Raw genomic sequence first — 55,822 nt, forward strand, 5'->3', positions numbered from 1 at the left:
TGCCAGGAAAGCCACTTTCCTGTCCTGTGGTGCCAGGAAAGTGGCTTTCCTGGCAACGGGTGTGTTGCGCACGCATCAGGCTGGCGGGTTGATCGTGCCCCCGGGTCCGCGACATGGAACCTTGTGGCGGTCGTGCAACGTTGCAGGCCAGCCACAGGGTTCCATGTGGCGGCGGGTGAGCGGCCTCGTTAAGCCCACCCGACCCTGGGCCGACCGCGACAGTTGCGTCGATTCACCTGACAGCCACTTTCATGCAACGTGAGGGCCGGAAAGTGGCTTTCCTGCCCTCGCGTGCGCAACGCACACACCCAGCCGGCCACCACCGCCCCGTGCCCGCCGCGCCGTTCGTTCACCGACCCCACCGCGACCGTCCACCCGAGCGCCGCACCCATCACGGATTCACATCCTCGTGGCAGCCCTCGGAGGGCCATGGCGCACTTTCCTGACCTCGCCCGCGGCGTGCCCCCGCGCGGGTTCGGGCTCGTCAGCGCGTGAGGCGGCCGGTCTCCGTCCCGTCCGCGGCGAGCAGGACGAGGGTCTCGCCGTCGAGCCCGGCCCGGCGCGCGCCCGTGAGCCACGTGCCCACCGGGAGGTTGTCGCACCCGATGAGCGTCTGCTCCAGGAGGTCGGTCGCGAGCAGCGTGCCGTCCAGCGCGACGATCCACCGCCCGGCTGTTCGGTTGCAGCCGTCGGAGCCGGTCCAGGTGCCGTCGGTGGCGAAGTCGAGGAACGGTTGCGAGTCGGTCTTGCGCTCCGGTGTCCAGCGGCCCGCCAGCGCGGCCGGCGACACCGGTCGCAGGTGCTGTGGCAGCGGCGCGGGTCGGCCCCACTCCGCTCGCACCTCGTCGGTGACGGTCGACGCCGGGGTCGGCTCGTACTCGGGCGGCGGTGCGTCCGACGCGACAAGTCGGGCGGCGACGGTGCCGTCCGCGCCGGTCAGCATGCGTTCGGTGCCGTTGATGCTCACCTTGGTCGCCTTGGTGACCCATTCCGGCACGGCCTTGCGGCACCCGCTCGTCATGGTGACGCCGGCGATCAGGTCGCCCGTCCACCCGGCCCGCCACGGCCCGCCGAACTGCAGGCAGTCGTCGATCACGGTGAACCGGCCGGCCCACACGTGCACCACCGCCCCGTCGCCGTAGCCGGCGTCGTGCACGGTCCACGTCCCGACCAGCTGTAGCGGGTCGGGGTTCGCGGAGATGCCGGGTGCAGCGGCGGCTGGGGGCGGTTGGCCGCAGGCCCCCGTGAGCAGGGCCAGCGCGGCGAGCAGGGCGAGGCGGAGCTTCATGCGGGGAGGACGAACACAGCCACCCGACGGGTTGCACGGGATTCCGATTCCGCCGTCGCAGGCGTAGCATCCGGTTGTCAAAGCTTTGACTACTTGGAGGCGGGATGTCAGCGAAGCCGTTCGCGTCCTCGGGCGACCTGGCCGAGAAGGAGCAGACGCTGGAGGTGCTCGCCGACGGCGTCTACGCGCTGACGGCCGAGGGTGACCCGAACGTCGGGGCGATCGAGGGGGAGGACTTCCTCGTCTGCTTCGAGGCGATGGCGACGCCGGTCGCGGCCGGCAAGTGGCTGGCCAGGTTGCGCGAGCACACGGACAAGCCCGTCCGTTACCTCGTGCTGAGCCACTACCACGCGGTTCGGGTCCTCGGCGCCTCCGCGTTCGGCGCCGAGGTGATCGTCGCGCACGAGAACACCCGCGCGCTCGTCGCCGAAAGAGGCAAGCAGGACTGGGCGTCGGAGTTCGCGCGCATGCCGCGGCTCGCCGAGCAGGCCGACTCGGTGCCCGGCCTGACGTGGCCCACCCTCACGTTCTCCGACCGGCTGACGATCGACCTCGGCGGCGACCGCGGCGATCTCGTCCTGCAGTACTGCGGGCGCGGCCACACCGAGGGCGACATCGTCGGCTGGCTGCCCCGCCACAAGATCCTCTTCGCCGGCGACCTCGTCGAGGCGGAGGCCGCGCTCTACACCGGCGACGCGTTCCACCGCGACTGGACGGGCGGCACGCTCGACCGGGTGCAGGCGTTCGGGGCGGAGGCGCTCATCGGCGGTCGGGGCGCAGTCAGCCGTGGCCGTGCTGCGGTCGACTCGGCGATCGCGCAGACCCGGAACTTCCTCGACGTCATGATCAGGGAGGTCGGCGCGGCCCAGGCGCGCGGCGGCACCCTGAGGGACGCCTTCGAGGCCTGCCACGCCGCGCTCGACGAGCAGTACGGGCGCTGGCCGATCTTCGAGCACTGCCTCCCGTTCGACGTCTCCCGGCTGTGGGACGAGCTCGCCGGCGTCGAGCGGCCCGTCATCTGGACCGCGGAACGCGACCAGGAAGTCTGGGCGCAGCTGCAGGGCGGGTGACGTGGACCCCGTCATAATAGTGGGGAACGGACCCGTCGGGCAGACCGCGGCGTTGCTGCTCGCGCGCTGGGGCGTGCCGTGCGTGGTGCTGGACCGCCGTCCCGAGCGGGACGTGATCGGGTCGAAGGCCATCTGCCAGCACCGCGATGTGATCGACATCTGGGCGGCGGTCGGCGTGGGGGAGCAGGTGGCGCGGGAGGGCGTCACGTGGTCGACCGCGCGCACGTTCCACCAGGGCGCCGAGCTGTTCAGCTACACCCTGACCGACCCGGGCCGTTCGCCGTTCCCGCCGTTCGTCAACCTGTCGCAGAGCCGGACGGAGGAGCTGCTCGATGCGGCCGTCGGCGCTGAACCGTTGATCGACGTCCGGTGGGGCTGCGAGGTAACAGGCATCACGCAGGACAGCGCCGGCGTGACCGTCGAGTGCGGTTCCGTGGGCGTGCGCGGCCCGTACGCGATCCTGTGCGCCGGCGCGAGCTGCGGCGAGCTGCGCAGGCAGCTGGGGGTGACGTTCGAGGGTGAGTCGTTCGACGACCGCTTCCTGATCTGCGACATCAAGGCCGACCTCGCAGGGTGGGCGACCGAGCGGCGGTTCCACTTCGATCCGAGCTGGAACCCGGGCCGGCAGGTGCTGATCCACCCGACGCCCGGCTCGACGTTCCGCATCGACTGGCAGGTCGCCGCGGGGTACGACCTCGAGGCCGAAGCCGCGTCAGGAGCGCTCGACGCCCGGATCAGGGCCGTGATCGGGGAGACGGCGTACGAGATCGTCTGGATGTCGGTGTACCGGTTCCACTCGCGGTGCGTCGACCGGATGCGGGTGGGGCGGGTGCTGCTCGCGGGCGACGCCGCGCACCTGATGTCCCCGTTCGGGGCGCGCGGGCTGAACTCCGGGGTGGCGGACGCGGAGAACGCGGCCTGGAAGCTCGCCTACCTGCTGCGCGGCTGGGCGGGGCCGGAGCTGCTGGAGAGCTACCACGCCGAGCGGCACGCGGCCGCTGCGGAGAACATCGCCGTCACCACCGCGACCATGGACTTCCTGGTGCCGCCGGACGCGCCGCGCAAGGCGCACCGGACGGACGTGCTCACCCGCGCCGCCGCCGACCCCGCCGTCCGCGCGCAGGTCGACTCCGGCCGGCTCTACGAGCCGTTCTGGTACGTCGACTCGCCGCTGACCACACCCGACCCGGGCCGCCCCTTCGCCGGCCGGCCGCCGCGCGGGCAGTCCCCGCCGCCGGGGCCGGGCACGCTCGTGCCGGACACGCCGCTGACCGACGGAACCAACAAGACCGACGGCACCGACGGCGCGCCCGGGAAGGGCAGGAAAGCCACTTTCCTGCCCCCAGAGGGCCGGAAAGTGGCTTTCCTGCCCTCGCCGCGCAGCGGCAGCCGCCTCCGGGAGGTGGCGCGCGACGGGTTCCTGCTCCTCGCCGCCCCGGACGTCGACCCGGCGGAGCTCGCGGCCGCCGCGGAGGCCGCCACCGGGCCGGTCCGGGTGCTCGCGCTCGATGCGGTCGACCCCACCGGTGAGCTGCTCGGCGCCGGCAGCGGCGAGGTGTTCGTCGTCCGGCCCGATGCGCACATCGCCGCCGTCGTCCCGACCGCCGCCGTCGCGGAGGCGCTCGGTCGCGCCCTGGGCGGCCCGCACCATCCCGTTCCTGCAGATCGCGAGGAGGTCAACGATGGCGTACTACCGCAGCACCGGTGAGATCCCACCGAAGCGGCACACGCAGCACCGCGCACCCGACGGCGGGCTCTACCGCGAGGAGCTGATGGGGGAGGAGGGCTTCTCCTCCGACTCGTCGCTGCTCTACCACACCGGTGTGCCCTCGGCGATCGTCGACGCCACGCCGTGGGAGCTGCCCGACCAGCGCACCACGGAGAACCGGCCGTTGCTCCCGCGCCACCTCAAGCTGCACGACCTGTTCCCCGGCGAGGAGTGGAAGCGCGCCGACGTCGTCACCGGGCGCAGGCTCGTCCTCGGCAACGCCGACGTGCGGATCTCCTACGTCGTGGCGGGGGAGTCGTCGCCGCTGTACCGCAACGCGGTCGGCGACGAGTGCGTCTACGTGGAGGCCGGGGAGGCGGTCGTCGAGACGGTGTTCGGCACGCTCACGGCGCGCCAGGGCGATTACGTGATCCTGCCGAGGGCGACCACCCACCGCTGGGTCCCGACCGGCGGCGAGCCGCTGCGTTGCTACGCGATCGAGGCGAACTCGCACATCGCGCCGCCCAAGCGCTACCTCTCGCGGTTCGGGCAGCTGCTGGAGCACGCCCCCTACTGCGAGCGCGACCTGCACGGGCCCGCCGAGCCGTTGGTGGTCGAAGGCGAGGACGTCGAGGTGCTGGTCAAGCACCGGGGTTCCCGGGGCATCACCGGCACGCGGTACGTCTACCCGACGCACCCGTTCGACGTCGTCGGCTGGGACGGCTGCCTCTACCCGTACACGTTCAACGTCTCCGACTTCGAGCCGATCACCGGGCGGGTGCACCAGCCGCCGCCGGCGCACCAGGTGTTCGAGGCGCAGAACTTCGTGATCTGCAACTTCGTGCCGCGCAAGGTCGACTACCACCCGCTGGCCGTTCCGGTGCCGTACTACCACTCCAACGTCGACTCCGACGAGGTCATGTTCTACTGCGGCGGCAACTACGAGGCGCGCAAGGGTTCCGGGATCACACAGGGCTCGATCAGCCTGCATCCCGGCGGGCACTCGCACGGCCCGCAGCCCTCGGCGATCGAGCGGTCGCTCGGCGCGGAGTTCTTCGACGAGCTGGCCGTGATGGTCGACACCTTCCGCCCGCTGGAGCTGGGTGAGGGCGGCACCGCGAGCGAGGACCCGGCGTACGCGTGGACGTGGGCAGGACGGGGACCGAACGCATGACCACCGGAACGACAGCCGGCTTCGGGCTGGAGAACCTTCCCTACGGCGTCTTCAGCCACGGCGACGACCGGCGCCGGATCGGGGTCGCGTACGGCGACGCCGTGCTCGACGTCGGCGCGGCCGCGGCCGGTGGCCCGTTCGAGGCGCTGCTCGCCGCCCCGGTGCTGAACCCGCTGCTCGCGGCAGGCCGCGCCACCTGGACGGCGGTGCGGGCCGCGATCACGGAGTGGCTACGTGATCCCGTGACGAGCGCTCACCTCGTCCCACGCTCCGAGGTGACGCTGCACCTGCCGTTCGAGGTCGGCGACTACGTCGACTTCTACTCCAGCGAGCAGCACGCGACGAACGTCGGGAAGATCTTCCGCCCGGATTCCGCCGCGCTCACGCCCAACTGGAAGCACCTGCCGATCGGCTACCACGGCCGGTCCGGGTCGATCGTCGTCTCCGGGACGCCCGTCGTGCGCCCGAAGGGGCAGCGCAAGGGTCCGCAGGATCCGGCGCCGGTGTTCGGCCCGTCGGTGCGGCTGGACATCGAGACGGAGGTCGGGTTCGTCGTCGGCGCAGGTTCCCCGCTCGGCTCGACGGTGCCGGTGGAGGACTTCGCCGAGCACGTGTTCGGGGTGTTCCTGCTGAACGACTGGTCCGCGCGGGATCTGCAGGCCTGGGAGTACGTGCCGCTCGGGCCGTTCCTCGGCAAGTCGTTCGCCACGTCGATCTCGCCGTGGGTCGTCCCGCTCGACGCGCTGCAGGCCGCGCGGGTCGCGCCGCCCGCCCGCGACCCGGAGCCGCTGCCGTACCTGCGCGACAACGGCGACTGGGGGCTCGACCTCGCCATCGAGGTGCGGCTCAACGGGCACCTCGTCTCCTCGCCGCCGTTCGCCGGGATGTACTGGACGCCCGCGCAGCAGCTCGCGCACATGACGATCAACGGGGCGCCGACCCGCCCTGGCGACGTCTACGCGTCCGGGACGGTCAGCGGCGCCAGCAAGCAGGAATACGGCTCGTTGCTGGAGATGAGCTGGGGCGGCGCGGAGCCCCTGACCCTGCCCGACGGGACCACCCGCACGTTCCTGGAGGACGGCGACGAGATCGTCATCTCCGCGACGGCACCCGGCCCCGACGGCTCCCGCATCGCCTTCGGCGAGGTGGCCGGCCGCATCGAGCCGGCCACCTGACCCGCGCGGGGCACGGGAAGGGAGTGCCGGGAAAGCCACCTTCCCGGCGTGTGGGGCCGGGAACGTGGCTTTCCCGGCAACGTGTGCGTCCCGCACCCATCTCGCCGGCGTCTCGGGGTGCGTGTGAGGGCAGGAAAGCCACTTTCCTGCCCTCACAGGGCCTGAACGTGGCTTTCCTGCCCTCCCGTCGGGTGTGGGTGGAATGCCGGGTGCGGTGCGTCGGGTTGAGGCGGATGGATCATCCGCAACCTCTCGGGAGCATTGATGGCAAGCACGTCCCTCACCGACGCCGATCTCCGGTTCCTCGCCGGACCACGGCTGGGGTTCCTCACTGTCGCCCCGCGCAGCGAGACGGCATGGCCCGCGCCGCGGCCGGTGTGGTTCGAGGCCGCCGACGACGGCACGATCCAGCTCTTCTCCAGCGCCGAGTCGCCGAAGGTCCGGGCTGTCGAGGCCGAGCCGCGGGCGTCGCTCGTCGCGGCGAACGCCGTCGGTGAGCCAGAGAACTGGGTTGCCGTCGTGGGCACGGCCACCGTGCACACCGACGGCGCGAGCGAGCTGGCCGCGCGGCTCGGCGCCCGCTACTGGGACCTCGACGACCCGGCGCAGGCCGCGAACCTGAAGGGCATGGTCGAGTCGGACCTCGTCCGGATCGTGATCGAGCCGGAGCGGGTCACCCGATACGGGTGATCGTCAAAGTTTGGTGCAGCAGCCCGCGTTCACGATTTCGCAGTTGCTGTAGAGCCGCTTCCGGGTGTATGGGTAGACAGGCCCATTGATGTGAATTCTGCATAGCCCATGCGTGCAATAATCGCGGTATTCGCATGCTCCTGCGCTGGCGTCTGCCTTGGGTACGAGGAGTGTGAGTAGTCTGTCGCTCATGCTCGCCAGGGCAAGTCTCATGCCTGCTGCCTCTCTGTTCGTCCTCGGGTGCTCTCGTTCGAAAGCGTAGGTGCGGAGGTCATGGGCGCAAAGGGTGAACGGTAGGGCATTTGTCGGACATTCAGGGGACATCTGTGCCTAGATGTCGTGGGAATGTCTACCGCCGGAAACTGCGTCCTTGAATCGGCACTTTTCGGATTCGCGCGTCGAGCGGTTCACCCGTTACGGCTGATCCCGTCCAGCAGCAGCGCGAGCCCGGCGTCGAAGCGGTCGAGCGCGCGCTGCAGCGTGTACGGCCTGCCGGTCGCGGCGACGGCGAACCCGCCCGCCGCCTCGACGGCCGCGAGCCGCGGGAAGCGTTCGGCGGTCATGAGCTCGTCGAGCATGGGGAGGTGCGCGGCCCACCACTCGTCGTCGCTGCGCCCGGTGCGCTCGGGCGCCTGCTCGGCCTCGACGACCTCGGCGGCGGCGCCTCGGACGTAGGCGTCGAGCGCGGCGATCGCCTGGACGGCCTGCGCCGCCGGTAGGTCGGGCAGGCCGAGCGTTGCGTCGTAGCGGGCCACGACGCCGGGCCCGAACACCGAGCGCGCGCTCGCGACCTGCAGCAGCCACGGGTGCTCGCGGTATCCGGCCAGCTCGGCGCGCGCGTACGCGTCGAGCGCCGCGCGCGGGTCGTCCCCGCGCACGGGCAGTGGCCGTGCGCCGACCACGGCATCGACCATCAGCTCCAGCAGCTCGGCCTTCCCCGGGACGTACGTGTAGAGCGATGCCGCGCCGACTCCGAGGTGCTGCGCGACCGCGCGCATCGACAGCGTCATGAGTCCCACGCGCGCGGCCAGTGTGAGCGCCGCGGCGACGATCTCGTCGAGCGTGCGGCCCTGCTTCGGTCCGCGCCGCGGTCCGGGGGCGGTGCGCCAGAGCAACGCCATCGTCCGTGCCGGGTCGCCGCGGCCCGCGTACTCCATCGCTGTCCTTCCGTCAAAACTCCGAACACTGTACGGTCTTTACGTGCCTGAGCGAACGATCCCGATCCTTCCCTGCCGCGCCCTCGACGACGTCGTGCCCTTCTACCAGGCTCTCGGCTTCGTGCAGACCTACCGCCAGGACCGTCCGTACCCCTGCCTCTCGATGGAGCGCAACGACATCGCACTGTTCTTCGGCGGAATCGAGGGGTTCGACCCCGAGCAGTCGTACGCGAGCGTGATCATCGTGTCGGACGACACCGCCGCGCTCTTCGACGCTTTTGCCGCCGGGCTGCGCGGGGCGTACGGCAAACTGCCGCAGTCGGGGATCCCGCGCATCACGCGGCCGCGGCGCAAGCAGGGCATGGCGGGCGGGTTCACCGTCGTGGACCCGGGCGGCAACTGGCTGCGGGTCAGTGCCAAGCAGAGCGCGGACGACGAGTCGCCGCACGGACGACTCGAGCGTGCAGTGCGCACGGCCGCCCGGCAGGCCGACTCGCGCGGCTACGAGGGCACCGCCATCTCCGTGCTGGAGAAGGCGCTGGCCCGGCATACCGACGCACCTGCCGTCGAGCGGGTCGGCGCGCTGGTCTTCCTGGCCGAACTGCGGATGCGGGTCGGCGAGGCCGCCGGCGCGGCGCAGGCGCTGGCCGAGCTGCGGGCACTCGACCTCGACGAGTCGCAGCGCGCCGCCGTCGCCGGCGAGTTCGCGACGGCCGCCGAGATCGAGGAGGCCCTCCGTGCGAGGGTGGAGCCATGAACGGCATCGATCTTCTCGTCGACGGTCTCGGGCGGGCCAAGGAGGTCGTCCACGACGCAGTGGACGGGCTGAGCACAGCCGAGCTGGCCGAGCGGCTCGACCCCGAGGCCAACTCGATCGCGTGGCTCGTCTGGCACCTGACCCGCGTGCAGGACGACCACATCGCCGAGGTCGCCGAGCAGGAGCAGGTGTGGACGTCGCAGGGCTGGGCGGAGCGGTTCAAGCTGCCGTTCCGGCCGTCGGCGACCGGGTACGGCCAGAGCAGCGCCGACGTCGGGCAGGTGCAGTCGAGCGCAGAGCTGCTGCTCGGCTACCACGACGCCGTGCACGCGCAGTCCGTCGCCTACCTCGAGACGATCCGCGAGGACGATCTGGAGCGGATCGTCGACGAGCGCTGGGACCCGCCGGTGTCGCTCGGCGTGCGCCTGGTCAGCGTGGTCGACGACTGCGCGCAGCACGCCGGCCAGGCCGTCTTCGTCCGCGGCGTCCTGCTGCGCCGCCGCTGAAGTTCCCCACCGTTTTGCCAACCTGCACACCCGAAACGCCGTGCAGGTTGGCGAAACGGTGGGCAAGTTGCGGGGTCTACGGCGTGAGGATGAGCCGGATCGGGTTGCCGTCCTTGCTCTCCAGCCGGGCGACGGCCGTCGCGGCGTCGGCGAGCGGGATGTGCGCGCTGATCGACGGGCCGAGGTCCAGCCGGCCCGAGCCGGCCAGCCGGATGAGCTGCTCGATGTGCTCGGGTGCCGAGCCGTAGTGTCCGCGCAGGCCGTTGCCGAGGAAGCTGAAGCGCGTGCCGTTCGTGACGGTCAGCGGCTCCGGGGTGAGCCCGACCAGCACCAGCTGCGCGCCCGGGCCGAGCACCGTCGCGGCCTGCTCGCGCACCGCGCCGACACCGGCGAAGTCGAACGCGACATCGAGCCCGCGCCCGCCCGTCGCCTGCAGGACGGTCGCCTGGAACGACGGGTCGGCGGGGTCGAGCGCGATGTCGGCGCCGAAGTCGAGCGCGCGGTCACGGGCCGCCGGCAGCGGGTCGACGACGATGATCGGCGCCGCCCCGGCGAGCCGCGCCACCAGCACGCCGTGGGCGCCGAGCCCGCCGGCGCCCCAGATCCCGACGGCCTGCGCGGGCCGCACACCTCCGGTCACCACGATCGCGGCGTACGGCGTCGAGACGGCGTCGGGGACGATCGCGGCCTGGTCGAGAGGCAACGCGTCGGGCACGGCGACGAGCGTGTCGTGGCGCGCGGTCGTGTACTGCGCCCAGCCGCCGTCGTAGTCGACGCCGCGGGTCCTGATCTGCATGCACGCCCTGCGCCGGACGCAGCCCGCGCAGGTGCCGCAGGTCTGCCCGGCCTGCAGCGTTACCCGGTCGCCCGGCTTCCAGTCGCCCGGCACGTCCGGCCCGACGGTGCGCACTACGCCGGCGACCTCGTGGCCGAGCGTCACGACGGTGTCCGGGAGGAAAGCTGGGGTCAGCGAGCCGTCGATCAGGTGCACGTCGGAGAGGCAGACCCCGGCCGCCTCGACGGCGACCAGCACCTCTCCCGCTGCGGGTTCCGGCACCGGTACCTCCTCGACGGCGAACCGTCGGGTGCCGTCGAGGTGCAGCCGTCCGGCGAGCATGGTCTCCATGAGGTGATCGTGGCACGGGCGGGCCAGCGGCTCGTTGAGACGGCAAATAGGATGCTGCACCATGAGCGCTCCCGCGCCGCACGGCCTGCACCATGTCACGGCGATTGCGACGCAACCCCAGCGGAACATCGACTTCTACACGAGGGCGCTGGGTCTGCGGCTGGTGAAGCAGACCGTCAACTACGACGCGCCGGAGAGCTTCCACCTCTATTACGGCGACACCGAGGGTGCACCGTCGACGCTGTTGACGTTCTTCGCGTGGCCCGGTGCCGAGGCGGGCCACGCCGGCAGCGGCCTGGTGACAGCGACGGCGCTGAGCGTCCCGCCGCAGTCGATCGGCTGGTGGCAGCGACACCTGACCGGCCTCGGGATCGCGGTCGACGGCCCGCACGCGCGCGCGGGTGAGGAGGTGCTGACCTTCCGCGACCCCGACGGGTTCGTGCTCGACCTCGTGGCCGCGCCCGGCGACCACCGCTCCGGTTGGGACGGGATGGCCGGCATCCCAGCCGAGCACGCGGTCCGGGGGCTGCATTCGGTGACGATGTCCGAGCGCATGCCCGAGCACACCGTGCGGCTGCTGACCGAGCTGCTCGGCATGCGAGCCCACAGCGAGGATCGCGGTCGCATGCGGTTCGTGATGGGCGACGGCGGGGCAGGCGCGCTGGTGGACGTCGTGCCCGACAGCCGTGCGCGAGGGCTGCAGTCGGGCGGGTCGGTGCACCACGTCGCGTTGCGCGCGCCCGACGACGCGACGCAGGAGGTGTGGCGACAGGAGATCCTCGCGGCCGGCCTGCCCGTCACCGAGATCCGCGACCGCACCTACTTCCGGTCGATCTACTTCCACGAGCCGGGCGGCGTGCTGCTGGAGATCGCGACCGACGGGCCGGGGTTCACCGTCGACGAGCCGCTCATGGAGCTCGGCCGGTCGCTGAAGCTGCCGCCGTGGCTGGAGCCGAACCGCGAGCAGATCCAGGCGTCGCTGCCGATCCTGCTGAACCGGGTCTGAGGGCGCCGTAGGGCCGCCGGGCGTTGCGCACGCGTGGGCAGGAAAGCCACTTTCCGGCCCTCACAGGGCAGGAAAGTGGCTTTCCTGCCCTCCCCGACGAGCGGGGTGACCGCGACGGCTGCGGTGCCCGTGGGTGCCCGATCGAACCGGGCATGCTCCAAGTCGCAGGAAAGCCACTTTCCTGCAACGTGGTTGCTGGAAAGTGGCTTTCCTGACTTCCCGCGGGAGGGCGGGTGGTCTCGGTCTAGTCGGTCTCGGCCGGGTAGAGCTCGGCAGCTAGCTCGGCGAGCCGCACGCTGTGGCGGCGGGCGTGGTGGTCGCAGAAGAACAGCTCGCCGCCGGCGGCCAGCACGGCGCGGACCTTCGCGCGAGCCCGGCAGCGGTCGCACGGTTCGTACCCGGTGATCGGTGCGCATGTCGTCGGCACGGTTGTCGTCGGCACGGTGGCTCCCTCCATCGGGGTGTGCCACGAGTGTGCGCACCGGGGGCCCTCCGGCGGACTCACCACGCGGCGGCAGGGGCGACCCGATCGGGTCAGTGTTTTCTCACCATCCGGCAACCCCGTCGGATTCCCGCACCACGACGGCCCCTGATCAGGCACGATCGCCTGATGACCGGCTCGCTGCCTGCGCCGATCGCCCCGATGCTGGCCACGACCGGCACCCCGCCGGCCGGGCCGGGCTGGGCGTTCGAGTTCAAGTGGGACGGTGTGCGCGCGGTCGTCGGCGTGGCGGGCGACGAGTGGCGGGCGACCAGCCGCAACGGCAACGACCTCACCGGTGGCTACCCCGAGCTGGCCGTCCTGCCCGACGCCTTGGATGGGCGGCGGGTCGTGCTGGACGGGGAGCTGGTCGCGTTGGACGACGGCGGCCGGCCCGACTTCGGGTTGTTGCAGCACCGGATGCACGTCCGCGGCCCGGCGCCCGACCTAGTGGCGCAGGTCCCGGTGTTCTTCTACGTGTTCGACCTGCTGGTGGTCGACGACGAATCGCTGGTGGCGCAACCGTACGTCGACCGGCGCGACCGGCTGCTGGAGCTCGGGCTGCAGGATCACGCGCCGCGGCTGCAGGTGCCGCCCAGCGTCGACGGCCTCACCGGCGCGGAGCTGATGGGCGTCGCCCGGCAGCACGGCCTGGAGGGGATCGTCGCCAAGCGTCGGGCCGCCCGGTACGAGCCGGGGCGACGCTCGCCGGCGTGGGTCAAGACCGCGCTCGTGCAGACCCAGGAGGTGCTGATCGGCGGTTGGCGGCAAGGCAAGGGCAGACGCGCGAACGGGTTGGGGGCGCTGCTGCTCGGCGCCTACGACGGCGAGGGTGTGCTGCAGTACATCGGCGACGTCGGCACCGGGTTCACCGACCGCATGCTCGACGACCTGCTGCGCGCGCTCGTGCCGTTGGGCCGCGCGACCTCGCCTTTTGCGGAGGTCCCTCGCGAGTACGCCCGCGGCGCGCAATGGGTGGAGCCCGGGCTGGTCGGCGAGGTCGAGTTCCGCCGCTGGACCCACGACCGCAGGCTCCGCCACGCCGCCTGGCGCGGGCTGCGGGCCGACAAGGACCCCGGCGACGTCCGCGTCCCCTGACGACCCGAAGTTGGGGTCTACGTCAGGGTTAGCAGGTGGGCGCTGGCGTCGCGTGATGCCGTCACCGTGAGCATGGCGGCGAGCTGGTCGGCGAGCCACGTGATCAGCTCGTCGCGGGGGATGGACGGCTCCTGCAGCCAGCGCAGCGACGTGCCCTCGACGAGGGCGACCCAGCCGCGCAACGTCATCAGGAAGAGCGGGGTGGTCGCCGGGACGCCGCTGCGCTCGACCAGCAGCCCGACGATGTGGTTGCGCACGCCGTCGACCAGCGCGGCCGTCTCACCCGTCGTGATCACCGAGCCGGTCCGCAGCAGCGCGACGTACGCCGCGGAGTGCCGCTCGACCACGGCGAAGAACTCCTCCAGTGCCCCGCGCAGCTGGTCGGCCGGCGACTCGCCCGGCGGCATCGAGATGCGGGTGGTCAACTCCTCGACGACGGCGCTGAGCGCTGCGACGTGCAGCTCCTCGACACCGCGGAAGTACCGGTAAAACAGCGCGCGCGAGACGTCCGCCGCCCTAGCGACGTCGTCGATGGTGACCTGCTCCGGCGCGAGCCGCCCGTAGAGCTCCAGCGCCGCGGCGATGAGGTGCTCGCGTCGCCGCTCCGGCGACATCCGCCGCGGGGCGCGTCCTGGCTGTGCTGCTGCTCGACTCATGGAACCTTGTGGCTGCTGGGTGGGCTCGTGCTGCCGCCACATGGTTCCACGTGGCGGCCGAGGTCGACGACGAGCGGGGTCGCGTCGCGGGCGCGGGCGACGCACAGCGCCATGCGGCCGGGCGCGGACGTGTCCTGCTCCGTCGCGCCGGCGAGCAGCGGCACGTGGCAGGTGCCGCAGAAGCCCTGCTGGCAGGAGTACGCGAGGTCGGGCACGACGTCGCGGACGGCGGCCAGCGCGGACCGATCGGCGGGCACCTCGACGACCGGCCCGCCGTGGCCGAGCCGCACGGTGAACGGGCGGCCGCCGCGCACCGGGGGCGGCGAGAAGCGTTCGGCGTGGAACCCGTGCCCGTCCGGCACCGCCCGGCGCACGGCGTCGATCATCGCGGGCGGGCCGCAACAGTAGACGGCCGCGCCGGCGGGGAGGTCGGCGAGCAGCTCCGCCGCCGTCGGCACGCCGCCGTGCACGTCGTCGGCGCGCCGGATCACCCGCGCGGGGTCGAGCCCGGCGAGCCGCTCGCTCAGCGGGAGCGAGGCCAGGTCGCGGCCGGTGTGCACGAGCCGCCAGTCGGCACCGCGGGCCGCGGCCGCCCGCACCATCGGCGCGATCGGCGTGATGCCGATGCCACCCGCGAGGAACAGGTAGGCGGGCGCGACGACGAACGGGAACGCGTTGCGTGGCCCGCGCACGACCAGCCGCGTGCCCGGCAGCAGCCCATGCACCTCCAACGACCCGCCCTGACCTGCGTCGATGCGTCTCACCGCGACCCGGTAGGCGGTGCGGTCGGCGGGATCGCCGCAGAGCGAGTACTGCCGCAGCCGCCCGGAGGGCAGCAGGACGTCGAGGTGTGCCCCGGGGCGCCAGGGCGGCAGCGGTGCGCCGTCCGGCCGCGCGAGCCGCAGCCCGACGGCGTCGGGCGCCTCCGCGGTGAGCTCCGCGACGACGACCTTCAGGTCCCGGTCGACCGGGCGCGGCAGCCGGACGCCGCCGCGGGCGGCCACAACCGCCGCTCCCGCCGCCGCCCGCGCGATCGTGCGCAGCAGCCGGTCGGGTCGCGGCGGGCCGGGAGCCGCTGTCATCGCGCTGTCATCCCGTTTCGCGCGCGGCCGCCGCCCGAGCCGCGGGCGACGACGCGAGGTAGGTGACGGCGGCGTCGGTCGAGCCGTACTGCGAGGGGTGGTAGCCGGGGCGCAGGTAGGCGAGCAGCGCGCGCACGGTCGCGAACGTGCCCGGGGCCAACCCGCGCCGCTGCGCTCTGCGCAGGTCGCGCCACCGCGGCCGGCTCGGCTGCGGGTCGCGGGAGAGCAGGAAGGCCGTGCCGCGGGCCCACAGCCGGATCAGGATCGGCGCGATCAGCACGAGCGAGCGCACGCGGTGCAGGTAGCGCCCGTCGAGGTGCATGTAGAGGTCGTGTGCGACGGCCCGGTGCTCGACCTCTTCGGCGCCGTGCCAGCGCAGCAGGTCGAGCATCTCCGGATGGGTGCCGGCGGTGTCGAGCGCGCGGGCGTCGAGGATCCACTGCCCGAGGAACGCCGTGATGTGCTCGACGGCCGCGACCACGGCGGCCCGCTCGATCGACCACGCCCGCGCGGCGTCGCCGGTGAGGTCGCGGTCGCCGAGCGCATCGCGGAACACCCATTCCACCTGCTCGACGTAGGGCGTGGTGTCGACGCCCTTCGCCGCCATGTGGTCGAGCACCGACTGGTGCGACGACGCGTGCATCGCCTCCTGCCCGATGAACCCGCGCACGTCCTCGGCGATCCGCGGGTCGGTGACCAGCGGCAGCACGTCGGAGAACAGCCGGACGAACCAGCGCTCGCCCTCCGGCAGCAGCAGGTGCAGCACGTCGAGCAGGTGCGTCGCGAACGGCTCGCCGGGGATCCAGTGCACGGGCAGCTGCGACCAGTCGAACCGCACGTCGCGGGCGTTGAGGGCCACCCGGTCGGAGTCGTCGGGAACATGCATCATCAGCGAGGTCCGATGTCCTTGCGCGCGATGGCGCGCAACAGGCCGGGGGTGAGGCGCGAGGCCAGCAGCCCGATGTGCGCCTCCGGGGTGACCGGCGCGAGCGCGGTGTTGCGCTCGACCGCCCGGACGACCTGCTCGGCGACCCGCTCCGGCGGGTAGTTGCGCCGGGCGTACGCCGCAGTGGTGGCTTGCTGGCGGCGCTGCTCGCCGGCGGCATCGAGGCCGACGAACTTCGTGGTCGAGGTGATGTTGGTGTGCACGAACCCGGGGCAGAGCGCGGTGACGCCGATGCCGTCGTCGCCGAGCTCGGCGCGCATGCTCTCGGAGAGCGCGAGCACGGCCGCCTTCGTCGTCCCGTACGCCGAGAGGGTGCGTTGGGGCAGGTATGCCGCCGCCGAGGCGACGTTGACGATGTGCCCGCCCTCACCGTGGGCGCGCATCTGCTCGGCGAAGAGCCGCGACCCGTGGATGACGCCCCACAGGTTGACGTCGATGATCTTCTGCCAGTCGGCGAGCGAGGTGTCGGCGAAGGCGCCGGCCATGCCGATGCCGGCGTTGTTGACCACGAGGTCGGGCACACCGTGCTCGGCCGCCACCTGCTTGGCGAACGCCTCCATGGCGGCGCCGTCGGAGACGTCGACCTGGTAGGCGCCGGCAGCGCCCATGCCGACCGTCTCCTGCGCCGTTGCGAGGTCGCGGTCGGCCGCGATCACCTCGGCGCCGCGGCGGGCGAAGGCGAGCGCGGTGGCCCGCCCGATCCCGCTGCCCGCACCGGTGACGACGACGAGCCGGCCGGCCCAGCGCCCACCCGCGACCCGTGCGCGCTTCAGCGCGAGCGCCTCGGGCGCGCCCTCGATGTGCTCGACCAGCTCGCGCACGCATCGGGCGATCACGTCGGGCCGGGTGCGGACCACCCAGTGCCCGCCGGGGATGCGCCGGACCCGCAGGTCGTCGACGTACGGGGCGATGTCGGTCTGCAGGGGCGTGGTGACGTACTTGTCGCGGGTCGGGGCGAGCACCTGCACCGGGACGCCGGTGTGGCGCGGCTGCGGGTCGGCGAGCCGCTGCGCAATGTTGGCGCGATAGAGCTCCAGCCCGTTGACGGCGTCGCGGACGTTCGGGGGCGCGATGCGTTCGCGGGCGGCGAGCACCCGGCCGAAGAGGCCCGCGCGCCAGGCGAGGACCGGCAGCACGGGGAGCCGGAAGAACGCCGTGTACCAGGAGTGCAGGCCCTGGCGGACGATCTGCCGCAGCGCGCTGATTCCGCGACGGCGGAACCAGAGGCCGACGTGGTCGAGGCACGGTCCGGAGATCGAGGTGAAGGAGGCGACGCGGCCGCGCAGGGCGTCGCCGGTGACGGCGTGCCAGGTCTGGATGGCGCCCCAGTCGTGCGCGACGAGGTGCACCGGACGGTCGGGGCTGACGGCGTCGATCACGGCGCGCAGGTCGTCGGCGAGCCGGTCGAGGTGGTAGCCCGCGCGGTCGGGCGGCGCTTGCGAGGCGCCGGCGCCTCGCACGTCGTAGGTGACGACGCGGAAGTGGTCGCGCAGCTCCGTGACCAGCCCGTCCCAGACGGTGTGGTCGTCCGGGTAGCCGTGCACCGCGACGAGCGTCGGTGCGTCCGGGTCGCCGGTAGCCGTGACGGCGAGCCGCAGCCCGTCGGGAGCGATCACCTCGGTGTGAGACACACTGTCATGATAGAAAACCTGTCAATAGCGGTATCACGGTGAACCGGGCGGGCTCCACCTTGCGTAACCGTCAGGAAATGCTTACCGATTCACGAGAGGACCTCCCCGCACCGATGAGTCCGCGAACGACGCCGGGTCTCCATGATTGACCGCATCGTTCCGGTGGACAGGCCGCCGGCGGAGGTGGAGGGGAAGTGCGCGATGGAGCTCACGATGAACGTCCAGCTCACCGGCCGGGACCGGGCGATCCTGCGGGCCGTCGCGGCAGGCAACGCCGAGCTCGAGTGGGGTGCCGAGCCCGACCTGTTCCTCGACGGACGCTGTTGCTGCGACCAGGCCGCTGCGCACCGGCTGGCCCGGGCGGGCTACATCGCCCCCGCGGCAGTGTGCACGGCCGGCCAGCGGGTGGCCGCCTGCCTGACCGCCGCGGGCAAGCAGGAGCTCGGAGTGCTCGCCGCCGCCTGAGCGCGACCGGCTTCAGCCTTCGGTCTTCAGCCTGCGAACGTCCAACGACCCGTCCCGTGGGTGACCACGAGGCGGGTCGGCTCACGTCGGACGGCCAGCCCGGGGGTGGGGACGCTGTCCATCGCCGCGAAATGCGCCGCGCCCGCCGCGTAGACGTACCCGAGCTCCACCGCGCCGTCGACGGGGCGGAAGTCGGTGGTCGACGCGCACGACGGACATTGCCACTGCACGGTCCCGAGCGCGGGGGAGAAGGCGGTGCACGCCCCGAGGAACTCGGCGAGCGGCACCGCGTGCGAGCAGCCGGGGCAGGTGATCGTCATGCGCGGGTGCGGTGGTCCTTGAGCCGCTGCAGCTTGCCGACGGAGCGTTCCAGGGTCTCCGGATCGACGATCTCGCAGGCCACCGTGACGCCGACGGTCTCCTTGATCGCGGTGATCAGCTCGGCAGACGCCGTCGCGCGGCGGTCGGCAACGGTCTCCGGCCGCGCCTCGACCCGCACGGTGAGCGCGTCCATCCGGCCCTGCGTGCTCAGCACCAGCTGGAAGTGCGGCGAGAGCCCGGCGGTGCGCAGGACGACCTCCTCGATCTGGGTCGGGAACACGTTCACCCCGCGCAGGATGATCATGTCGTCGCTGCGGCCGGTGATCTTCTGCATGCGCCGCATCCCCGGCCGCGCGCTGCCCGGCAGCAGCCGGGTGAGGTCGCGGGTGCGGTAGCGGATGATCGGCAGCGCCTCCTTCGTGAGGGAGGTGAACAGCAGCTCACCCTCCTCCCCGTCGCGCAGCGGGGTGCCGTCGAGCGGGTCGACGACCTCGGGGAGGAAGTGGTCCTCCCAGATGTGCAGCCCGTCCTTCGACTCCACGCACTCCTGCGAGACACCAGGTCCCATGACTTCGGAGAGGCCGTAGATGTCGACCGCGTGCATGTCCATGCGCTCCTCGATCTCGAGGCGCATCTGTTCGGTCCACGGCTCCGCGCCGAAGACGCCGACCTGCAGCGACGAGGAGCGCGGGTCGATGCCCTGCTTCTCGAACTCGTCGACGATCGTGAGCATGTAGCTCGGGGTGACCATGATGATCTCGGGCCGGAAGTCCTGGATCAGCTGGACCTGCCGCGGCGTCATCCCACCGGAGATGGGGATGGCGGTGGCGCCGAGCTTCTCGATGCCGTAGTGCGCGCCGAGGCCGCCGGTGAACAGGCCGTACCCGTAGGCGTTGTGCACCTTGTGGCCGGGCCGGGCGCCCGCCGCGCGCAGCGAGCGCGCCATCAGCCCGGCCCAGTTGTCGATGTCGCGCTCGGTGTAGCCGACGACCGTCGGGCGCCCGGTCGTCCCCGATGACGCGTGGATGCGCCGGACCTGCTCCTGCGGCACCGCGAACATCCCGAAGGGGTAGTTGTCGCGCAGGTCGGCCTTGGTCGTCGTCGGGAACCGCGCCAGGTCGGCGAGCTCGCGGCAGTCGTCGGGGTGCACGCCTGCCGCGTCGAACGCCTTGCGGTAGTGCGCGACGTTCGCGTACGCGTGCCGCAGCGTCCACTGCAGCCGTTCCAGCTGGGTGGCGCGCAGCTCGTCGACGGACATGCGCTCCGCGGGGTCGAGCGCGTCGGGGGCCGGTGCCTCGCCGAACCGTGCCATGCTCACTTCTCCTTCTTCGCCACCAGCGTGAGCACGTCGTAGCGCGCGACCGACTCGCCGTCCTGCCGCGTGACGTCGGCGTCCCAGCGCACCTCGCCGTAGTCGGCGGTGTCGCGCGGGGTGACCTGCTTGCAAGTCAGCGTGACGGTCAGCGAGTCGCCGAACTTCACCGGCGTCAGGAACCGCAGCCGGTCGACGCCGAAGTTGGCCAGCACCGGACCCGGGTCGGGGTCGACGAACAGGCCCGCGGCGAGGGAGACGATGAGGTAGCCGTGCGCCACCCGCTCGCCGAAGAGCGGGTTCGCGGCGGCTGCCTCGGCGTCCATGTGCGCGTAGAAGGTGTCGCCGGTGAACTCGGCGAAGTGCTCGACGTCCTCCTGCGTGACGAGCCGCGGACCGGCGACGACCGTGTCGCCGATCGAGAGCTCCTCCAGGTGCTTGCGGAACGGGTGGACGTCGGTCTGGTTCCGCTGCGAACCGGCGACCCAGCGGCCGGTGATCGCCGTCAGGGTGTCGGGGTCACCCTGCACGGCGGTGCGCTGCATGTGGTGCAGGACGCCGCGGATGCCGCCCATCTCCTCGCCGCCACCCGCGCGGCCGGGGCCGCCGTGCACCAGCTGCGGCATCGGCGAGCCGTGGCCGGTCGATTCCTTGGCGTCGACGCTGTTGAGCACGAGCACCCGCCCGTGCCACGGCGCGACACCCAGCACGACGTCCCGCGCGAAGGACGTGTCGGCGGTGACGACCGAGCCGGCGAGGCTGCCCTGGCCCCGGGCCGCGAAGTCGATCAGTTGCTCGGTCGAGGTGTACGGCAGCACCGTCGAGACCGGCCCGAACGCCTCCACCTCGTGCGGCTCCGCCCGGTCGGGGTCGGCGGTCAGCAGCATCGGCGAGACGAACGCGCCGCGCTCGGCGTCGGCGTCCTCCAGCTCGACGTGCTCGGGGTCGCCGAACACGATCCGCCCGGCGTCGCGCAGGGCCTTGACGCTGCGGCGCACCTCCTCGCGCTGCTCGAGGCTGGCGAGCGCGCCCATGCGGGCGGTGGCGGGGTTGCCGACGGTGGTGGTCGCGAGCCGCGCCGAGACGGCCTCGACGACGGCGTCGACGTGCTCGGCCGGCACGAAGGCGCGCCGGATCGCCGTGCACTTCTGGCCGGCCTTGACCGTCATCTCGGTGGTGAGCTGCTTGACGTAGAGGTCGAACTCGGGCGTGCCGGGGCCGGCGTCGGGGCCCAGGACCGACATGTTGAGCGAATCGGCCTCCGCGGAGAACCGCACGCTGCGCCCGACGATCCCGGGGTGCGTGCGCAGCTTCGCGGCGGTGGAGGCGGAGCCGGTGAACGAGACGAGGTCCTGCTCGGTGAGGTGGTCGAACATGTCCCCGACCGAGCCGCTGACCAGCTGGAACGTGCCCTCGGGCAGGATCTCGGACTCGACGATGAGCTCGGCCAGCCGGGCGGTGAGGAACGCGGTGGGGCTCGCGGGCTTGACGACGGTCGGCACGCCGGCGATGAACGCGGGCGCGAACTTCTCCAGCGGCCCCCACACCGGGAAGTTGAACGCGTTGACCTGGACGGCGACCCCGCGCAGCGAGGTGGCGACGTGCTGGCCGGCGAACGTGCCGCCGCGGGAGAGCGGCTCGACGTCGCCGTCGACGTAGACGGTGTCGTTGGGCATCTCGCGCTTCGCCTTCGACGCGTACGCGAACAGCACGCCGATGCCGCCGTCGACGTCGAACTTCGAGTCGTAGAGCGTTGCGCCGGTGCGGGCGGACACCTCGTAGAGCGCTTCGCGGTGCTCGCGCAGGTGCCCGGCCAGCGCCTTCAGCAGCGCCGCCCGCTGGTGGAACGTCAGCTCGCGCAACGCCGGCCCGCCGACCCGCCTGCCGTGGTCGAGCACGGCGGCCATGTCGATCCCGGCCGACGAGATGCGCGCGACCTCCTTGCCCGTCACCGCGTCGAACAGCGGCCTGCCCTCGTCGGTCGGGGAGTGCCAGCTCCCGCGGACGTAGCTGCGCAGAACCGGTGTCATCCAGAGCCTCCGTGCTCGACCGACCGTTCGTTCGGTTGAACCTAGCATGGTGGCAGGCGACCGTCGACACGCTTCGGACCCGTCGACAACGACGTTCTGGTCAATGTGAGCGCTAACAAACAGCCAAAACGTCGTTGTCGACGGTTCTCCTGGGGGCAGTCGTCGATCGGGGCGCCGGGCCTCATGATGCCGCCGATCGGTGGGGTCGTTTGGCGAGGTCGTTCGGGGAGTGTTGTTGTCAGCTCAGCAGAAACTGGCGGATCTGTTGGGAGACCGGGGCTGGTGCTGCCCAGAATGCGCCGTGGCTCTGGCCGGGCAGGGTCAGGATCGTGACGTTCGGTAGAAGCGCGGCCAGGGCAGCGGCTCCGGTATGGAAGTGGGCCTCGCTGTCGCCACCGACGGCGACTGCGATCGGCGCTTCGGTCGACCACCGGTCAGCGGGTAGTGGTTTGCCGTCCTGGAGGCCGCTCAGCGTTTTGCCCTCGTAGGCGAAGGTGTGGGCGTACCGGGTCGTGTCGTCCCAGGAGGGGTCCTGTTTCATCGGCTCGATGTATTCGGCCGGGAGGCCGATGACTTCGGTCATCACGTACTCGACTGCGTCGCTGCGCCGGCCGGCTTCGACCAGGTTTTCTACCTGCGCGACCCAGTGGGTGGGCACTGGTTGGCGGGAGTTGTCGACGATGAACGGCGGGTCGTAGAGGTAGAGCCCGGTCACCTTGTTGCCCAGCGCGGTGGCTGCGTCGAGGGTGATCGCGCAGCCACCGGAACCGCTGGTAAGGGCTGCTGAGCCACCCGCGACGTCGATCAGGGCGGCGATGTCGTCGATCTCTCGGGCCGGGTCGTAGGGCTGGGGGTCCCCGCTGGCCCCGCGTCCGCGTCGATCGAAGCTGATCACGGTGAAGTGCTCGGACAGTGCAGTGGTCAGGCCGGCGAGGCCGGTGTGGTCCTCGGCCACGTTGCTGACCACGATGATCGCCGGACCGGAACCTGTCTTCTGGTAGGCGATGATGGTGCCGTCGGTGGACGTGATCGTCTGCATTGCTACCTCTCGTGGAGTCCGAAGGACGGCGTCGAGCCGGTCGAGGGATTCGGCGTAGCCGTCGGCCATTCGTAGATCGACGGCACGTCGCAGGGCCCGGGTGTCGGGGAAGCTGATGTCGACCTCGACGTGGCAACCGGCGCCGACGGGCGTGAAGGAGACCGAGGTCGGGAACGTGCCGGTGCCGTCAGGTTCCCAGGCGTCGTCGGCGAAGGCGTCGTCGTAGGTCAGTCTGGCCAGTGGATCGACGAGGCCGTAAGTGGCGGTGCCGCGAACCGGTTCGGCCGACCCGTCCTCGGGGGCGAGCTCGAACCGCCAACGACCGCCGGGGCGAACGTCCATCTCGTGCACGCTCGCCACCCAGCCTGCCGGACCCCACCATTTCGTGATTGCCGCGGCGTCGGTCCAGGCCCACCACGCACGGTCCACCTCGGCGGTGTAACTGCGGCTGATACGGAGCGTGTTGCGTGACTCGTCGATCACGACCCCGTCCCCAGGAATGGTCTGCATGCTCACTGATCCTTACTGTCCGTCTGGTCGAGGAAGGAGCCGAGGCGGTCCATCCGTTCCGACCACAAGCCGGCGAAGCGCTGCGTCCAGGCGTTCAGCTCGCGCATCGATTCTGGGCGGAGCCGGTAGATCCGCTGCTGCGCCTGTCTGGTCGCATCCACCACTTCCGCCTCGGCCAGCAGCCGCAGATGCCGCGACACTTGTGGCTGGCCCAAATCGAGGTTGTCGACGATGCCGCCGACCGACTGCGGACCATCCTTCAAGAGCTCGACGATCCGGAACCGGCTCGGCTCCGAGATCACCGTCAACCGCTGCTGCACCGTGGAAACCATGCACCTATATATACAGCGACGTGTATATATAGGCAAGAGTGCCATAGGTGGTCGGCGACCCCTTCTGCACCCTGCCTGGGGAGCCGGACCGCCTACTCCCGGCACTCCAACAACCGCCGTTATCAGTTCCACCCACTGGTCAATGAGTCATTGACGCCACCTTTTACGGACGTGGTCCGGTTTGGTCAGCAGGTTCGTGTTGTCGAGGTGCTGGTCGGCGGTGCCGGTGAGGGGGAGGGCCTGCACCTCCGGGTCGGTGATGGCGGCGCGCAGGGCGTCGGTGAAGCGGCCGGCCATGATCACCTGGAAGGGCCTGCTGTGGTACGGCCTGGTGGCGGGGTCGACGTCGGCGCACAGCGGGGTGCCGTCGGGGAGCCGGGTGGTGTTCTGCAGGCGCGCCACGGTCTCGTAGGCGGCGGCGAGGTGGGTCTCGCGGGCGGGCCAGTCGGTGGCGGCGAGCGTGGCCCGCAGGTGGGGGGTGAGCGTGGTGGCGACGGGTATGCGGGCGAAGGCGCTGCCGAGCCACTTGGAGTAGGGCGGGTACTCGCGGGCGATAAGGAGGCAGAGGCGGATCAGGTCGCGGGTGAGCCGGGCGGCGACGACCGCGGAGCCGAGCTCGTCGCCGACCTCTCCGCAGCGGCCGACGAACGCTTCCTCTTCGGCGATGCGGGCCCATTGGCAGGCGAGGGCGTGGCGCCAGACGTCCGGCGGGTACCAGCGCAGCGCGGCGCGCACGGGTTCGAGCTCGCCGAGGCCGTCGTGGAACACCGCGCCGGCGGTGACCTCGGTGAGGGCTTGCGTGGGTGTGGCGAGCCAGTCGAGGAGGTCGATCCCGGCGCGCGGGTCGAACGCGAGGCGGGAGACGAGCCAGCTGCCGAGGTCGGTGATCTCGACGCGATGGTCGACGGGGCCGTCGGTGGTGGACATATGGCCGATGCCGGGGTCGTCGGTCTCGGCGAAGTGGGTCGACCAGCCGCGGAAGGTGCGGGGGAGCCGTTCGGCCAGCATCGTGCTGATCTCGGCCGCGCGCCCGGCGTCGGTGGGGGAGAGGAACACCTGCAGCCGGGGCCCCCACTCGTGGTCGGCGGAGCGTTCGGTGTCGAAGCCGAGCACCTCGGAGCCGCTGCCGACGCGGGCGGCGGTGTGCACGAGACCGTCGAGCAGCGGCGCGACGGCTTCGGCGTAGAACGCTCGGGAGAGCTCGAGCCCTGGCAGGAACATGCCGGCCATCCTCAGGGCTGGCGACCGGAGTCGCAGCCGGTTTACAGGGCGCGCAGGACGGCGACGAGCGCGTCGAGGGCGGCTGGGTAGGCGTGGTCGGTGGGTGCGCCGAAGCCGACGAGGAGGCCGTCGGGGTGGGGGAGGGTGATCGAGTGCCGGCCGAGGAGGTCGATGCCGAGCCGGTGGCGTTTGGCGGCGGCGGCCGCGGCGGGCTCGCCGCCGGCGCCGAGGGGGAGCAGGAGGTGCAGCCCGGCCGCGATGCCGTCGGGGTCGTACCCGAGGGGTGCGACGGCCTCGACGAGCGCGTCGCGACGTGCCCGGTATCGGCCGCGCATGCGGCGCACCTGCTTGTCGTAGGCGCCGGTGTCGAGGATGTCGGCGAGCGCGAGCTGGTCGATCACGGGCACGGGCATGCCCGCGGCTGCGGCGTGGTCGCGGATGTGGGGGAGGAGCCGCTGTGGGACGACCATCCAGGCCAACCGCAGCCCTGGGGCCAGAGCCTTGCTGGCCGTCCCGCCGTACGTGATGTGGTCGGGCGCCAGCGCCTGGAGCGCGCCGACCGGCCTGCGGTCGAAGCGGAACTCGCCGTCGTAGTCGTCTTCGAGGATCTGCATGTCGTGGGCGGCGGCGCGGCGGGCCAGCGCAGCGCGGCGGGTGGGGGCGAGGGTGTGGCCGAGCGGGTACTGGTGGGCGGGGGTGAGCACGGCGCCCCGGGTGGTGATGGCGGCGACCTGGACGCCGTCGTGGTCGACGGGGGCACCGGTCACGTCGATACCTGCGGTCTCGACGGCGCGGTGCAGGTGGGGGAGGAAGGGGTCCTCGACCGTCACCGCGGTGACACCGTAGGAGCGGACGGCCCGCGCCCAGAGGGCGATCATCGCGGTGAAGCCGGGGCCGACGACGACGTGCTCGGGGTCGGCGAGCACGCCGCGGGCCCTGCCGAGGTAGGCGGCGAGCGCGCGGCGCAGCGCCGGGTGGCCGAGCCGGTCGGGGTAGCCGAACGTGTCGTGCGGGGCGGTGGCGAGCGCGCGGCGGATCGACGCGGCCCAGGCGTCGCGGGGGAACGCGCTGACGTCGGGCAGGCCGGGCAGCAGGTTGTGCGTGAACGTCCAGCCCGCGGTCGGGCCTGACGACGTGTGCGTGGCAGGTGCCAGGCGGGCCTGCGGGAGCTGCTGGACGTCGGCGACCCTCGTCGGGGCACCGTGGCGGACGACGAGGTAGCCCTCGGCGGCGAGCTGCGAGTAAGCGGCGGTGACGGTGCCGCGGGCAATCCCGAGATCGGCGCCGAGGGCGCGGGTGGAGGGCAGGGCGGCGCCGGTGATGAGCCGGCCGTCACGGACCGCGGCTCGGAGGGCGGCAGCGAGGTCGGTGGCACTGCGCCGGGACGGGTCGATGTGCAGGTCGACCCCGTTCTGGTTCCCACTGGTCCACGAAGCTGGCACGGAACTGGACCATACGCGAGGTCCAGTGGCTCGTAGCGTGGAGCTGTGAGTGAACGTGTGCAGATGGGTGAGGCGGTGCCGGCGGCGTACCGGCAGCTCGCGGAGCTGGACAGGGTGGTCCGGAAGGCGGTGGCCGACGCGGGTGTGGACCAGCGGATCGTCGAGCTGGTGAAGGTGCGGGCGTCGATGCTGAACGGGTGCTCGTTCTGCGTCGATCTGCATTCGCACGAGGCCCGTGAGAAGGGTGAGGACGAGCAGCGGCTGCTCCTGCTGGCGGCGTGGCCGCACGCGGCGCACCTCTACACGGAGCAGGAGCAGGCGGCGCTGGTGTTGACCGAGGCGCTGACCAGGCTGCCCGACGCCAGGGACGTGCCCGACGCCGCGTACGAGCGGGCTGCCGCGGCGTTCACACCCGAGCAGCTGGCCGCGGTGGCGTGGGTGGCCACCACGATCAACACGTTCAACCGGCTCGGTGTGCTGGGCCGGAAGACTCCTCCGAAGCGCTGATCAGCTGATCAGCTGATCAGAAGGCGAGCGCCCGCTGCAGGTGGAAGTCCGCGACGTCGAGCATCCACTCCCGGTTCGGGAAGTCGCCCTCGGCGATGCGAAGCGGGCCGCCGACCAGGTCCAGGTGCATGACGTACTGGTAGTACCTGACGCGCAGCGGGTCGAGGTCGGGGTTGCGGAGCGCCTCGTAGTGCGGGCCGAAGCGCATCCGCATCCAGCAGTGCTCCACCTCGATGTCGGTGTACATCAGGCCCTCGATGTCGATGATGACGGGCTCTCCGTCCGGCCCGACGAGCGTGTGTTCCGGGCCGAGCTCGCCGTGGACGATGCCGTGCTGCGCGCGCGGTTCGAGCGCGGCGTGCAGGGTGCGGAGTTTCTCCTCCAACATCGCCTCGCCTTCGGCCGCGCGGGCGTCGCGGAGCACGGCGGTGGCGATGTTCGCCAGCGACCGCTCCAGGTAGGCCTGCTCGCAGGTCGTGTCCGGCGGCGCCCCGCCGCTGTCGATCCACGCCACCCGCCCGAACGCCGGCGCACGGTGTGCGTGCATGCGTCGAAGCATGTCCGAGAGCTGCGCGAGTGTTCGCCCGCCTGCGTCCGGATCGCGTTCCAGCAACGCCTCCAGCGTTCCGCCGCGGACGTCCTCCGCGACGGCGATGTCGGCCGGGTACAGGTTCTTGCTGCGGTCGGCGAGCAGCAGCCGGGGCGAGCGGGCTCCGACCGCTTCCAGTCGACGGGTGGCGCCCTCGAAGAGGTTGATGCCGGAGGCGTGCGCGAACGGGTTCGACGGGTCGTCGTGGTCATCCGGGAGCAGCCCGACCCAGTAGTCCTCGTCGGTGTTCCAGACATAGACGATCGTGCTGGTCGCGTCGTCCAGCGTGACGCGGTAGACGCCCTTCTTGGTGCCGTTGAGCAGGCGGTCGACGGCGGCGATGGCGCGGTCGGTGCCGAAGACCTCCCGCATCACCGGGGTCAAGGCTTCGGTATCGGCGAATCTCCGGTGAGCGGTCACTGGTCTCACCCTAGTTCTTTCTCGCGTCAATCAATCATTGACGCCTTCTTTTCGTCAATCTTTCGACGACCGAACGATCTGCCTTGACCTGAGCCGCCGGCCCGGTCGGGGCGGGAGGGTTCAGCCGTCGAGGACGGTGGTGCAGAGCTGGATCAGTCGCTCGCGCAGGGGAGCGGCGCGGGTGGTGAAGGCTGCCTGGGAGCGGGCGTACTCGGCGCGTCCGGCCGCGGTCTCGATCGCGACGGGCGGGTAGCCGTGGGCCGCGAGGTCGTAGGGGCTGGCGCGCATGTCGAGCTCGCGTACGTCGACGGCGAGCTCGAAGCAGTCGGCGAGGAGGTCACCGGGGGTGAGTGGGAGCAGCTTGTAGGCCCACTTGTAGAGGTCCATGTTGGCGTGGAGGCAGCCGGGTTGCTCGTGGGCGATCTGAGCTTCCCGGGTGGGTGTGAAGGTGTTCAGGGGCCGCGCCGGTGGGGTGAAGAAGCGGTAGGCGTCGTGGTGGGTGCACTGGACCGGCATGGATTCGACGACGGCGTCAGTGGCGGCGCTGCCGAGGCGCAGCGGGACGGCGTCGTGACGGGGTGCGTCGGCCCGGTACACCATGGCCCATTCGTGCATGCCGAAGCAGCCGAGGCGAGGCTTGCGGCGTTCCGTGGCAGTGAGCAGGGCGCGGACGAACGCGGCGGTGGAGTCGATGCGGTCGGGCAGGGCAGCGGGGTCGAGACGGACGGCGTCGCCGTCGCGGACGTACCCGGGCGTGGCGAGGTAGTCGTCGCCGCCGCGGAGCCGCACGTCGGGGCCGGGGTGCCAGCGTTCGAGGCGGTGCGGGCGCAGAGAGTAGTAGGTGAAGACGAAGTCCAGCACCGGGTGCGGCTCGCGGCGACGTTTGCGGTCGCGGTGGGGCAGGGTCCACCGCTCGACGCGCCGACGGTGCTCGGCGGCGCGGGCGCGCCAGCCGGGCTCGTCGAGCGTCACCACGGGCAGAGACGTTACGTCGTGGACGGGACCGTGCGGGTGCCAGGCCCGTCGTCCTCGATGCCGAACGCGATTACCCGGTGGGGGCGGATCCGGATGACGCCCGGTCCGGCGCCGGGGAACGCGTCGGTGCGACGGAGGTCGGGCAGTGCTTCCGCGGTGCCGCGGACCTCCAGCGCTCGTGGCTGCCATGGGGTGAGCACGACGTCGTCGATGACGAGCGCGACGCGGGCATCGCGCTGGACGTTGCGCCACTTCTGGGAGGCCGGGTTGTCGTGGCCGATGATGTCGATCGTGCCGTCGGGGTTGACGAAGAACCCGACGGGCCGCACCTGCGGCGCCCCGTCGGGGCCGATGGTGCCGAGGCGGGCGAGTTGCTGGCCGGCGAGGTAGTCCAGTTCAGCGGGGGTGAAGACGCTCATCCGTTGATCGTCGATGCTGAACCCGACTTGAGGTCAAGGGTCAGGTGTCGGCGTGGGTGGCGTCGCGGACGGTGCCGACGAAGTGCTCGATGAGGTCCTCCATGGTGACGAGGCCGATGGTGGCGCCGCGTTGGTCGACGACGCGGCCGAGGTGGGCGCGGGAGCCGCGCAGCACGGCGAGTGCTTCGTCAAGGCGGGCGTCGCCGGGTACGTCGGGCAGGCCGCGGACGCGTTCGGGCGGCACTGCGGCTTCGGGGTCGTCGGCGAGGTCGAGGATGTCTTTGACGTGCAGGTATCCGGCGAAGCGGCCGTCGGCGGCGAGGAGCGGGAAGCGTGAATAGCCGGTTTTGACGACGGCGCGGGCGACGTCGTCGACGGTGGGGCGGACGGGGAGGGAGACGAGGTCGTCGACGGGGACGATGACGTCGTTGACGGTGGATTCGACGGATCGCAGGGTGCGGGCGAGGCGGCGGGATTCGTCGTCGTCGAGGAGGCCTTCGCGGCCGGATTCGGCAATGAGGTCGGCCAGCTCGCCGGAGGTGAAGGCGGCTTCGAGCTCGTCGCGGGGTTCGACGCCGACGAGGCGCAGGACGCCGTTGGCGAGGAAGTTGAACAGTGAGATGAGCGGCCGGATGGCGGTGGTGAACACCAGGAAGGGTGGGACGAGCCAGATGGCGGTGCGTTCGGGGCCTGCGATGGCGATGTTCTTGGGCACCATTTCGCCGATGACCATGTGGGCGACGACGACGATCGCGAGCGAGACAGTGAACGCGATGGGGTGCAGGACGGCCGACGGCATGCCGAGCCACTCCAGTGGTCGTTCGATGAGATGGGCGACGGCGGGTTCGCCGAGGCGGCCGAGCAGGAGGGAGCAGATGGTGATGCCGAGCTGGGATGCCGCGAGCATGCGGGAGAGGTCGGCGTGGGCGTGCAGGACGGTGGCCGCGGCGGCGGTGCCGGAGCTCGCCATGGCTTCGAGGCGGTCGCGGCGGGCGGAGACGAGCGCGAACTCGGCGCCGACGAAGAACGCGTTTGCGCCCAGGAGTGCGATGGCGGCGAGGAGGGCGAGCAGGTCGCTACCCACGGGCCACCTCCCCGTTCGGCCTGTTCGGGCTGCTGGTCGCCGGTTCTTCGCGGGCGATGCGGAGCTCGGCGATGCGGTTGCGGTCGCGGCGCATGACGGTGAGGCGCCAGCCGTCGACGGTGAGGTCGTCGCCGACGTCGGGGATGCGGCCGAGGCGGGCCAGTACGAGGCCGGCGAGGGTCTCGTATTCGCCTTCGGGCATCTCGAAGCCGGTGGCGTCGTTGACCTCGTCGGCGCGCAGTAGGCCGGAGAGCAGCCAGCTGCCGCGGCCGAGTGGGCGGATGCTGGCTTGTTCGGCGCGGTCGTGCTCGTCGCGGACGTCGCCGACGATCTCTTCGACGAGGTCTTCGAGGGTGACGATGCCGGCGGTGCCGCCGTACTCGTCGACGACGACGGCGAGTTGCAGGCCGGATTCGCGGAGGCGGACGAGGAGGGCGTCGCCGTCGAGGGATTCGGGGACCTTGGGCACGGGTTGGACGATGCTGCGCAGGGCGAGGGTGGCGCGTTCGGGGACGGGTACGCCGAAGGCCTGTTTGACGTGGGCGACGCCGAGTACGGCGTCGGGGTCGCGGTCGTGGACGGGGAAGCGGGAGAAGCCGCTGCGGCGGGAGAGGGCGAGCAGGTCGGCGAGGGTGTCGTCGGCGTCGAGGGATTCGACGCGGACGCGGGGGGTCATGAGGTCTTCCGCGACGCGGTCGGTGAAGCGCAGTGATCGGTCGAGGAGGGTGGCGGTGCCGGCGTCGAGGGTGCCGTGTTCGGCGCTGGAGCGGACGAGTGAGCTGAGTTCGCGGGGGGAGCGGGCGGAGCGCAGCTCTTCGGCGGGTTCGACGCCGAGGCGGCGGACGATGGTGTTGGCGGTGGCGTTGAGGCCGCTGATGAGCCATCGGAATGCGCGGGCGAAGCCGCTTTGGAGCCAGACGACGGCGCGTGCGGTGCGCAGGGGGTCGGCGATGGCGAGGTTCTTGGGGACGAGCTCGCCGAAGACCATGGAGAGCGTGGTGGCCAGCAGCAGGGCGAGCGCGGTGGCGAAGCCTGCGGCGAGCCCTTCGGACATGCCGAGTGTGAGCAGGCCGGGGCTGATCAGGGAGGCGATGGCGGGTTCGGCGATGTAGCCGGTGACGAGGGTGGTCACGGTGATGCCGAGCTGGCTGCCGGAGAGCTGGAAGGACAGCTCCCGGTGGGCGCGTTGGACGCCGCGGGCTCTGCGGTCGCCGTTGTCGGCGACGTGCGCGTCGACCTGGCTGCGTTCGAGTGCGGTGAGGGCGAACTCGGATGCGACGGAGATGGCGGTGCCGAGGGTGAGGGCGGCGACGGCGACGAGTCCGAGGAGGGTGAGGGCGAGGGCGAGGTTCATGCTGGCGCCTGCCAGCAGGGAAGCCGGGCGGGACCCGGCCGGCTACTGCAACCCGGCTCTGCGGGACGTGCGGTCGGCACGGATTCTGCTCTCCTCCGGATTCGGTGCGCTCAGTGTAGGGCGGGCGGCTGACCTCGGCTGACGTAGCCCTCAGCGGGTTGCGGCCGGGGTGCGGTGTTGGTCCGGACGGGTCGTGGGATGAGCCGCGCGTCACCTCCTGCGGCCGTGTGGGCGTTTCGGGATCTAGGTTGTCTGGTCATGAACGGCAGTCGCACCGGTGCGCGCCCCGCCACGTCGCCGTTCGTGGATTTCGACCGGCCGTCGTGGGCGAAGTTGGGGGCGAACACGCCGCTGCCGTTGACGGCGGAGGAGTTGGAGCGGGTCCGCAGTCTCGGTGATGCGGTGGACCTCGACGAGGTGCGTGAGGTGTACCTGCCGCTGTCGCGGTTGTTGACGTTGCACGTCCAGGAGGGTGGGCGGCTGTACCGGGCGTACCGGACGTTCCTGGGGGCGAACACGGCGCGGACGCCGTTCGTGATCGGGATCGCGGGTTCGGTGTCGGTGGGGAAGTCGACGACGGCGCGGTTGTTGCGGTTGTTGCTGGCGCGGTGGCCGCAGCACCCGCGGGTGGAGCTGATCACGACCGACGGGTTCCTGCTGCCGAACGCGGAGCTGGAGCAGCGTGGGTTGATGACGCGCAAGGGCTTTCCGGAGTCGTACGACCGGCGCGCGTTGTTGCGGTTCATCACGGAGGTGAAGGCGGGGCGGACGGAGGTGTCGGCTCCGGTGTACTCGCACTTGTCGTACGACATCGTGCCTGGTGAGCGGTTCACGGTGCACCGTCCGGACATCTTGTTGGTCGAGGGTTTGAACGTGTTGCAGCCGGCGCATTCGCAGCAGGGGCGGGAGGGCGGCGCGGGGTTGGCGGTGAGCGATTTCATCGACTTCTCGGTGTACGTGGATGCGGCGACGGTGGACATCCGGCGTTGGTACGTGGAGCGGTTCCTGCGGTTGCGGGAGACGGCGTTCCGGAATCCGGAGTCGTTCTTCCGCCGTTATGCGGCGTTGGACGAGGCCGGGGCGATCGCGCGGGCGGAGAGCATCTGGGCGGAGATCAACGGGCCGAACCTGGAGCGGAACATCAAGCCGACGCGGGGACGTGCGAGTTTGGTGTTGCGGAAGGGACCCGACCACAACGTCACGGGGATCCGGCTCCGGAAGTTGTAGTACCTGGCAGGATGTTCGGATGACCGCCGAGGTGACGCAGCACACGGACGAGCTCACCGAGCTGGCCGCGCGGTTAAGGCTTGCGGTGGGGCGGTTGAACCGGCGGATCCGGATCGACGGTCACGAGTCGATCCCGCCCCTGCAGCTGTCGGCGTTGGTGACGGTGGAGCAGCACGGTCCGTTGCGGTTGTCGGAGCTGGCCCGTCGGGAGGCGGTGACGGCGCCGACGATGAGCAGGGTGCTGGCGGCGCTCGACGAGCAGGGGCTCGTGGTCAGGGCGACCGATCCGCAGGATGCGCGCGGGGTGTTGATCACGTTGTCGGACGAGGGTTCGCGGCGGCTCAACGAGGTGCGCAGCCATCGGACGGCGCTGGTGGCGCGGCGGTTGCTGCGGTTGGACGCCGAGCAGCGCCGGGTGTTGCTGGCGGCGATGCCGGCGCTCGAGGCGTTGCTGGTCGACGACGACTGAGCAGGCCGTTCAGGGTGTCCGGTCAGGCGGGTTCGCCGTCGACGAGGGTGTGCAGGTCGGCGTGCAGGAAGCTGATGCGGCCGGCGATGCGGCTGGATTCCGGTAGCGGGGTCGGGTAGCTCCATGCGGCGTCGGTGAGGGTGCTGCCGTCGGGGAGCTCGACGGTCCAGTAGCTCGCCTCGCCCTTGTAGGGGCAGCGCGTGTGGGTGTCGGTCGCGGTGATCGGGACGCGCACGTCGTCCTGGTCGAGGTACCAGCGTGCGGGCAGGCCGGTCTCGGTGAGGACGAGCGGGGTGTGCGACTCGGCGACGAGGACGTCGCCGGCGAGCACCTGGACGTGGCGGCTGGTGGGGCGGATGTCGACGCGGGTGAACGGGTCGGTGAGGTGGGCGTACACCTGCTCGTCCTCGTCGAACCAGGCGTCGGCGGCGTCCCAGTCGAGGGAGGCGTAGCCGGCGAGCCACGACGCTTCGGGCTTGGGGTCGGGGTAGGCCCAGAGCGCGTTCTCGACGGTGCGGTCGCCGACCGTGAGCGATCGGTAGGTGGCGTCGCCCTTGAAGGGGCAGTGGGTGGTGTGGTCGGTGGGGACGAACGCGGTGGCGTCGAGGTCGACCTCCGGCACGTAGAGGCGTGGGAGCAGCGCGGTCTCGTGGAGCAGGACGCCGCGGCGGGTGTCCAGCACGGTGCGGCCGGCGAACTCGGCGCGGACCCGTCGTGGGAAGGGGTGCATGAGCAGCTTGTGCGGCGGTCCGTCGATGACGTAGTTGACGGTGGCGGGCGCGGTGGGCGAGAGCGGGCCGGCGACGCGCGTGAGGCTCATGTTCTCGGCAACGCGGGCCAGGACCACGAACTTCCCCACCGTTTTGCCAACCTACAGACCCTGGAGGGTGTGCAGGTTGGCAAAACGGTGGGGAAGTTTGGTGTTGGTGCGGGGGTGGCGGGTATTTCGGCCGCACTAAAGTCAGAGGATGGGTGTCCCGTTCTCCGCGTACGGCGCTGAGATCTACCTCGGTGGCCTGGCCGGGCAAGCGCCCGCGTTCCCGACGGATCCGGCGAAGCTGGAGGAGGCGGCGCGGGCCGTCCTGGACGACGGGCCGTTCGGGTACGTGGCGGGTGGTGCGGGGGCCGGGGCGACGATGCGGGCGAACCGGGCGGCGTTCGACCGGTACGCGCTGGTGCCGCGGATGCTGCGGGACGTGACGGAGCGGGACTGGTCGACGTCGGTGCTGGGGACGGCGATGCCGGCACCGCTGTTGCTCGCGCCGATCGGGGTGATGTCGATCCTGCACCCCGACGGTGAGCTCGCGGTGGCGCGGGCGGCGGCCGAGGTGGGGGTGCCGATGGTGCTCTCGACGGCGTCGTCACACGCGATCGAGGAGGTCGCGGCGGCGTCCGGGGACGCTCCGCGCTGGTACCAGCTGTACTGGCCGACCGACGACGACGTGACGGTGAGCCTGCTCGGGCGGGCGCGGGCGGCGGGCTACTCGGTGCTGGTGGTCACGCTGGACACGTGGACGTTGGGGTGGCGCCCGCACGACCTGGATCTGGCGTACCTGCCGTTCCTGCGTGGCGTGGGCACGGCGATCCCGTTCTCCGACCCGGCGTTCCGGGCGAGGCTGGCGAAGCCGCCGGAGGACGACCTGATGGCGGCGGTGGGGCAGTGGGTGCCGATGTTCACCGGCACGGCGTTGCGGTGGGATCGGCTGGACCTGCTGCGCGAGCACTGGGACGGGCCGATCGTGCTGAAGGGTGTGCAGCACGTCGAGGACGCGTTGCGGGCCGTGGACGCCGGGATGGACGGGGTGGTGGTGTCCAACCACGGCGGCCGTCAGGTGGACCGGGCGATCGGGTCGTTGGAGGCGTTGCCGGGGATCGTCGGCGCGGTCGGTGGTCGGGCCGCGGTGCTGTTCGACTCCGGGGTGCGGACGGGTGCGGACGCGGCGGTGGCGCTGGCGTTGGGCGCCGATGCCGTGTTGCTGGGCCGGCCGCATGCGTACGGGTTGGCGTTGGGCGGTCAGGACGGGGTGCGGCACGTCGTGCGCAGCGTGCTGGCGGAGCTGGATCTGACGTTGGCTTTGGCCGGGTTCGGCGATGTGGCGCAGTTGCGTGCGGCGAAGGATGCAGTGCGTACATCCGGCTGACGGCCCACTGACGCGGGGTGACGCTTGGTGATGCCATAGTGGGAACCTCCGGGTGCGGGGGAAGTGGAGGGGGAGAACGGGCGTGGATGGGCTGACCGCGCTGCTCGCCGGCCTGATCTCGGGGTTGCGGGCAACCCTTGCGCCGGACATCTGTCCTGGCGGGTGGCCGTGGGCGGTGTCGCTGCTGGGTGTGTTCGTCGGGTTGTTGCCGACGGCGGGCATGTTCATCGTGGTGGCGGTGCGGCGCAGGGTGGGGTCGCGTTACCGGCTGGAGTCGTCGATCGTGCTGGTCGGCGCCGGTCTGGTGTTGTGCGGTCTGCTGCCGTTGCTGGTGTTCACCTCGACGGGGAACCTGTTCCGCGCGGCGGCGATCGACGTGAGCGTGTCCGGGCTGAGCGAGGCGGCGATGGCCGACCTGCGGTCGTCGGCCTGCGCGGTGGTCGAGTCCCAGGCGAAGTACCTCGGGGAGGGCAGCGTCGGCGACGCGTTCGCCCCTGGTGATCCGGTGCAGCTGATCCTGGCGTTGATCCTCTACGTGCTGTTGCCGGTGGTCGTGACGATGTTCGTGGCGGCGCAGGCGCGGCTGGTGCTGCGGCGCGGGCCGTCGTGGCCGTCGAAGTTCTTCTGGGCGCCGATGCTGGCGATGATCCTGCTGACGGTGTCGGTGCCGGGTGGCACGGCCGGGCACCTGTGGATCGGTGCGGTGTTCGGGGCGTTCCTCGGCATCCCCGCGGTGCTGATGGCGGGGGCGCCGTCGAAGGAGGCGGCGCAGCGGTCGTTGAACCCGCCGCCCGCGCGGCGACCGGCCCCGGCGGACGGTCGGCAGCAGGCGCGTGGGCCGGTGCGGGCGGCTCCGCCGGCCGGTCACCCGTCGGGGCAGTCGGCGGCTCGCCCGCCGGACCGGCGCCCGCCCCCGCCGGCGGGGCCGCCGCGGACGAGGGTGGCTCCGGTGCCACCGCCCATGCAGGCCAGCGGGTCCCGGCCGACCCCGGGCCCGATGAACGGGCGGCCGCCGGCGCCGCAGGGCCCGCCGCGGTTCCGGTTGATCCGCAGGCTCGGGCAGGGCGGGTTCGGGCGGGTGTGGCTCGCGCACGACGCGAAGCTGGGGCACGTCGTCGCGTTGAAGGCGGCGCACGCGCCGGACGGTGAGACCGAGGAACGGATCCAGCGTGAGGCGCGGGCGCTGGGTGCGGTGCGGCACCCGCACTGCGTCCGGATCTACGACATGCTGCTGGCCCGCAGCGACGCCGGCCTCGCCGAGCTGGACGGCATGGTCATCGTGATGGGTTTCGTCGACGGCATGTCGTTGGGTGAGATGGTGCGCGCCCAGGGTGTGCTGGACGACGTCGCGTCGGCACGGGTGTGGCTGAGCGTGGCCGGCGCGTTGGATGCGGCGCACCGGCAGGGTGTGATGCACCGCGACGTGAAGCCGGGCAACGTGGTGGTCGACCAGGGCGGGTTGGCGCACCTGATCGACTTCGGGATCGCGCGCAAGACGGGCGATGCGACGATGACGATGGCCGGGTTCGTGCTGGGCACCCCCGACTTCCTGGCGCCGGAGGCGGCGTGCGGTGAGCGGGCGACGCCCGCGTCGGACGCGTGGCAGCTGGCGGCGACGGTGTCGTACGCGTTGACCGGGCATCCGCCGCGGGGTGGGCACAAGGACGCGGTGTCGGGGCTGCGGGCGGCGGCGTCGGGTGCGCCCCTGTCGCACCTGCCGCGGCGCACGGCGCACCTGGCGTTGCTGCAGGCGGCGATGGACAACGACCCGGCGCGGCGGCCGCCGCTGCAGGCGGTGCAGCGGGCGTTGGCCGACTGGTTGCGCCGGGCGGGTGCGCCGCTGGACGGGCCGGTCACCACGGCGGGGACCACGCCTGTCCGATGAGCGCTCCGGTGCGCGACCGCCTGCTCGGGGTCGACGCCGCTCGTTTCGTTGCGCTCGTCGGGATGTTCGCGACGCACATCCTGCCGCTCGACGACGACGAGGGTGGGCGGACGGTCGTCGCGTCGATCGCGAGCGGCCGGTCGGCGGCCCTGTTCGCGGTGCTGGCGGGGGTCGGGATCGCGCTGGCGACAGGTGGGGCGCGCGGGTTGCCGGACGGGCGTGCGCACGCCGGCGCGGGGGCCGGGCTGCTGGTCCGTGCGGTGCTGGTCGGGTTCCTGGGGTTGTGGTTGGGGTCGTTGCGGCCGCCGGTGCTGGTGATCTTGGCGTTCTACGCGGTGCTGTTCCTGGTGGCGGTGCCGTTGCTGCGGCTGCCGTGGCCGGTGCTGGCGGTCGGCGCAGTGGTGGCGTGTGTCGTCACGCCGGTGGTGAGCGTGCTGGTGCGGGCCGGTGGGCCGTTGCGCAATCCGCGTGATCCGACGCTGTTGGGGTTGCAGGATCCGGCGGCGCTGGCGGGCTCGTTGCTGGTGACGGGCGCGTACCCGGTGTTGACGTGGACGACGTACCTGCTGGCGGGGTTGGCGATCGGGCGGCTCGACCTGCGTGACCGGCGGGTGGCGGTATGGCTGGTCGGGCTCGGCGTCGGGATGGCGGTGCTGGCGAAGGTGACGTCGGCGGTGCTGCTGTACGTGCTGGGTGGTGCGGCGGCGTTCGGGGCCGGGGACCTTGCGGAGAGCCGGTACGGGACGATCCCGACCGACACGTGGTGGTGGCTGGCGGTGGACGTCCCGCATTCCGGTGCGCCCCTCGACCTGGCGCACACCACGGGCACGGCGATGGCGGTGCTCGGCGTGATACTGCTCCTGGCCCGCTGGTCGCGGGCGGTGGTGTGGCCGCTCGCCGCGGCGGGTGGGATCCCGCTGACGCTCTACACGGTGCACGTGTGGACGCTGACGACCTTCGACACGCCGCCGACGCTCACCTCGTACCTCGTCTACGTGGTCGCGGCGCTGCTGATCGGGATCGCGGTGCGTGCTGCTGGGCTGCGCGGGCCGTTCGAGGCGGTCGTGGCGCTGGCGAGTCGGAGGGCGCGGCGGATGGTCGTCGGGCCGCCGGAACGGGTGGATGAGGGCACGTCGTTGCGGTGATCCTGCGTGCGGGACGGTCGCTACGGTCCATGCCCGGAGGTAGGGCAGGAAAGCCACTTTCCTGCCCTGTGAGGGCCTGAAAGTGGCTTTCCTGCCCTCACAGCCGAAGGCGTGGTGATCCAGGCGGCGGTCGGTCGCTCCGCTGCCGCGAGGTGGTGCACACCGGAGGTGGGTGCCAGGAAAGCCACTTTCCCGGCACCACAGGACAGGAAAGTGGCTTTCCTGGCAACGTGTGCGTGTCGGGGCGCCTACCGTTCGGCCTGCCACTCCGCGACGGCGTCCTCAGCCGGCTCCCCGATCACGGCCCGCACGCGTGGTAGCACCTCGGGGTGGTGGGCGGCCCAGCGGAGGGCGTCGTCGCGCATGTCGGTGGGGAAGGGTGCGCCGTCGAGCAGTGCCCTGGCCACTTCGGCCGCGGAGGCGACCAGCAGCGGCAAGGCGTCCTCCGGCACACCCGGCGCCGGTGGGGTGGTGACGGCGCGGCGGGTGCGGGGATGGGTGGGTTCGGGCAGGTCGACGGGGTCGGCAGCGAACGCCACCGCCGCGGGGACGGGCCGGTCCAGCTCGTCCCCTTCCGGTTCGGTGGGGGTCTCCTGGTCGCCGAGAAGGGCGTCGCGGCTGCGTCCGCGGAGCAGGAGCAGGACGAACGGGTCGTCGTCGAGCAGCCACGCCGTCTGGTAGCAGAGGGCGGCGGCGTGCTGGCAGGGGTCGCCGATGTCGGGGCAGTCGCAGAACGACTCGAGGTCGCCGATCGTGGGCAGCAGCGCGACGTCGGCGGCGTCGGCCGAGGTCACGAGCGTGCGTGGCACCTCCCCGTCGATCAGCGCGGCGAGGTGCCCGGCCTCGGCGCCGACCTGCGCGAGGAACCGGGTCCATTCGGCGTCGGTGAGTTCGGTGAGGTGGACGACGACGTCGAACACGCCGTCGGGGTCGTCGACGACGGCGGCGATCCGGCCGGGGGAGATCGTGATCGGCCCGATCCGGCCGCTCCCGGCGAAGCGGCGTCCCTTGCGCAGCAGGTCGAGGCTGTGGGTGGCGTCCTCCATGGCCGCGACGAACTCCCGCGCCCACCAGGAGCGGCCCCGCCGGCCGGGGCGGGCGGGGAACGCGGGGAATCCCATGGCGGCGGTCATGCGTCACCGCCCCTGAGCTCGACGAGGTCGGCCAGCTCGGTGTCGGTGAGTTCGGTGAGCGCTGCCTCGCCGCCGGTGAGGACGGCGTCGGCGAGGGCGCGTTTGGTGGCGAGCATGCCGGCGATGCGGTCCTCCAAGGTGCCTTCGGCGATGAGTCGGTGGACCTGGACGGGGCGGGTCTGGCCGATGCGGTAGGCGCGGTCGGTGGCCTGGTCCTCGACGGCGGGGTTCCACCAGCGGTCGTAGTGGATGACGTGGTCGGCGCGGGTGAGGTTGAGACCGGTACCGGCGGCCTTCAGCGAGAGCAGGAAGACGGGGACCTCGCCGCGCTGGAACCGGTCGACCAGGTCCTGCCTGGTGTGGACGGGGGTGCCGCCGTGCAGGAGCTGCGACGGGATGCCGCGCTCGGTGAGGTGGCGTTCCAGCAGCCGGGCCATGGCGACGTACTGGGTGAACACGAGCACGGCGCCGTCCTCGGTGAGGATCGTGTCGAGGAGGTCGTCGAGCAGCTCCAGCTTGCCGGAGCGGCCGGTGAGGACGGGGTCGGTCTCGCGGGCGTACTGGGCGGGGTGGTTGCAGATCTGCTTGAGCGCGGTGAGCAGGGCGATGACCTTTCCGCGGCGGGCGATGCCGGCAGAGCTCGCGATGTCCGCGAGGGTTTCCGCGACGACTGCCTCGTAGAGGCCGGCTTGTTCGCGGGTGAGGCCGACGGGCCGGTCGGTCTCGGTCTTGCGGGGCAGCTCGGGTGCGATGCCGGGGTCGGACTTGCGGCGCCGCAGCAGGAACGGCGCGATGAGGGTGGCGAACCGGGCGGCGGCACGGCGGTCGCCGTCGGCGATCGGGTCGGCCCACCGTTCCCGGAACTCGCTCTTGCTGCCGAGGAGGCCGGGTGTCGACCAGTCGAGGATCGACCACAGTTCGAGGAGGTTGTTCTCCACCGGGGTGCCGGTGAGAGCGACCTTGGCCGCGGCGGGGACGGTGCGCAGCGCGCGTGCGGTGCCGGAGGCGGGGTTCTTGATGTGCTGGGCCTCGTCGGCGACGACGAGTCCCCACCGGTGCGCGGCGAGTGTGGTGTGGTCGCGCAGGAGCGTGCCGTAGGTCGTGAGGACGAACCCGTGCTCGGCGTCGAGCACCCGTCCGGTGCCGTGGAACCGGACGACGGCCTCCTTGGGGGCGAACCGGTTGATCTCCCGTTCCCAGTTGCCCAGCAGCGAAGCCGGGCACACCACGAGCGTCGGCCCGGCGTCCTCGGGCGTGCGGTGCAGGTGCAGCGCGATCAGGGTGATCGTCTTCCCGAGGCCCATGTCGTCGGCGAGGCACGCACCCAGCCCCAGGGACGTCATCCGGGCGAGCCAGCCGAGGCCGCGGAGCTGGTAGTCGCGCAGCGACGCCTCCAGCCCGTCGGGGATGCCGACCGGTTCGGCCGGAGCGGAGAGGCGTTCCTTCAGGTCGGCGAGCCAGCCGGTGGCGACGACGGGGACGCGCTCGCCGTCGAGGTCGACCTCACCGGTGAGCGCCGCGGTGAGCGCGCTGACGGCGCCGACCGGGCCGGCGGTGCGCCGGGTAGCGTGGTCGCGGGACGCGGGGTCGACCAGCACCCACTGGTCACGCAGCCGGACGACGGGGCGGTGGCTCTCGGCGAGCTGGTCCATCTCGGCGGCGGTGAGCGGTTCGCCGCGCAGCGCCACCTCCCAGTCGAGCGTGAACGGTTCGCCGTCGGCGCCGAACGTCGCCGGTCCGGCGCCACGACCGGCGACGACCCGGGTGGTGAGCTCCGGGCGCAGCTCGCGCGGCCAGTGCACGGCCACCCCACCATCGGCGAGGGTCTGCGCCGCGACACCGAGCAGCTCGGCGACGTCGTTGTCGTCCAGGTCGAGGGTGTCGGGCACCGACTGGCTGAGCAGCCGCGCCAGCGGGTCCCACAGGCGGGACGCGCGGCGCACGGCGAGCAGCGCGTCGAGCCGGGCCTGCGGGCCGAACCCGACCGCGGCGCCCGTCCAGATGTCGGTGAGATCGGCGACCCGGGTGGGGTCGGCGAGCGCGTGCACCTGGACGACGGCGTGGAACCGGCCGGACGCCGGATCGTCCGGCGCCTCCACCCGCAGCGACATCCGCACCCCAGCGTCCAACCCCGCCGCGGCTTCCGCCGCCCATTCCCGCAGGTCGGAGGCCTGCTGGGGGATGGGGTCGGCGTAGCGGGCGGTGCCGGTGGCGAGCGCGGCGGCCGGGGTGCGGGCAACGGTGTCGGCGACGGCGTCGAGGAACGCCCGCAGCAGCGGCGCCGCCGCGGGCAGCAGGTCGGTGCCCGGCAGCGGGACGGCGCGCGCGGACGCCGGCATCGCGGCGGCCAGCGCGCGGACCTGGTCGGCGTCGGTGTCGTCGAGCGGGCCGACGCGCCATGCGTCGAACCCGTCCGGCGACACCCCGGGCAGCAGCCGGCCGGCGGCGACGAGCCGCAACGCCATGCGGGCGGCGGCTGCCCAGAACCTGGTGGCGGGGTGGGCAGGAAAGCCACTTTCCGGCCCTGTGGGGGCCTGAACGTGGCTTTCCTGCCCTCCCGGCCGGAGGCCGGGGGCGTCCACCAAAAGCAGCGCGGGGAGGGCGTCGCGCAGCGCGAGGCGGCGGGGCGCCCCGCCGTCGGGACCGGTGGCCCCGACGGCGAGGGTGCCCGACCGCGGTGGGTCGGCCGGAAGGAAAGTGAGGGTCACTGAACCGCCGTTGTCGTGTGTCGGGCGAGGTGTTCGCCGGTGTAGGAGCCGGGTGCGGTGATCAGCTCGGCTGGTGGGCCTTCGAACACGATCTTCCCGCCGCCGTCACCGCCCTCCGGGCCGAGGTCGATCACCCAGTCCGAGTGTGCGATCACGTCCAGGTTGTGCTCCACGACGATCACCGAGGAACCGCCGTCGACGAGCCGGTCGAGCAGCCCGAGCAGGTGCCCGCAGTCGGACATGTGCAACCCCGTGGTGGGCTCGTCCAGTACGTACACGTTGCCTTCCTCGTGCAGCCGGCTGGCCAGCTTGAGCCGCTGGCACTCCCCACCCGACAGCGTCGAGAGGGGCTGTCCCAGCGTCAGGTAGCCCAGGCCGACGTCGACGACGGCCTGCAGCCGCCGCCGGATGTCACGGGCGGGGAAGAACTCGACGGCCTGCTCCGCGGTCATGTCCAGCGCGTCGGAGATCGACCTGCCGTCGACCGTCAGCGCGAGGACCTCTTCGGTGTAGCGGCGCCCGTCACAGTCACCGCAGGTCGAGCGCACGCCGTCGAGGAACGCCAGGTCCGTGTACACGGCGCCGAGCCCGTTGCAGGTGGGGCACGCGCCTTCGGAGTTGAACGAGAACAGCGCCGGCTTCACCCCGGTGTGCTTGGCGTAGAACTTCCGGATCGAGTCCATCACCCCCGTCCACGTCGCCGGGGTCGACCGGATCGACGTCGACACCGCCGACTGGTCCACGACGATCGTGTCGGGGTGCTGGGGCAGCAGCACCTCCCGCACCAGCGTCGACTTCCCCGAGCCGGCCACACCGGTGATCGCGACCAGCACCCCCAGCGGCACCTCCAGGTCGAACCCGCGCAGGTTGTTCGCCGACGCCGCCTTGACCTGCAGGTGCCCGGACGGGGCGCGCACGTCCACCTTCGCGATGACGGGCCGGTGCAGGAACTCCCCGGTCAACGTGCCCGACGTCGCCAGCCCGGCGACGTCGCCCTCGTAGACGATCTGCCCGCCGTCGCTGCCGGCGCGCGGCCCCAGCTCCACCACGTGGTCGGATGCGACGATCACGTCGGTGTCGTGCTCCACGACGAGCACGGTGTTGCCCTTGTCCCGCAGCCTGGCCATCAGGTCGGTCATCCGGCCCACGTCCCGCGGGTGCAACCCGATCGTCGGCTCGTCGAAGACGTACATGACGTCGACCAGCGATGATCCGAGGTGGCGGACCATCTTGATCCGCTGCGACTCCCCACCGGAGAGGGTCGAGGTCTCCCGGTCCAGCGTCAGGTACGACAGCCCCATGTCGATCAACGCCCCGACGCGTTTCGTCGCCTCCGCGACGAGCGGCGCGGTTTCCGGGCTGGCCAGCGATGGCAGCAGGTCGTGCAGCGACGACAGGTCCATCGCGGTGAGCGACGGCAGGGTGTGCCCGTCGACGGTCGCGGTGCGCGCCGGCTCGTTGAGGCGGGTGCCGGCGCAGCCGGGGCAGCGCACCGACGTCGTGAACTTCGCGACGGTCTCCTTCTTGCGTTCCGACGCCCCGTTCTCGTCGGCGGCGATGAAGAGCCGGTTGAACTTCGTCTCCACACCCTCGAAGTCCATCTTGATCGCCTTGCGGCCCGGGTCGGCCAGCGTGACCTTCTCCGGCCCGCCGAACAGCAGCAGCTGCCATTCGGCGTCGGTGTAGTCGCGCAGCGGTTTGTCGTTGTCGAACTTCCCGGACTGCGCGTAGACGTGCCAGTACCAGGAGTCCACGGCGAAGTCGCGGTGCAGGATGGCGCCCTCGTTCAGCGACTTCGTGCGGTCGAACATCGCGCTGTGGTCCAGCGCCACCTTGCGGCCGATCCCGTTGCACTCCGGGCACATCCCGGCCTCGTTGAACGAGAACGCGTACCCGTACCCGACGTGCGGGACGCTGCGCCGGGAGAACAGCAGCCGCAGCAGCGGGTTGATGTCCGAGATCGTGCCCAGCGTCGAGCGCGACCCGCCACCGAGGCGCTTCTGGTCCACCACGATCGCGGTGGACAGGTTCTCGATCATGTCGGCGTCGGGCTGCCCCAGCTTCGGCAGGAACCCCCGCACGAACGCCGAGAACGTCTCGTTCAGCTGCCGCTGCGCCTCCGCGGCGATCGTGTCGAACACCAGCGACGACTTCCCCGACCCGGACACGCCGACGAACGTGGTGATGGCCCGCTTCGGGACCCGCACCGAGACGTCACGCAGGTTGTTCTCCCTCGCACCGGTCACAGTCAGGTACTCGCGCACTTCGGTCATGCGGTCCTCTCTACGCGGAAAACAGGACAGATCCCGGCAACTTCTGCGAACGCTTCCGGTGTGACGTCGCTGACTACGCCGGCGTCGCGCATCATCTCGGCGCCGTCCGGGGTGATCGACGGCCACGCCCGCAGCACCGGGAGCGCGTCGGCCGGTTCGAGCTCGACCAGCCGGACCTGCTCGTGCTCGTCGCCGACGCTGAGTGTGCCGGTCCCGGCGGCGCGCACGTTCTTGATCCAGTCGGCGGCGGGGAAGCCGCCCAGCACGAATCGTTGCCCGTCCTGCTCGTGCACGGTGAGCGGGGTCCGGCGCGGCGTGCCGCTGCGCCGGCCCGGCACGGTCAGGACGGGCAGTTCGGCCCGGCCCTCGTCGGTGGACATCAGCTCCTCGTTCATGCCCTTCAACCACTCGGGGGCCTTGATCGTCGCCTTGGTTGTCGCACTGTCGGTCATCGGCTCATCTCCTGGTAGTGGCGGACGGCGAGCGGCGCGAACACCGCGATGATCAGTGCGGGCCAGAGCACCGCCATGAGGACGGCGTTGTCGGCGACCCATGACGTCGCGCCCCAGCCGGGGCTGCCGAACAGCTCGCGGACAGCGGCCGCGGTCGAGGAGAGCGGGTTCCATTCCGCGATGGTGGAGAGGACGACGGGCATGGTGTGCGGTGCCGCGAAGATGCCGGAGAGGAACGCCACCGGGAACTCGACGTCTGGACCGCGGCGAGGGTTCCCGGGTTGCCGGCGCGCAGCCCGAGGTAGATGCCCACCCAGAGCAGCGCGAACCGCAGCAGGAGCAGCAGTCCGACCGCGGCGAGCACCGCACCCGGGCCGGCGTCGGGGCGCCACCCGATCGCGAGGCCGGCCAGCACCAGCACGACGAGCCCGATCATCGAGATGAGGAGATCGGCGACGGCCCGCCCGACGAGCACCGCCGACGGGGCCATCGGCATCGAGCGGAACCGGTCGGTGATGCCGCGCTGGGTGTCGGTGACCACCGCGATCATCGTGCTGGACAGGCCGAACAGCATCGTCATGACGAACATGCCGGGCACGAACGCCTGTCGGTAGTCCCCGCCCGGGACCGCACCCATCATGCCGCCGAGCAGGAACACGAACATCAGCATGATCAGGATCGGGAAGCCGACCTGCACGGCGAGCTGCACGGGCTGCAGCCGCAGATGGGCGAGGTAGCGGCGGGTGAGGGTGAGGGAATCCGTGAGGGCCCAATGGAGGCGGGAACCGGTCGTCGGAATGGCTGTCACGCTCGGGCCTCCTGCGTGGTCGTGCCGGTGAGCTGCAAGAACACCTCGTCGAGGGTGGGGCGGCGGACGGTGAGGTCTTCGGCGTCGATGCCGTGCTCGGCCAGGGCCCGGACGGTCGCGGCGAGCGCCGTCATCCGGTCGGTCACCGGGGCGGTGATCCGGCGGACGTCGGCGTCGACCTGCGCGACGGTGGCCGTGACCGCTTCCACGACCGCGGCCGCGGCGGGCAGGTCCGCGCCGTGGCGCACCACCAGCTCGACGCGGTCGCCGCCGATGTGGGAGCGCAGGTCGTCCGGGGTGCCCTCGGCGATCACCCGCCCGCCACCGTCCCCGTCATGGCCGCCGGTCGCCAGCACCGAGATGCGGTCGGCGAGCTGGTCGGCCTCGTCGAGGTACTGGGTGGTGAGCAGCACCGTCGTGCCTTGCGCGACGAGCGCGCGGACGGCCGTCCACACCTCGGCCCGCCCGCGCGGGTCGAGCCCGGTGGTGGGCTCGTCGAGGAACAGCACGGCCGGGGCGAGGATCATGCTGGTCGCCAGGTCGAGCCGGCGCCGCATGCCGCCCGAGTAGCTGCTGACGGCCCGGTCGGCGGCCGCGACCAGGTCGAACTGCTCCAGCAGCTCGTCGGCCCTGCGGCGGGCGTCGGTGGTGGAGAGGTGGAAGAGCCGTCCGAACATGACGAGGTTGGCGTGCCCGTCGAGGATCTCGTCGAGGGCGGCGTACTGGCCGACCAGCCCGATCCGGCGGCGCACGCCGACCGGGTCGGCCACGACGTCGATCCCGTCGATCTCGGCGCGGCCGCCGTCGGGGCGCAGGAGTGTGGCGAGGATGCGGACCGCGGTGGTCTTGCCGGCGCCGTTGGGGCCGAGAAGGCCGTGGACGGTGCCTGCGGAAACGGTGAGGTCGAACCCGTCGAGCGCCGGGTGCGGCGCTGCGGGGTAGCGCTTGCGGAGTGCCTCTGCGAGTACGGCGGTGGCCATGACCCTCCAGAACTTGCTCAAATTTGAACCCGATCCCGTCCAGTCTGTCCGAGCGCGAGCGGGGAGTGCAAATTTGAATCGCCCGGAACCGGGCAGGCGTTACACGCTCAGCTCGGGCCAGTTCCCGGGGCGTCCGGGCGAGTGCGGCTCACCGGCCATCGGGTACTCGCCCGCGGTGAGCCGCTCGATCAGGCCGCGCGTCCACTCCACACCACCCGCGGCGGTGTGCTGGCGCAGCCCGAACAGCTCCTTGACGTGCGGCGGGTCGACCCAGGCGTCGAGCTGCGTCTGGGCCTTGTCCCGGTCCTCCTCCAAGGTGGCGAGGCGCTGGCGCAGCAACGTGATCGCCTCCTCGCGCTCCAACGCCGGCAGCAGTGCGAGCGCCGCACCGAGGAAGTCGGGACGCGCCTGCGGGCGGCGCACGGCGTCGCGCAGCAGCCGCATGAACTCCGCCTCACCCTTCTCGGTGATCTCGTACTCGGTGCGGCTGGGGATGTCGAAGTGGTCGGTGAGCAGGCCGGCCTGGGTGAGCGTCTTCAACGCGTGGTAGATCGAGCCCCACTTCACGTTCGCCCACTCGTCGGCGCCCCACGAGACGAGGTCGTTGCCGACCCGGTAGCCGTGCGCGCGGCCGTACCCGCGCACGATCCCGAGCACCAGCAGCCGTGTCGCCGACATGTGACGAGCGTATCTGCACCACGATCGGATGGTTGTACCGCGCAACTCATTGCCTCATGAAGCGTCCACAGTTGAGAGGGGATGACCTCACGATCGGGGGCGATCACGATGACAGGGATCCACACCAGACTTTCGATGGCGGTAGGTGCTCTGCTCGTCGTCGGAGCGACGGCAGCATGCTCTGGCGGCAGCACCACACCGCCTGCGGTGGCAACCCCGCCACCCGCCGCGTCCGCGGCACCGAGCAGCGCCGCCGCGCCGGCGACGGGCGCCGAACCGGCGCCGGTGACGAAGGTCCCGGCACCCGCGGAACCGGCCCAGACGGGCAACCCGCAGCGGTGCACGACGGCGGAGCTCGCCGGCTCGCTCGGCGGCGGGGACGCCGGGGCGGGTTCGACGTTCCGGGCGCTGCTGCTGACCAACAAGGGCACCAGGACGTGCGAGCTGCGCGGCTACCCGGGCGTCTCCTACGTCGCCGGTGACGACGGGCACCAGGTCGGGCCGGCCGCCGCGATGGACGGACCTCGCGGGGGCGAGGTGTTCATCAAGCCCGGCCAGGCCGTCGCGGCGCAGCTGCGGCTGGTGAACGTGCTCAACTACGACCAGGCGGCGTGCAAGCCCGTCCCGGTGCGCGGCCTGCGCGTCTACCCGCCCGGCGACACCGCGTCGCTCTACATCCCGATGGAGGGCACCGGCTGCAGCGCCACCCCGCCCGGGGACCAGCTGTCGGTGCAGACGGTCAAGCCGGCCTGAGCGTCGACAACGACGTCATGGCTGTTTGTTAACGCTCACATCAGCCATTACGTCGTTGTCGACGGTCTCCCCGTTCATCAGGTCGGCGTAGACGCCCAGCTTGAACCGGATCAGGTCGAGGCTCTTCTCCAGCTGCTGCATCTGCGTGAGAACCCGCTGCTCCTGCGCGCGCAGCAGCTCGATCCGCTGCCGCCAGTTCCCGTCGCCTTCGCGCACCAGCTCGGTGTAGCGGCGGACCGCCGGCAGCGGCATGCCCGACGCGCGCAGCAGCGTGCACAACGTCAGCCAGTCGACGTCGTCCTCGCTGAAGACACGACGCCCGCCGGCGTCGCGCCGGACCGGGTTCGCGAACAGGCCTTCCCGCTCGTAGAAGCGCAGCGCGTGGACGCTGAGCCCGGTGCGTTCGGCAACCTGCCCGATGGACAGCTGCTCGCTCACGGCGCCTCCCCAATCTTCAACAGGCTTGAACGGGCCTTGACCTAGAGACGACTCTAGGACCTACCGTCCGGGCCCATGACCATGCGTTACCGCACCCTCGGTGGGACCGGCATCGAGGTGAGCGCCCACTGCCTCGGCACGATGATGTTCGGCGAGGTCGGCAATCCCGACCACGACGACTGCGCCCGGATCACCCACACCGCGCTCGACGCGGGCATCAACTTCGTCGACACCGCCGACATGTACGGGGCGGGGGAGGCGGAGGAGATCGTCGGGAAGGCCCTGCGCGGGCGCCGCGACGACGTCGTGCTCGCCACGAAGTTCTACTTCCCCGCAGGTGAGGGCCCCAACCGGGGCGGCGGCTCGCGGCGGTGGATCCGGATGGCGGTCGAGGCCAGCCTGCGCCGCCTGCAGACCGATTGGATCGACCTCTACCAGCTGCACCGCCCCGACGAGCGGACCGACGTCGAGGAGACCCTGTCCGCGCTGACCGACCTGGTCCGTGAAGGCAAGATCCGCGCGTTCGGCACGTCGACGTTCGCGGCGGAGCAGATCGTCGAGGCGCAGCACGTGTCGGAACGCCGCGGGCTCGGCCGGTTCCGCACCGAGCAGCCGCCCTACTCGATCCTTGCCCGCGGGATCGAGGCGGACGTCCTGCCGGTGTGTCAGACCTACCGGATGGGGGTGCTGGTGTGGAGCCCGCTCGCGTGGGGGTTCCTCTCCGGCCGCTACCGCAAGGACCAGCCCATCGACCTCGCCGCCGGACGTGCCGCGCTGCGACCCACCAGGTTCGACCCCGACAACCCGGCCAACGCCGCCCAGTTCGACGCCGTCGAGAAGCTGGCCGCGCTCGCCGACGAGATCGGCGTCACGTTGCCGGAGCTGGCGATCGCGTTCACGATCTCGCACCCCGGGGTGACGTCGGCGATCCTCGGCCCGCGCACCCTCGACCAGCTGCAGGGCCTGCTGAAGGGCGCCGCGCTGACCCTCGACGACGACGTGCTCGACCGCATCGACGAGATCGTCCCGCCCGGGGTGAACGTGTACGAGCCGAACGCGCTGTTCCCCAACCCCACGCTGGCCCCGCACCGGCGCCGCCGGCCGGCAGCGGAACGCGCCGCAGCGCCAGAGTGACCGTCGACAACGACGTTACGGCTGTTTGTTAGCGCTCACATCAGCCAGAACGTCGTTGTCGACGCCTTCGCGGCGGTAGGTGAGGTAGGTGTGCAGCCGGCTGGCGCCTTCCAGCATCGCCACCGAGCGCTGCGCGAGCTGCGTCTTGCGGCGGGCGATCGCCTCGCGCAGCGCTGCGCTGCTGCCGGACGTGCGCAGGCCGTCGAGGATCGGGCGGATCTGGGTGAGCGGGTAGCGGCTCTGGCGCAGCATCAGGGTCATCCGGGCGTCCCGGACGTCTGCGGCGGTGTAGACGCGGTAGGTGGTGCCGCGCTCCCGTTGCGGCTCCAGCAGGCCGGCCGACTCCCACACCCGCAGCGCCGACGTGCGCACCCCGAGCCGGGCGGCGACCTCACCGATCCGCAGCCCTGCCTGCGGCACGGCCGGCTCGGGCGTCTCCTGGCCCGCGACGGCCTCCAGTGCCGTGCCCATCTCGTCGAGCGCGCAACGTTGCTGGTGGATCTCGGCGTGGACGGCGTCGACGAGCTCCAGCGCTCGCTGCTCGTCGCCGGCGTGAACGGACTGCAGTACGGCTCGTGCGTTCTCCCACCCGTGCCCGGCGGCGAGCGTCCGGTAGGCCACCAGCGCATGCCGGTGCCCCTCGTGCAGCAACCGGTAGCCGGTGGCAGCCCGCTCGGCGGGAGGGAGGATCGATGCGGCGATGTAGTTGCGGATCTGCTGGGTGGAGACTCCCGCGGCGCGGGCGAGATCCACCGGTCGGAGTGCAGGCAGCCTTTCACCTCGTTATTTGAGGGTTTTCCAGGATCACTCTGGGGAAGATCTCGAAAACCTTTACCGTAGTGCTTCAACGATACGCTTGAAGCCATGGTTTCCGTGATCCAGACCCGCGAGCTGCGGATGCGCTACGGCGCTGCCGACGTGCTGACCGGCGTCGACCTCGACGTGCGGAAGGGCGAGGTGCTCGCGCTCCTCGGCCCGAACGGCGCGGGCAAGACCACCACCATCGAGATCCTGGAAGGTTTCCGCAAGCGCTCGGCCGGTGACGTCAGCGTGCTCGGCACCGATCCCGAGCTCGGCGACGAGCAATGGCGCTCCCGCGTGGGTGTCGTCCTGCAGAGCTGGCGCGACCACAGCCGGTGGCGCGTGCGGGAGCTGCTCGGCCACCTCGCCCGCTTCTACGTGCCCTACCGCGCCCCCTACGACACCGACGAGCTGCTCGGGCTCGTCGGGCTCACCGACCGCGCCCACGCCGCAGTGGCGGCGCTCTCCGGCGGGCAACGCCGCCGGCTCGACGTCGCGATCGGCCTGGTCGGGCGCCCCGAGCTGCTGTTCCTCGACGAGCCGACCGTCGGTTTCGACCCGGAGGGCCGCCGCGAGTTCCACGAGCTGATCGACGGCCTCGCCGCACTGGAGACCACGATCCTGCTCACCACCCACGACCTCGACGAGGCGGAGAAGCTCGCCGACCGGATCGTCGTGCTCGCCGGCGGGCAGATCGTCGCCGACGGCACCGCGGCCGAGCTGGCCGCGCGGATCTCCGGGAAGGGCCAGGTCGGCTACACCCTCGACGGCCAGCCGCACCAGGACACGGTCGCGGACCCCACGACGTTCGTCCGGGACCTGTTCGCGCGGCACGGAACTGCCGTCGGCGACCTGCAGGTGCGCCGGCCCAGCCTCGCCGACACCTACCTCGAACTCGTCCACGCCTTCGAGACCGGCAGCCACGACACAGCACCCAGCGCGCTGAACGACATGACAGGAGCAGTGGCATGAACCCCGGCACGAACCCGACCGCGACCGCCATGAGTGCCGGCCTGCAACGCGGCTGGATCGAGTTCCGGCAGACCGTGACCAGCGTCGGGGAGATGATGGGCTGGCTGTGGATCCCCGTGGCCGCGCTGATCGTCATGTACGCGGTCGGCGGCGCCCCGGTCGCCGGCACGAACGTCTCGCTCGGCGCGCAGGCCGTGCCCGGCATCATCGGCATGAACCTGGTGTTCACCGGGCTCATGGGGCTGGCGATGGGGATCACCACCGACCGCGACGACGGCACCCTGCTGCGCGCCCGCGCGACCCCCAACGGCATCGTCGGCTACCTCACCGGCAAGGTCGCCGGGAAGGCCGCCATGACCGTCGCACTGCTCGTGATCGTGCTCGTCCCGGCCGGGTTGATGTTCGACGGGCTGCGGATCGGTGAACCGGTCGCGTGGTTGACGCTCGGGTGGGTGCTGGTGCTCGGGCTGCTCGCGACGCTGCCGATGGGTGCCGTGCTCGGGGCGATGTTCAGCAACGCGCAGAACCTCGGCTTCCTCGCCCTCCTGATCTTCGGCCTGACCGGGATCTCCGGCGTGTTCTACCCGCTGACGGCGATGCCGGAGTGGCTGCAGTGGGTCGCACAGGTGTTCCCCGTCTACTGGCTGGGCCTCGGGATGCGCTCGGCGCTCCTGCCCGATGCGTTCTCGGCCGTCGAGATCGGCGGATCGTGGCGGCACCTGGAGATGCTCGGTGTGCTGGGCGCGTGGGCGGTCCTCGGGTTGCTCCTCGCGCCGGTGCTGCTGCGCCGGATGGCGCGCCGGCAGTCGGGCTCGGTCGTCGAGGAGCGCCGCCGGCAGGTCCAGCAGTACAGCTGACGACGGATCTCAGTTTGTCTACGATGTATGCATACGTCGTAGACCAGTCGGAGGTGTGCTGTGGTCGCCGTTGCCGTCCCGCTCGTGTGGCTCGCCTGGATGGTGCTCACCGACTGGGTGCCGATGTACCCGCTCAACGACCTCGCCCGGTCCGGTATCCGAGAGCGGCTGCTGGCCGCGGCGATCAACTACCCGTTCCCGCTCGCGATCGCCGCGGGCGTCGCGCTCGCGCAGACGTGGTCGTTCACCGCCGCGCTCGTGCTGTGCGCGCTGTGCCTGATCGGGCACGTGCGCAGCTGGTGGCTGCCGTACTTCCGTGGTGCGGGGCCGGCGCAGCGCGACCTGTACGAGCGCCTGTTCGCCCGAACCGTCAAAGTACTGCCGACCCAGGGGCACGACGTCGTGATCGACGTCCAGCACATGGTCACCGGTGTGCTCGCGCTGACGATGACGGCGACGACGATCACCGCCACAATCGCCGGATGACCGGTTCGCGGGGTGGCCGTCCCGCCGTGCTCACCCGCGACGGGATCGTCGACGCAGCCGTCGCGGTCATCGCCGCCGACGGGCTCGACGCGCTCACCATGCGCCGGCTCGCCACCGACCTCGGCGTGACCGCGATGTCGCTCTACCGGCACCTGCCGGGGCGCGACGCGGTGCTCGGCGGTGTCGTCGACCGGCTCGCCGGAACCGTCGAGGTGGTGGTGGAGCCGGGGGAACCCTGGACCACGGCGCTCGCCCGATTCGCGCACGCCTACCGCCGGATGCTGCTCGTGCACCCGCGTGCCGTGCCGCTGCTCGCCACCCACCCCGTCGACGTCGATCGTGGCCTGGCACAGCTGGAAGGGCTTCTCGCCACCTTCGCCGAGGACAGCTTCGCCCCCGAGGACGCGATCGTCGTCGTCCAGTCGGCGGTGGTGTTCACGCTCGGGCACGCGCTCGCGCAGGTCGGCGGGCCCCCGGCGGAGCCGGCCGCGGCGAGCTTCTACGACCGCTGGTACACCGCCGGCCTCGACGCCATGCTGCGCGGCTTCACCCGCTGAGACACCGTCTGGTTACCTCCGCCCATGGCTGGAGGTGCCAGGGGAGCCACTTTACCTGTCAGGTGAATCGCTGCAGCCACCGCGGTGGACCGGCACCCGAGGTTCCTGATGTCGGCCGATCGAGAGTGTGCTGAGGGCTGTTGCGGCAGCCCTCAGCACACTCAACTCGACGAGCACACGCGCCTCGGCCAGCACCGCCGTTCACCCACGGGATGGGAGGGCAGGAAAGCCACTTTCCTGCTCCCACAGGGCCGGAAGTGGCTTTCCTGCCCTCATGCGCAACGCGCACACACCCGGCCGCTGCTACGTGTGCAGCGTCGCGCCGCGCATGACCATGTCGACGGCGTTGCGCGGGCCGTGCACCGCGATGCCGACGAGGTCGAGCCCGGCCATCGGCACCGCACGGACCGCGGCGCGGTTGGCCTCGTCGTGGCCGGTGGCGAACAGCTCCGCGGTGAACACCGCCATCGGCAGCCCGCGGCGCACCGCACGCTCGTGCGCGACGGTGAGCAGCTCCTTGTCGCCGGCGAACACCATCACCGGCTGCCGGAACATCGGCAGGTACGGGGGTGCCGTCGCCGTCGGCGTAGGGCTCGCCGAGCAGCTCCGGGTTGGCCGCGATCCCGCTGGCGAGGAACGCGGTGACGTTCAACCGCTGCCAGACCTCGAGGTCGTCGCGCAGCAGCACGGCAATCTTCGTATCGAAACGCACCCGTCGAGCGTGCGCCCGTGGCCGCACCGATTTCTTGTACGTTCTTTGCGTGCCTCCCGAGAGCGCGGAGCGGGTGCGAGCCTGGGTGCCCGGCGTTCCGGGGATCGTGGAGGTCTTCCACGCCAGGTTCACCGAACACGCCTACCCCGTGCACGCGCACGACACGTGGACCCTGCTCGTCATCGACGACGGGGCGGTCCGCTACGACCTGCACCGCCACGAGCACGGCGCGGTCCCGGCCGCGGTGACGCTGCTGCCGCCGCACGTCGCGCACAACGGTCGCGCCGCCACCCGCGACGGCTTCCGCAAGCGGGTGGCCTACCTCGACACCACCGTCCTCGACCCGGCGCTCACCGACGCCGCGATCGAGCACCCCAGCCTGTCCGACCCGTTGCTGCGCACGCGGGTCGACCAGCTGCACCGCGCCCTGGCCACCCCGGACGGCCGGCTGGAGGCCGAGAGCAGGCTCGCGCTCATCGGCGACCGCATCCGCGCTCACCTCGGCGGCTCACCCGCCACGCTCGTCGCCCCCGGTGTGGCGGGCGACCTGCGGGACCTGCTCGACGCCGCGCTCGCCGACGGGCTGGCACTACGTGACGCCGCCGCGTTGCTGCACACCCACCCCGCGCACCTGGTGCGCAGCTTCACGAAGGCGTTCGGGCTGCCGCCGCACCGCTACCTCATCGCGAAACGGGTCGATGCTGCGCGCGCGAAGCTGCTCGACGGCGAGCCGATCGCGCAGGTCGCGACGGCCGTCGGGTTCCACGATCAGGCGCACCTGCACCGCCATTTCAGTCGCCTGGTGGGAACCACGCCCAGGGCGTTCGCAAAGATGGGCGCATGACGTACGTCGCCGATCCGGACCGCTACACCGACGCGAACTTCCGCCGCTGCGGCCGCAGCGGCCTCGACCTGCCCGCGATCTCGCTGGGCCTGTGGCAGAACTTCGGTGATGTCAACCCGCTCGACACCCAGGCCGCGATCCTGCGCAGGGCGTTCGACCGCGGCGTCACCCACTTCGACCTCGCCAACAACTACGGCCCACCACCCGGCAGCGCCGAGTCGAACTTCGGCACGATCTTCGCGCGGGACTTCCGCCCCTACCGCGACGAGCTGATCATCTCGACGAAGGCCGGCTACGGGATGTGGGACGGCCCCTACGGCGACCGCGGCTCGCGGAAGTACCTGCTCGCCAGCCTCGACCAGTCGCTCGACCGGATGGGCCTCGACTACGTCGACATCTTCTACAGCCACCGCTTCGACCCCGACACCCCGCTCGAGGAGACCCTCGGCGCGCTCGACACCGCCGTCCGCTCCGGGCGGGCCCTGTACGCGGGGATCTCCTCCTACAGCGGCGAGCGCACCCGCGAGGCGTACGCGATCCTGAAGGAGATGGGGACGCCGCTGCTGATCCACCAGCCGTCCTACTCGATGCTCAACCGCTGGATCGAGGAGGACCTGCTCGACGTCCTCGGCGAGACCGGCGTCGGCTGCATCGCGTTCTCCCCGCTCGCGCAGGGCCTGCTCACCAACAAGTACCTCGACGGCGTGCCGGCCGACTCACGCGCCGCCCGCGGCGGGTCGCTCTCCGACAGCCAGCTGACCGACTCGACGCTCGCTCACATCCGCGCGCTGCACGACA

Annotated in this window: 54 protein-coding genes and 1 pseudogene (1 of these 55 cut by a window edge); 24 read left to right on the top strand and 31 right to left on the bottom strand. The window is 71.7% G+C overall.

Annotated features, from left to right (window positions below):
* Positions 1-484: 484 nt before the first annotated feature.
* Positions 485-1,288, bottom strand: coding sequence for an META domain-containing protein (locus LL648_RS21200; protein ID WP_232664374.1), 804 nt, complete (start codon positions 1,286-1,288; stop codon positions 485-487).
* 104 nt (positions 1,289-1,392) lie between these two features.
* On the opposite strand from LL648_RS21200, the gene LL648_RS21205 reads away from it, so the two are divergent.
* The 5 genes from LL648_RS21205 (at position 1,393) to LL648_RS21225 (ending at position 7,105) form a co-directional block, all read left to right on the top strand.
* Positions 1,393-2,358, top strand: a complete 966-nt coding sequence (locus LL648_RS21205; RefSeq protein WP_232664375.1) for an MBL fold metallo-hydrolase — start codon at positions 1,393-1,395, stop codon at positions 2,356-2,358.
* A 16-nt stretch (positions 2,359-2,374) separates the two neighbouring features.
* Positions 2,375-4,066, top strand: coding sequence for an FAD-dependent monooxygenase (locus LL648_RS21210; RefSeq protein ID WP_232664597.1), 1,692 nt, complete (start codon positions 2,375-2,377; stop codon positions 4,064-4,066).
* Positions 4,041-5,240, top strand: a complete 1,200-nt coding sequence (locus tag LL648_RS21215) for a homogentisate 1,2-dioxygenase (protein ID WP_232664376.1) — start codon at positions 4,041-4,043, stop codon at positions 5,238-5,240. Before LL648_RS21210 ends, LL648_RS21215 begins: the two co-directional genes overlap by 26 nt.
* The gene (gene fahA / locus LL648_RS21220) at positions 5,237-6,415 is read left to right on the top strand and encodes a fumarylacetoacetase (RefSeq protein ID WP_232664377.1); all 1,179 of its coding nucleotides are present in this window, start codon (positions 5,237-5,239) and stop codon (positions 6,413-6,415) included. Before LL648_RS21215 ends, fahA begins: the two co-directional genes overlap by 4 nt.
* Before the next feature lie 264 nt (positions 6,416-6,679).
* The gene (locus tag LL648_RS21225; RefSeq protein WP_232664378.1) at positions 6,680-7,105 is read left to right on the top strand and encodes a pyridoxamine 5'-phosphate oxidase family protein; all 426 of its coding nucleotides are present in this window, start codon (positions 6,680-6,682) and stop codon (positions 7,103-7,105) included.
* 407 nt (positions 7,106-7,512) lie between these two features.
* On the opposite strand, the gene LL648_RS21230 is transcribed toward LL648_RS21225, so the two are convergent.
* Complete coding sequence (locus tag LL648_RS21230; protein ID WP_232664379.1) at positions 7,513-8,262, bottom strand: TetR/AcrR family transcriptional regulator; 750 nt, start codon at positions 8,260-8,262, stop codon at positions 7,513-7,515.
* 43 nt (positions 8,263-8,305) lie between these two features.
* Between LL648_RS21230 and LL648_RS21235 the strand changes: the two genes are divergently transcribed.
* Complete coding sequence (locus tag LL648_RS21235) at positions 8,306-9,019, top strand: hypothetical protein (RefSeq protein WP_232664380.1); 714 nt, start codon at positions 8,306-8,308, stop codon at positions 9,017-9,019.
* Complete coding sequence (locus LL648_RS21240) at positions 9,016-9,525, top strand: mycothiol transferase (RefSeq protein WP_232664381.1); 510 nt, start codon at positions 9,016-9,018, stop codon at positions 9,523-9,525. Before LL648_RS21235 ends, LL648_RS21240 begins: the two co-directional genes overlap by 4 nt.
* A 76-nt stretch (positions 9,526-9,601) precedes the next feature.
* On the opposite strand, the gene LL648_RS21245 is transcribed toward LL648_RS21240, so the two are convergent.
* Positions 9,602-10,651, bottom strand: coding sequence for a zinc-binding dehydrogenase (locus LL648_RS21245; protein WP_232664382.1), 1,050 nt, complete (start codon positions 10,649-10,651; stop codon positions 9,602-9,604).
* Between the two features lie 61 nt (positions 10,652-10,712).
* Here LL648_RS21245 and LL648_RS21250 point away from each other — a divergent pair, with 61 nt between their 5' ends.
* Entirely contained in the window at positions 10,713-11,657 is a 945-nt protein-coding gene (locus tag LL648_RS21250; RefSeq protein WP_232664383.1) for a ring-cleaving dioxygenase, read from the top strand.
* Positions 11,658-11,901: 244 nt separating this feature from the next.
* On the opposite strand, the gene LL648_RS21255 is transcribed toward LL648_RS21250, so the two are convergent.
* Complete coding sequence (locus LL648_RS21255) at positions 11,902-12,099, bottom strand: DUF7455 domain-containing protein (protein ID WP_232664384.1); 198 nt, start codon at positions 12,097-12,099, stop codon at positions 11,902-11,904.
* A 168-nt stretch (positions 12,100-12,267) separates the two neighbouring features.
* Between LL648_RS21255 and ligD the strand changes: the two genes are divergently transcribed.
* Positions 12,268-13,236 (top strand): non-homologous end-joining DNA ligase, encoded by a 969-nt coding sequence (ligD, locus tag LL648_RS21260; protein ID WP_232664385.1) that lies wholly within the window; start codon positions 12,268-12,270, stop codon positions 13,234-13,236.
* Between the two features lie 17 nt (positions 13,237-13,253).
* On the opposite strand, the gene LL648_RS21265 is transcribed toward ligD, so the two are convergent.
* Genes LL648_RS21265 through LL648_RS21280 form a run of 4 tightly spaced genes read right to left on the bottom strand, consistent with a single transcriptional unit; the run spans position 13,254 to position 17,551 of the window.
* Complete coding sequence (locus LL648_RS21265) at positions 13,254-13,892, bottom strand: TetR/AcrR family transcriptional regulator (protein WP_232664386.1); 639 nt, start codon at positions 13,890-13,892, stop codon at positions 13,254-13,256.
* Positions 13,889-14,974 (bottom strand): PDR/VanB family oxidoreductase, encoded by a 1,086-nt coding sequence (locus LL648_RS21270; protein ID WP_232664387.1) that lies wholly within the window; start codon positions 14,972-14,974, stop codon positions 13,889-13,891. Before LL648_RS21270 ends, LL648_RS21265 begins: the two co-directional genes overlap by 4 nt.
* 7 nt (positions 14,975-14,981) lie before the next feature.
* Positions 14,982-15,863: a metal-dependent hydrolase gene (locus LL648_RS21275; protein ID WP_441344308.1), complete on the bottom strand. Its 882-nt coding sequence runs from the start codon at positions 15,861-15,863 to the stop codon at positions 14,982-14,984.
* Positions 15,863-17,551: an SDR family oxidoreductase gene (locus tag LL648_RS21280; RefSeq protein ID WP_232664388.1), complete on the bottom strand. Its 1,689-nt coding sequence runs from the start codon at positions 17,549-17,551 to the stop codon at positions 15,863-15,865. Before LL648_RS21280 ends, LL648_RS21275 begins: the two co-directional genes overlap by 1 nt.
* A 201-nt stretch (positions 17,552-17,752) precedes the next feature.
* On the opposite strand from LL648_RS21280, the gene LL648_RS21285 reads away from it, so the two are divergent.
* Positions 17,753-18,016 carry a hypothetical protein gene (locus LL648_RS21285; protein ID WP_232664389.1) on the top strand — a complete coding sequence of 88 codons (264 nt, stop codon included), beginning with the start codon at positions 17,753-17,755 and terminating at the stop codon, positions 18,014-18,016.
* A gap of 26 nt (positions 18,017-18,042) precedes the next feature.
* Here LL648_RS21285 and LL648_RS21290 read toward each other — a convergent pair whose 3' ends face one another.
* The 7 genes from LL648_RS21290 to pdxR form a co-directional block, all read right to left on the bottom strand.
* Positions 18,043-18,336 (bottom strand): hypothetical protein, encoded by a 294-nt coding sequence (locus LL648_RS21290; protein WP_232664390.1) that lies wholly within the window; start codon positions 18,334-18,336, stop codon positions 18,043-18,045.
* Positions 18,333-19,649: a phenylacetate--CoA ligase PaaK gene (paaK, locus tag LL648_RS21295; RefSeq protein ID WP_232664391.1), complete on the bottom strand. Its 1,317-nt coding sequence runs from the start codon at positions 19,647-19,649 to the stop codon at positions 18,333-18,335. Before paaK ends, LL648_RS21290 begins: the two co-directional genes overlap by 4 nt.
* A 2-nt stretch (positions 19,650-19,651) precedes the next feature.
* Positions 19,652-21,679 (bottom strand): phenylacetic acid degradation bifunctional protein PaaZ, encoded by a 2,028-nt coding sequence (paaZ, locus tag LL648_RS21300; RefSeq protein WP_232664392.1) that lies wholly within the window; start codon positions 21,677-21,679, stop codon positions 19,652-19,654.
* Between the two features lie 238 nt (positions 21,680-21,917).
* Complete coding sequence (locus LL648_RS21305) at positions 21,918-23,228, bottom strand: alpha/beta fold hydrolase (RefSeq protein WP_232664393.1); 1,311 nt, start codon at positions 23,226-23,228, stop codon at positions 21,918-21,920.
* 2 nt (positions 23,229-23,230) lie between these two features.
* The gene (locus LL648_RS21310) at positions 23,231-23,548 is read right to left on the bottom strand and encodes an ArsR/SmtB family transcription factor (protein ID WP_232664394.1); all 318 of its coding nucleotides are present in this window, start codon (positions 23,546-23,548) and stop codon (positions 23,231-23,233) included.
* 159 nt (positions 23,549-23,707) lie between these two features.
* On the bottom strand, positions 23,708-24,781 hold the full coding sequence (locus LL648_RS21315) for a DUF4037 domain-containing protein (RefSeq protein ID WP_232664395.1): 1,074 nt from the start codon (positions 24,779-24,781) through the stop codon (positions 23,708-23,710).
* 41 nt (positions 24,782-24,822) lie between these two features.
* Positions 24,823-26,223, bottom strand: coding sequence for a MocR-like pyridoxine biosynthesis transcription factor PdxR (pdxR, locus tag LL648_RS21320; RefSeq protein ID WP_232664396.1), 1,401 nt, complete (start codon positions 26,221-26,223; stop codon positions 24,823-24,825).
* A gap of 45 nt (positions 26,224-26,268) precedes the next feature.
* On the opposite strand from pdxR, the gene LL648_RS21325 reads away from it, so the two are divergent.
* Positions 26,269-26,730 carry a carboxymuconolactone decarboxylase family protein gene (locus tag LL648_RS21325; RefSeq protein ID WP_232664397.1) on the top strand — a complete coding sequence of 154 codons (462 nt, stop codon included), beginning with the start codon at positions 26,269-26,271 and terminating at the stop codon, positions 26,728-26,730.
* A gap of 16 nt (positions 26,731-26,746) precedes the next feature.
* On the opposite strand, the gene LL648_RS21330 is transcribed toward LL648_RS21325, so the two are convergent.
* The 5 genes from LL648_RS21330 to LL648_RS21350 form a co-directional block, all read right to left on the bottom strand.
* Positions 26,747-27,739, bottom strand: coding sequence for a phosphotransferase (locus LL648_RS21330; protein ID WP_232664398.1), 993 nt, complete (start codon positions 27,737-27,739; stop codon positions 26,747-26,749).
* A 120-nt stretch (positions 27,740-27,859) separates the two neighbouring features.
* Positions 27,860-28,714 carry a 3-methyladenine DNA glycosylase gene (locus LL648_RS21335; protein WP_232664399.1) on the bottom strand — a complete coding sequence of 285 codons (855 nt, stop codon included), beginning with the start codon at positions 28,712-28,714 and terminating at the stop codon, positions 27,860-27,862.
* Between the two features lie 11 nt (positions 28,715-28,725).
* Positions 28,726-29,133 (bottom strand): PPOX class F420-dependent oxidoreductase, encoded by a 408-nt coding sequence (locus tag LL648_RS21340; protein WP_232664400.1) that lies wholly within the window; start codon positions 29,131-29,133, stop codon positions 28,726-28,728.
* A gap of 40 nt (positions 29,134-29,173) precedes the next feature.
* Positions 29,174-30,217 carry a hemolysin family protein gene (locus LL648_RS21345; RefSeq protein WP_232664401.1) on the bottom strand — a complete coding sequence of 348 codons (1,044 nt, stop codon included), beginning with the start codon at positions 30,215-30,217 and terminating at the stop codon, positions 29,174-29,176.
* Positions 30,210-31,571: a hemolysin family protein gene (locus LL648_RS21350; protein ID WP_232664402.1), complete on the bottom strand. Its 1,362-nt coding sequence runs from the start codon at positions 31,569-31,571 to the stop codon at positions 30,210-30,212. Before LL648_RS21350 ends, LL648_RS21345 begins: the two co-directional genes overlap by 8 nt.
* Before the next feature lie 258 nt (positions 31,572-31,829).
* On the opposite strand from LL648_RS21350, the gene coaA reads away from it, so the two are divergent.
* Together coaA and LL648_RS21360 are read left to right on the top strand one after the other, a co-directional pair.
* Positions 31,830-32,798: a type I pantothenate kinase gene (gene coaA / locus LL648_RS21355; RefSeq protein WP_232664403.1), complete on the top strand. Its 969-nt coding sequence runs from the start codon at positions 31,830-31,832 to the stop codon at positions 32,796-32,798.
* A 19-nt stretch (positions 32,799-32,817) separates the two neighbouring features.
* Positions 32,818-33,267, top strand: coding sequence for a MarR family winged helix-turn-helix transcriptional regulator (locus LL648_RS21360; protein ID WP_232664404.1), 450 nt, complete (start codon positions 32,818-32,820; stop codon positions 33,265-33,267).
* A 22-nt stretch (positions 33,268-33,289) separates the two neighbouring features.
* Here the strand turns inward: LL648_RS21360 and LL648_RS21365 are convergent, their stop codons facing one another.
* Positions 33,290-34,126, bottom strand: a complete 837-nt coding sequence (locus LL648_RS21365) for a DUF427 domain-containing protein (RefSeq protein WP_232664405.1) — start codon at positions 34,124-34,126, stop codon at positions 33,290-33,292.
* Between the two features lie 109 nt (positions 34,127-34,235).
* On the opposite strand from LL648_RS21365, the gene LL648_RS21370 reads away from it, so the two are divergent.
* The 3 genes from LL648_RS21370 to LL648_RS21380 all read left to right on the top strand — a co-directional run bounded on the left by LL648_RS21370 (position 34,236) and on the right by LL648_RS21380 (position 38,438).
* Complete coding sequence (locus LL648_RS21370) at positions 34,236-35,408, top strand: lactate 2-monooxygenase (protein WP_232664406.1); 1,173 nt, start codon at positions 34,236-34,238, stop codon at positions 35,406-35,408.
* 82 nt (positions 35,409-35,490) lie between these two features.
* Complete coding sequence (locus tag LL648_RS21375; protein WP_232664407.1) at positions 35,491-37,293, top strand: serine/threonine-protein kinase; 1,803 nt, start codon at positions 35,491-35,493, stop codon at positions 37,291-37,293.
* Positions 37,290-38,438 carry a heparan-alpha-glucosaminide N-acetyltransferase domain-containing protein gene (locus LL648_RS21380; RefSeq protein WP_232664408.1) on the top strand — a complete coding sequence of 383 codons (1,149 nt, stop codon included), beginning with the start codon at positions 37,290-37,292 and terminating at the stop codon, positions 38,436-38,438. The genes LL648_RS21375 and LL648_RS21380 overlap by 4 nt, the downstream gene beginning before the upstream one ends.
* Positions 38,439-38,686: 248 nt before the next feature.
* On the opposite strand, the gene LL648_RS21385 is transcribed toward LL648_RS21380, so the two are convergent.
* From LL648_RS21385 to LL648_RS21415, 7 genes are all read right to left on the bottom strand, one after another.
* Positions 38,687-39,571, bottom strand: a complete 885-nt coding sequence (locus LL648_RS21385; protein WP_232664409.1) for an SWIM zinc finger family protein — start codon at positions 39,569-39,571, stop codon at positions 38,687-38,689.
* Entirely contained in the window at positions 39,568-42,036 is a 2,469-nt protein-coding gene (locus tag LL648_RS21390; RefSeq protein WP_232664599.1) for a DEAD/DEAH box helicase, read from the bottom strand. Before LL648_RS21390 ends, LL648_RS21385 begins: the two co-directional genes overlap by 4 nt.
* 239 nt (positions 42,037-42,275) lie before the next feature.
* Positions 42,276-44,552: an ATP-binding cassette domain-containing protein gene (locus tag LL648_RS21395; RefSeq protein ID WP_232664410.1), complete on the bottom strand. Its 2,277-nt coding sequence runs from the start codon at positions 44,550-44,552 to the stop codon at positions 42,276-42,278.
* Positions 44,549-45,004 (bottom strand): nitroreductase family deazaflavin-dependent oxidoreductase, encoded by a 456-nt coding sequence (locus LL648_RS21400; protein ID WP_232664411.1) that lies wholly within the window; start codon positions 45,002-45,004, stop codon positions 44,549-44,551. The genes LL648_RS21395 and LL648_RS21400 overlap by 4 nt, the downstream gene beginning before the upstream one ends.
* 52 nt (positions 45,005-45,056) lie before the next feature.
* Positions 45,057-45,812, bottom strand: a complete 756-nt coding sequence (locus LL648_RS21405) for an ABC transporter permease (protein ID WP_308190368.1) — start codon at positions 45,810-45,812, stop codon at positions 45,057-45,059.
* Positions 45,809-46,792 (bottom strand): ATP-binding cassette domain-containing protein, encoded by a 984-nt coding sequence (locus tag LL648_RS21410; RefSeq protein WP_232664412.1) that lies wholly within the window; start codon positions 46,790-46,792, stop codon positions 45,809-45,811. Before LL648_RS21410 ends, LL648_RS21405 begins: the two co-directional genes overlap by 4 nt.
* Positions 46,793-46,891: 99 nt before the next feature.
* Positions 46,892-47,470 (bottom strand): PadR family transcriptional regulator, encoded by a 579-nt coding sequence (locus tag LL648_RS21415; protein ID WP_232664413.1) that lies wholly within the window; start codon positions 47,468-47,470, stop codon positions 46,892-46,894.
* 207 nt (positions 47,471-47,677) lie between these two features.
* Between LL648_RS21415 and LL648_RS21420 the strand changes: the two genes are divergently transcribed.
* Complete coding sequence (locus LL648_RS21420) at positions 47,678-48,223, top strand: DUF4232 domain-containing protein (protein ID WP_232664414.1); 546 nt, start codon at positions 47,678-47,680, stop codon at positions 48,221-48,223.
* A gap of 15 nt (positions 48,224-48,238) precedes the next feature.
* Here LL648_RS21420 and LL648_RS21425 read toward each other — a convergent pair whose 3' ends face one another.
* The gene (locus LL648_RS21425; RefSeq protein ID WP_232664415.1) at positions 48,239-48,661 is read right to left on the bottom strand and encodes a MerR family transcriptional regulator; all 423 of its coding nucleotides are present in this window, start codon (positions 48,659-48,661) and stop codon (positions 48,239-48,241) included.
* An 81-nt stretch (positions 48,662-48,742) separates the two neighbouring features.
* On the opposite strand from LL648_RS21425, the gene LL648_RS21430 reads away from it, so the two are divergent.
* Entirely contained in the window at positions 48,743-49,795 is a 1,053-nt protein-coding gene (locus LL648_RS21430) for an aldo/keto reductase (RefSeq protein WP_232664600.1), read from the top strand.
* Between the two features lie 15 nt (positions 49,796-49,810).
* Here the strand turns inward: LL648_RS21430 and LL648_RS21435 are convergent, their stop codons facing one another.
* Entirely contained in the window at positions 49,811-50,548 is a 738-nt protein-coding gene (locus LL648_RS21435) for a MerR family transcriptional regulator (protein ID WP_232664416.1), read from the bottom strand.
* Between the two features lie 111 nt (positions 50,549-50,659).
* Between LL648_RS21435 and LL648_RS21440 the strand changes: the two genes are divergently transcribed.
* From LL648_RS21440 to LL648_RS21455, 4 genes are read left to right on the top strand one after another with little or no spacing between them, the layout of a single operon-like run.
* Positions 50,660-51,568 carry an ABC transporter ATP-binding protein gene (locus LL648_RS21440; RefSeq protein ID WP_232664417.1) on the top strand — a complete coding sequence of 303 codons (909 nt, stop codon included), beginning with the start codon at positions 50,660-50,662 and terminating at the stop codon, positions 51,566-51,568.
* Positions 51,565-52,425, top strand: a complete 861-nt coding sequence (locus LL648_RS21445; protein ID WP_232664418.1) for an ABC transporter permease — start codon at positions 51,565-51,567, stop codon at positions 52,423-52,425. The genes LL648_RS21440 and LL648_RS21445 overlap by 4 nt, the downstream gene beginning before the upstream one ends.
* 60 nt (positions 52,426-52,485) lie before the next feature.
* Positions 52,486-52,911 (top strand): hypothetical protein, encoded by a 426-nt coding sequence (locus tag LL648_RS21450; RefSeq protein ID WP_232664419.1) that lies wholly within the window; start codon positions 52,486-52,488, stop codon positions 52,909-52,911.
* Entirely contained in the window at positions 52,908-53,468 is a 561-nt protein-coding gene (locus LL648_RS21455) for a TetR/AcrR family transcriptional regulator C-terminal domain-containing protein (protein ID WP_232664420.1), read from the top strand. Before LL648_RS21450 ends, LL648_RS21455 begins: the two co-directional genes overlap by 4 nt.
* Positions 53,469-53,771: 303 nt before the next feature.
* Here LL648_RS21455 and LL648_RS21460 read toward each other — a convergent pair.
* Positions 53,772-54,180, bottom strand: a pseudogene (locus LL648_RS21460) (DUF2000 family protein).
* 49 nt (positions 54,181-54,229) lie between these two features.
* On the opposite strand from LL648_RS21460, the gene LL648_RS21465 reads away from it, so the two are divergent.
* Positions 54,230-55,024, top strand: a complete 795-nt coding sequence (locus LL648_RS21465; RefSeq protein ID WP_232664421.1) for a helix-turn-helix transcriptional regulator — start codon at positions 54,230-54,232, stop codon at positions 55,022-55,024.
* On the top strand, positions 55,021-55,822 hold the 5' portion of the coding sequence (mgrA, locus tag LL648_RS21470; protein WP_232664422.1) for an L-glyceraldehyde 3-phosphate reductase. Its footprint extends 224 nt past the window's final position; 802 of the gene's 1,026 nt are visible here — the first part of the coding sequence; the start codon lies at positions 55,021-55,023; its stop codon lies beyond the right edge, outside the window. Before LL648_RS21465 ends, mgrA begins: the two co-directional genes overlap by 4 nt.

The organism is Pseudonocardia sp. TRM90224 (genome assembly GCF_021245725.1).
In the GTDB taxonomy this organism is placed as follows: domain Bacteria; phylum Actinomycetota; class Actinomycetes; order Mycobacteriales; family Pseudonocardiaceae; genus Pseudonocardia.

Coding starts and splice junctions, on each gene's coding strand:
- LL648_RS21360 (WP_232664404.1), top strand. CDS start 32,818: ATGACCGCCGAGGTGACGCAGCACACGGACGAGCTCACCGAGCTGGCC.
- LL648_RS21380 (WP_232664408.1), top strand. CDS start 37,290: ATGAGCGCTCCGGTGCGCGACCGCCTGCTCGGGGTCGACGCCGCTCGT.
- LL648_RS21400 (WP_232664411.1), bottom strand. CDS start 45,004: ATGACCGACAGTGCGACAACCAAGGCGACGATCAAGGCCCCCGAGTGG.
- LL648_RS21385 (WP_232664409.1), bottom strand. CDS start 39,571: ATGACCGCCGCCATGGGATTCCCCGCGTTCCCCGCCCGCCCCGGCCGG.
- LL648_RS21390 (WP_232664599.1), bottom strand. CDS start 42,036: ATGGCGTTGCGGCTCGTCGCCGCCGGCCGGCTGCTGCCCGGGGTGTCG.
- LL648_RS21250 (WP_232664383.1), top strand. CDS start 10,713: ATGAGCGCTCCCGCGCCGCACGGCCTGCACCATGTCACGGCGATTGCG.
- fahA (WP_232664377.1), top strand. CDS start 5,237: ATGACCACCGGAACGACAGCCGGCTTCGGGCTGGAGAACCTTCCCTAC.
- LL648_RS21285 (WP_232664389.1), top strand. CDS start 17,753: ATGGAGCTCACGATGAACGTCCAGCTCACCGGCCGGGACCGGGCGATC.
- LL648_RS21245 (WP_232664382.1), bottom strand. CDS start 10,651: ATGGAGACCATGCTCGCCGGACGGCTGCACCTCGACGGCACCCGACGG.
- LL648_RS21305 (WP_232664393.1), bottom strand. CDS start 23,228: ATGCAGACCATTCCTGGGGACGGGGTCGTGATCGACGAGTCACGCAAC.
- LL648_RS21350 (WP_232664402.1), bottom strand. CDS start 31,571: ATGAACCTCGCCCTCGCCCTCACCCTCCTCGGACTCGTCGCCGTCGCC.
- LL648_RS21415 (WP_232664413.1), bottom strand. CDS start 47,470: ATGTCGGCGACACGGCTGCTGGTGCTCGGGATCGTGCGCGGGTACGGC.
- LL648_RS21440 (WP_232664417.1), top strand. CDS start 50,660: ATGGTTTCCGTGATCCAGACCCGCGAGCTGCGGATGCGCTACGGCGCT.
- LL648_RS21395 (WP_232664410.1), bottom strand. CDS start 44,552: ATGACCGAAGTGCGCGAGTACCTGACTGTGACCGGTGCGAGGGAGAAC.
- LL648_RS21215 (WP_232664376.1), top strand. CDS start 4,041: ATGGCGTACTACCGCAGCACCGGTGAGATCCCACCGAAGCGGCACACG.
- ligD (WP_232664385.1), top strand. CDS start 12,268: ATGACCGGCTCGCTGCCTGCGCCGATCGCCCCGATGCTGGCCACGACC.
- LL648_RS21270 (WP_232664387.1), bottom strand. CDS start 14,974: ATGACAGCGGCTCCCGGCCCGCCGCGACCCGACCGGCTGCTGCGCACG.
- LL648_RS21290 (WP_232664390.1), bottom strand. CDS start 18,336: ATGACGATCACCTGCCCCGGCTGCTCGCACGCGGTGCCGCTCGCCGAG.
- LL648_RS21265 (WP_232664386.1), bottom strand. CDS start 13,892: ATGAGTCGAGCAGCAGCACAGCCAGGACGCGCCCCGCGGCGGATGTCG.
- LL648_RS21205 (WP_232664375.1), top strand. CDS start 1,393: ATGTCAGCGAAGCCGTTCGCGTCCTCGGGCGACCTGGCCGAGAAGGAG.
- paaK (WP_232664391.1), bottom strand. CDS start 19,649: ATGGCACGGTTCGGCGAGGCACCGGCCCCCGACGCGCTCGACCCCGCG.
- LL648_RS21200 (WP_232664374.1), bottom strand. CDS start 1,288: ATGAAGCTCCGCCTCGCCCTGCTCGCCGCGCTGGCCCTGCTCACGGGG.
- LL648_RS21340 (WP_232664400.1), bottom strand. CDS start 29,133: ATGAGCGTCTTCACCCCCGCTGAACTGGACTACCTCGCCGGCCAGCAA.
- LL648_RS21225 (WP_232664378.1), top strand. CDS start 6,680: ATGGCAAGCACGTCCCTCACCGACGCCGATCTCCGGTTCCTCGCCGGA.
- LL648_RS21370 (WP_232664406.1), top strand. CDS start 34,236: ATGGGTGTCCCGTTCTCCGCGTACGGCGCTGAGATCTACCTCGGTGGC.
- paaZ (WP_232664392.1), bottom strand. CDS start 21,679: ATGACACCGGTTCTGCGCAGCTACGTCCGCGGGAGCTGGCACTCCCCG.
- LL648_RS21410 (WP_232664412.1), bottom strand. CDS start 46,792: ATGGCCACCGCCGTACTCGCAGAGGCACTCCGCAAGCGCTACCCCGCA.
- LL648_RS21275 (WP_441344308.1), bottom strand. CDS start 15,863: ATGATGCATGTTCCCGACGACTCCGACCGGGTGGCCCTCAACGCCCGC.
- LL648_RS21240 (WP_232664381.1), top strand. CDS start 9,016: ATGAACGGCATCGATCTTCTCGTCGACGGTCTCGGGCGGGCCAAGGAG.
- LL648_RS21445 (WP_232664418.1), top strand. CDS start 51,565: ATGAACCCCGGCACGAACCCGACCGCGACCGCCATGAGTGCCGGCCTG.
- LL648_RS21315 (WP_232664395.1), bottom strand. CDS start 24,781: ATGTTCCTGCCAGGGCTCGAGCTCTCCCGAGCGTTCTACGCCGAAGCC.
- LL648_RS21430 (WP_232664600.1), top strand. CDS start 48,743: ATGCGTTACCGCACCCTCGGTGGGACCGGCATCGAGGTGAGCGCCCAC.
- LL648_RS21455 (WP_232664420.1), top strand. CDS start 52,908: ATGACCGGTTCGCGGGGTGGCCGTCCCGCCGTGCTCACCCGCGACGGG.
- coaA (WP_232664403.1), top strand. CDS start 31,830: ATGAACGGCAGTCGCACCGGTGCGCGCCCCGCCACGTCGCCGTTCGTG.
- LL648_RS21230 (WP_232664379.1), bottom strand. CDS start 8,262: ATGGAGTACGCGGGCCGCGGCGACCCGGCACGGACGATGGCGTTGCTC.